The sequence below is a fragment of the Streptomyces sp. NPDC002676 genome (assembly GCF_053592455.1).
This window is the reverse complement of the sequence record NZ_JBSFVT010000032.1, coordinates 1-49555: the sequence shown is the minus strand read 5'-3', so window position 1 is coordinate 49555 and position 49555 is coordinate 1. Positions and strand designations below refer to the sequence as shown.

Genomic DNA, 49555 nt, shown 5'->3' with positions numbered 1-49555 from the left:
GGCGGGTCATCAGCGTGATGGCGGCCCACGTGATCAGCGACTCGCTCATCTCGGGCAGGCGTCCGTGGTCGCGGCAGTGCCGGCGGGCCCTCATGATCCATGACCAGCCCCGTCCAAGGCCCACCTGCGCGGGAGCACGACGAAGCCCTTGGCCTCCGGCGGGCGGCGCACCGTCTTGATGTGATGTCGAGGTACTTCTTCGCCCACTCCACCAGCCCGTCTTGGCGTAGGCGGAGTCGGCCCAGACGATGGCGATCTCCGGGTGCAGCAGGGCCAGGCGGAACAGCAACTCCCGTGCCACCAGGGAGTCCTGGGCATCGGCGGGAGTGACCATGACCAGCAGGACGAGACTGCGATGGTCACAGATCATGTGCCGCTTCCTGCCATTGATCAGCTTCCCGCCGTCCCACCCCCGAGTCGCCTGCTGACGGTCTCGGACGCCTTGACGGACTGCGAGTCCACGATCACCGAGGCGGTCTGGGGCGTCTTGCCCGCGGCGAGGCGGATGCGGCGGCGCAGCTGGTCACGGATGACACCGAGGACCCCGGCGGCGGCCTATCTGCGGGCGAACCCGTAGACCGTGCGCCAGGGCGGGTAGTCGGCGGGCATGCTGCGCCACTTGATCCCGTTGTCGACGAGGTAGCGGATGCCGTCGACGATCTCCCGACGGGGCCACTTCTCCGGGCGGCCGCCCGACGAGGTCCGACATGCGGGAACCGGGAGAAGAGGCTCGATGAGAGCCCATTCGGCATCCGTCATGTCCGAGGGATAGCGGCGTTCACGCATGGCGGGGGAGGGGCCGGCCCCGGGGAGTGTGTGCGGACAGGCGGGACCGGCCCCGGTCTCCTTCGCTGAGGTGCAAGTCACCGCTTCGGGTCACTGCTTCTGCGGGTGGGCGATCATGTCGAGCGAACTCTGGATGGCGTTCATCTGGGCCTCGACGTAGCTGATCCAGCGGCTCTTGAGGAAGAGCCGTGCGTGCGGTGCCAGGATCCCCTCGATCACGCCGCCGATCTCCGTGGCCTTCACCTCGGCCCAGTGCCGCTCCCATTCCTCCAGCTCGTCGGCGTCCTCGCAGAGGTGGTAGCCGGTCTGGAACGACCACAGCAGCGGCGGCCACTTCTTCTCGCCGGCGAGTTCGCGGTAGCCGGCGAGCCCGCGCTGCCGTGACCGTTCGACTCCTGGGCGGCCGGCTCGCTGCGGGCCGCCGGCTCACGGCGGCTGAGCGGGAGCTCCGCGCTGGCGGCACCCCGTGAGCTCGGTATCGACTACACCGAGGAAGTCCGGTGCCCCGACGCACGTCGTCAGGCTTTCCGCCCCGCCGGCGCTGCGGTTCATCGCCCCACCCCGTTCAGTGGATGAAACGTTTCATCCGTTGGGATGTCGGCCACAAGTCCGGGCGGCAGAGCGGTGGTTGGGGCGGATCGGCTCGGTTCGCTTCGAGGGCATGGGAGGGGCGTGCGTCCAGGTCACTGCCGGTGACTGGCCGGTAACTTGGGGCATGAGTCTCGGCTGCGCGTGATGGGCTGATCACATTGTGTCAGAAATTGATCGGGCTGGTCCTGCGCGTTTGGGTGCCCTGGTCCGTAATGCTGCGTCCGAGGGCTCACCGATGCGCCCTCCAGCGATATCCGCCTTTCAGGACAGGCGAGTTGATGCTGTGTTAGCAGGAAGGACAGAGGTCCCGTGACGAACGATCTGCTTGCGCTGCTGGCGGTGATCACCGCACTGCGCGGCTTCCTCCCCGATCTGCGGACGGGGATGCGTCAACTGCTGCGGGCCGGCGCCAGGGTCGGCGTTGCCGAGCTGCTCCCAGTCCGCACAGGAGGAGACCGCAGGACTCTCGAATCCGCCCGGTGCTTGCCCAGAGTCTCACCACGACGGCGACGACGGCAAGCGCGAGCGTCGCGCCTCCCGAAGCAGCGAGCACCTGCCGGGGCCCCATGGCTGCGACGAGGGGGCCGCCGAGCGCGGTGCCCACTGGTGAGGCGGTGAGAAGAGCGGCACCTCGAGCGGCCAGGACCGTGGTCAGCCAGGTCGTCGGCGTGCGGTCCTGGAAGAGCGTGAAAGACAGTGCTGTGAAGGGTCCGTAGATCACGCCGCCCACAGCGAAGCAGGCGAGGGATACGGTGACAGGCCCGCCCAGTCCGAAGGGTAGGAGCATCAGGCCCCAGCCTGCCACGATGCCCAGAGTCACCGGCCAGAGCGGGAGCTTGCGCAAGGCGCCTGCAGCCAGGCCGCCGACAACGGCACCCACCCCGAACAGGGTCCAGTACAGACCGAGAAGACCCGCACCCGAGTGAAGATCATCGGTGACATGCAGGGGCAACGCGACCTCGACGGGTCCGTAGAGGAAATTGAAGAACCACGTGAGTGCGAGAACGCCGAGAAGTTCGGGCTGTCGGCGCAACAGGTGCCGGCCGGCGGCCGATCGGCCGGTGTCGATCGGCCCAGCCGTTGTCACGGCTTTGGCCGTGCTGCCCAGTCGCCCGGCCTGGAGGGCAAGGACGCCGAACGACACGGCGTCGAGGCCGATGATCCAGGCCGGGCTGATGGCTGTCGCCAGGAATCCGGCAAGTGCGGGACCGATGACGACAGACGCCGATGCGCTGGCACTCACCAGAGCGTTCGCGGCCAGCCGTTGGTCGGGCGGCAGCATCTGGGCGAGCAAGGAGTATTTTCCCGCGCTTCCCCATGCATGCAGGACCGATGAACCCGCCAGCAGGACGACGTACAGAACCGGGTGCAACACTCCCGCGGCCCAGGCCAAGGAAACACAACCGAGCAGTGAAGCGCGCAGCCACCCGTCGGCGGCCAGCAGGCGCTGGGCAGGCAGGCGACGCAGCCAACGGCCGAAGACCAGCGCGCCGACAGCTCCGGGAAGGGCATACGCGGCAACGGCAGCTCCGACGACCAGGCCGGACTGACCGGGCGGGGCAATCAGAACGGCCAGCCAAGCAACGGCGACCATGCTCATTCCGTCACCGATGTCTGAGGCCACCAGTGCCGGCAGGAGCCGCCGGAACTCGAGGTGGGAGAACAGCGGTTGATAGGTCCGCGGCAGCAGACGAGTTGTGGTTGGAAGAGTCACGTGGTCAGACTGATGGTTCAAGCTCGCTTGAAGTCAAGGGGGTTCAGTGCGGGAGCTGGGCATCGGGGACCTCGCGCGGCAGGTAGGGATACGACCCTCGGCCTTGCGTTACTACGAGAGCATCGGCTTGCTCCCGTCCGCCCGGCGAGTCGGAGGCCGGCGCGTCTATCCAGCAAGTACGGTGCGGCGGATCGCGCTGATCAAAATGGCGCAGCGAGCCAAGTTCACGCTGGCCGAAATCGGCCAGTTGCTGGACACCGCTCCAGACCGGGGCGCCACCCGGCAATGGCGAGCGCTCGCCGAGCGGAAGATCCCGGAGCTGGATCAGTTCATCCAGGAGACGCAGGCTCTGCGGAATGCCGTGGCCGACTGCCTCGCCTGCGGGTGCATGAACTTCGACAGCTGCCAGCTTCTCTCCTCCAGCACGGCCGGAGACGACGTCTGAGGAAGAGTGCGCGGCAGACCCACCGTGGAGGGCGACGCCGTCCGGCATCGCCCTCCATGTCTGCCGCATCAACTCGAAGACGTGAGTGGTCCGTTGAGTCGAGCCGTGTACTCACGGTTGACGGATCGGGTCGCGCCGAGGTCTCCCTTGCACTCCTCGAGCCGTCGTCGCAGTTCGGCCGCCTCTTGCTCCAACTCGGTGATGTGAGACTGCAGTTGGTCGGTGTTCGCCGTCGCATCGCCCAGTCCGGCCTCGCGCCAGATTTCCTCGCCGAGGACTACGGACAGCCGTTCACGCAGCAGACGGTTCTCCTCCGCCAAGCGGGTGTTTCGATCCTGCGCGTTGGCGAGGTCGGCCATCAGCGAGGGGCGGCTCAACGTCTCCGGGCCGGGAGGATGCGGCTCCGCCGCTTGGGTCTGGATCATGCTGAGGAGGTCGGGATGGCGATAGAGGAAGGTGCGGTCGACACCTGCTCGCCGGGCGTTGCCGGACACGCTGATGTCGTCCTGCGCCTGGACCGCGGCGTCCAGCGCCTTGAGTACGCGTTCTCGGCGGCGGGCGGTGTCCGTGTGCCGGGCCTGCACGATTCCCGCGGTCTACGCGGTCATGGTCGCTCCAGTCGAAGGTTGGGGGAGGGTTGCCGGACGTGAGGCATCCCCAGTTCCGGCAGATAGGACGCGTCCGTGCGGAAGTGATCACATCCTCCGCACTGCCACCGGAAAGGACAAGCGCCGCCGCCCGCCTGGACGTTGCTCGGCTCTTCGCAGCTGCCGAAGGGAACGGTGGCCTGGCTGATCGCGGCGGCTTCGGAGCTGATGCTGGGGGAGTTGCCCTGTGGACAGGGCTCGCCGCCGACCAGGGGAGAAATCTCTCCCCTGCCGGTTGATCACGATGCGGTCACGACGGAGGGGTTTTCCAAGATCGGCGTCACACGAGAGCCGAAAACCGAACCTGTAGAAGGTGCACGGCGGGATAGGCCCGCCCAGCACTCAGGAGCACCCTGTGGCGAGCACCAACGGCGAGCCTGAGCAGCCCCTTGTCCAGGCCCGGAAGGCCCCCTCCGTAGCCCCCTCCATCACCCCCTCCGCGCCCCGTCACCAAGGACCGGGCGTTTTCCCGGGTCAAACCCGGCGGACAGGGGGTCGCCGCAGGTCCGACAACCCTCATGTCCAAAGGAGTCCCAAGCACAGGAGGACTTCGACCGAACCTCGACGCAGGGAACTGCTGCAAGCGCTGGGGATCTTTCAGAGGGCTACGCCCGATCAGTTGTGGAAGCTGACCGACCGGACAACCAGCACGACAAGCTCACACGGGACAACCTCCTGGATCTGGAGGACCACCACCTGGTGAGGATCGAATCGGTCCAGGGCGACCAGCGACAGGTATGGGTTCTCACCGCCCGAGGACACCGCGAGGCGAAGCAGCTACTGGAGCCGAAGGGCATACGGGTCTCGGTGCTGCGCAAGCAGGAGTACGACCCGGACACCGGGGAGTTGTTCGGCAACGGCTACGACGACCACGCCGCGGCGGTCACCTCGACGGCCGCCGAACTCCACCGCGCTGGGATCGGCCATCGACTCGGCTCCACCACGGAGGTCGCGGCAACGGATACGTCCAGCGGGCCGACCTGGTGGTGCGGGCGCCGGAGGCCGGAGTGCCGGTCCTGCTGCTGGAGATCGATCGCCGCACCGAGCACGCCCACGAGCTCGTGCACAAGCTGCGCCGGTACTGGGAGTGGGGCCGGCTGCTGCCGCCGGAGGCGGACAAGCACCGGTGTACCTGGCCCGCTCCCGGCCGGACGCGATTGAGCACATCAGCCACGAGAAGAGGCTGTGGCGCCGGATCTACCCGCCGACCGGCCGGGAGGGCCTTCCGTTCCGCCGGTGGCGTTCGTGTTCGCGGACACCACAGCCGCGAAGGTCGCCAACACGGTCGCCGTGCTGGAGAGAGCCGACCGCCGCTACTGGGCGCCGCGCCGGTACGACACCTTCCGCCGGGGCATTACTGCCCTCGACTACGGCCAGGCCGTGCCCGTCCTCGTCACCACCCTGGAGCAGCTCCAGGAGCACGGCGCGGACGCGACGGTGTGGCGACGGTTGGGACGGACGGGCGAGCAGACGCTGACGGCCGCACTCGACAACCCCGACGGCGACACCCTGTTCCGCCGCCAGGCCGCGCAGGCCGACGCGGAAGAGGAGCGGCGCCAGGTCGCGGAGCGGGAAGCGCGGCGGCCGGTGTGCGCACGGTGTGGGGCGAAGTTCACCGACGAACGATGGGAGGAGACCACGGTGCGCGGCGGCGCATGGAAGGCTGGCGACCTGTCCGCGTGCGGGAGCTGCCACGCCGACGACGTCGCCGCCGCCCGGCAGGAGGCCGCCGCCGAAGCTGCCCGCCAGCCCGCCGCCGCACCGCCGGAACCAGAGGACGACCGCGACCAGGAGCCGGGCAAGCTCCGCGGCCTGTTCCGCCGACGGACCTGACCCGCCCGCGCCCCAGACGCGGCCGGACTCGCAGGGCCCGCCCGGCGGGACGGCTCCCGAAGTCGCCGCGCCACCCGGCGGGATGACGAGGGCCAGGGCGCGCACTGATGAGAACTCGTGAAATTGGTTCTGACCGCAGTTGCGTGAACGATCTTATGGACGACGCGGCGGATCGTTCGACTGTGCACCGATCAGTCGGTTTGCGGTTGTCGTAACCGCCTGGTCCTGGCGTTGAGCGCCGCTGCCACCGCGGTCCAGGCTTGGGTGTACCCAACGCCGGGATGTCGTGAAGTCGAGGACCGCGCAGCCCATGGGCGCTGAGTGTCGAGGGCGTTGGTGCTCGCCGGGTCTGGGGATGCCGCTGGCGAGCGACGCGGTGTGGGCAACCGCCATGTCGCTGGTTCTCGTGCAATGCCCCGCTGTTAGTGAACTGTTGGTCCCACCTTTTAAGTTGACCACCGCGCAGACCACCTGCGCGAGACCGGAGGAGATCACATGAGCATCAAGCGGCGCATCGCGTCCGCAGCCGCCACCCTTGGCATAGCTGCAGGTATGGGGTTGGCTGTCACTGCGCCGGCCCACGCCGCCAGCACCACCTGCCGCTGGAGCAGCGACTCTGCGGTGAAGGTCTGCGCCCAGGGTGGAAGCGGCGGCTACAACGGTCAGGCGTACTTCCCCGGCGGCAGCTCGCTGGTCGGTCACCCCATGGACTTCACGCTGGTCTGTGACAACGGCTGGGTGGATCCCGACTCCGGTACCTTCTACCCGTCGACGGGCTGGTACTCGTACTTCTGGCACATGGACGCGCAGGGCACCTGCCACGTCACGCTGACCGACCACGCAACCGGCGCTGTCTACAGCAGCCCGAACACCTACTACTGACAGGCGCGCCACTGTCGAGGTCTGCCCGCCGGGATTTCTGACCGGCGGGCTTGAAACCGCGCGTTACAGCGAATCCCGCGGCGGCGGCGGAAGGGCTGTCCGCGCTGCTGCCCGCCGGGGCACCGGCGGCTCGCGGATGTCGGGGGTGTGTACGAACGCCTCCGGCGGCTGATGGCGCTGGTGCGGGGCCCGCTCACCGCTCAGGTAGGCGCGGATCGTCTTCCGGTCACGGCCCAGATGCCGGGCGATCGCCGAAATCGACCAACCCTGGCGACGCAGCGCATGCGCGTCCAGGACTTCCTCCACCGTGAGCACCCAGCCCCTCCGACGACTCCAGACAGAGCCCTGAATTTGGCTCTGTCCGCAGTTCCGTGATGCTCATGGCTGGGTGAGGATCCGGGCCCGGAGGAGTTCGAACGAGGCTCGGCCATACATAGCCCTCTTGAGCGTTTTCACCCTGTTTACGTGCCCTTCGACGACCCCGGAGGCCCAGGGCAGGGTGAGTCCGGCGGTGACGGCGCCGAGGTCCTGGCGGAGGAAGCCGGCGAAGCCCTTCATGGGCTTCGGCGCGTCCTGTTCGGCCTGCCGGATCCACTCCAGCAGGAGGTAGCCACGCTGGTGACGGACCATGCCGGCGAAGGCGAAGGCGCGGGCGAGGTCGCAGGCCCGGGTGATGTCCGGGCAGGCGAGCCGGACTTGAAGGAGTCGCTCGTCCTGGCTCTCGGTGAGCGTCTCACGGGGCCGCATGATCCACGAGGTGATTCTTCGAGGGCTCGGAATGTCAGCCCGGATGGGTTCGGCGGTGCCCGCGCGGAGGGCGGCGAGGTGTTTGCGGACGACCTGGCGGCTGCCACGATAGCCGCGAGCCTGGATCTCCAGGAACAGCCGGGTGCCGCTGACCTGGCCTTGCGCCTCGGTGAAGCGGGCGTTGAGGTATGCCTTGAAGGGCTCCAGGACGCCGTTGGGGCGGCGGTCGCGGGCGGAGGCCAGCAGCTCGTCGAGGTCGGTGTCACGAAAGCGGCGGACGGTCTTGCGGTCGAGGTTCAGCCGGCGGGCGATGGCGCTGATCGTCCAGCGTTTCTCCAGCAGGCGGTGGATGTCCTCGTAGCGGTGGCGGGTGCGTTCGATGATCTGGGTGCGGGGCAGTTCCGCGGGCGGTAACAGCATCGGGGCCGCCTCCGGCACCTCGGTCACCGTCTCCTCCTCGGCATGTTTGCGCAGGCAGTTGCGGTGCTGGTGGCAGGTCTTCTCCACTGCGGCGGACAGGTTCTGCAGCAGGTGGCAGCGATCCGCGACTTCGAGGGCATTGGGGGCGGCTTCCTTGACCGCCTTGGTGTAGGCAGTGGCTCGGTCCCGGCAGATGATCTCTGCTCCGGGGTGGTCGGTGAGCCAGGCCGCGAACGTCTCGGAGGTGCGGTCGGGCAGTACGTCCACGACCCGGGCGGCCTCGACGTCGACCAGCACGGTGCCATAGGTGCAGCCCTTGCGGAAGGCGAACTCGTCCACCCCCAGCACCCGCGGGGCACGGTCCGGCACCGCCGGCGCCGTCAGCAGCCTGAGCAGCCGGGTTCGGCCCGCGGTCAGCCGCAATCGGCGGCACAGCCGTGCGGCGGGACGGCCCCCGAGCTCGATCGCGATCGACCGCAGCCAGCCCGCAAGCCCGGTACTGGAACGGCGGTAGCGCGTGGACAGACCCGGCACCTGCTCGACGAACGTCGTACGGGAACAACTCTTCCGGTCGCAGAAGTACCGGCGCACCCGCAGCCGGACGATGACCCGGCGTGAGCCCAACGGCCGCTCATCCAGGGTGCGTTGATACGTGCTGTGTACGCGGCGGGCCTGCTTGCGGCAGTTCGGGCACCGGCCTGGACGGGCCGTCGACACCGCCTCCACCACCAGGGTGCCGGAGGAGTCGTACACCCCCTCCACCCGCACATCGATCCCGGGAAAGAGCACATCCTCAACCGCCTTGCTCGCCACGGCAGGAAGTACGCTGCCGAAACGATCCCGCGTTCCTGCTGCTGACCTGGGGATTCACGGAACTGAGGATAGAGCCGTGAAATTCCCCGCGCATGCTGACGTTCCCCACTTGGTTGACGGAGCAACGGACGTACGGTCGGTCGACCCAGGTAGGTGCGTGTGGACGCGCCACCGGAGGCATACCGGCCGACGACCGCGGAGGACCACGGCCGGGCCGGTCGCCATACTTCAGGCGGACGCGTACGAACACCCGTAAGCCCTGAGAGGGTCGGCGGGCTCCACCTGGAGACAGAGGAGAATTACGTCCGCAGAGCGATCCGCCTGCGGTGGGCAAGCTGCGATCTTCGATGCCGAACGGGCCGTCGGGCCCGTCGGATCGAGGAGGCACATATGTCCCGCAGCGTCATGGGTGCGCCGATGGGTGTCGGACGGCTCCGCACTGCGTGGCAGGCCGCGCACGAGCCGGTGCCCGGGGTCTCGGTGTGGACGCGGCGGCTCGCGTACGCGGTTCCGCTGGTCGTGCTGCCGTCCAGCATCTGGCGGTTGCCGGCGGCGTTCGACAGCGGGTTGAGCGTGGGCGAGCGGTTGTACGTCCCGATGCTGTCGGTGGTGTCCGAACTGCTGGCGTTCACGGCGATCGGGCTGGTCGCGCGGTGGGGCGAGGTGTTCCCGGGGTGGCTGCCCGGGCTGCGTGGCCGCCGTGTGCCGGTGCGGCTCGCGGTCGCGCCCGCAGCGGTGGGTGCGACGGTGCTGACCCTGCTGTTCTCGCTGTTGACCCCCATCACGACGGTCATGGGGAAGACCATCCGCGGCGACGAACTCCCGCCCGACGCGCCCGGGCAGGGCACCGGGCTCGCGAGCGTGTGGTTCTACTCCTGCTACACGCCGCTGGTGCTGTGGGGGCCGCTGCTGGTGGTGCTGACAGCGGCGTACTGGCGGCGCCGACGCAGGGGTGGCATGTCGGCAGCGGCTCGCTAGTGTCCGGGGTTGACGATGACCTCCTTGAGGGCCCTGCTCGTGCGCGGCGTACCCGCCCGGTCAGCACCAGGAGGGTGGGGAATTTCAGCGAGCAACTCCGACCCATCACCGAGCAGGGGGTGGGGCGATTCAAGGTTCAGGCAAGATTCTTGTGGAGCGTGACGCAGCGTCATCTACCTGGCATCGTCACCTAAGCGTGACGAACTCTTGGACATCGTGTTTCCGCACCTGAAGGCGGTGCTGGTGGAGCGTGTGTTCGTGGAGAGCGGCACGGTGCACATCACCGCGCGGACTCCGGACCGCAGCCCGTCCCGGCGCTGGACGCGAGCGTCCAGGCTGCCGAGCGGGCGCACGAGTCGTCACGTCCTCGGCCGTGACCCTTGTTCGGCCGGCTGTCCCTGGCTGAAGGTCGCAGGCGCTGCTTGGCTCCGGCGGTGCACAACGAAGCTGGCCGGCCTGCTGCTCGACATCACCGGCTGGACCCAGGACGAGATCGACACCAGCGTCGCCCTCCAGACCGAGCTGAAGCAGTTCGGCGCCGGCGGCCGGGTGATGCACGACCCGCGCCCCGGCGCCCCGGCCCGCTTCGACTGGACCGGCGGCACTCCCTGACTGCCCCGGCTGACTCGCGCCCACGATCCTTCCGGGGGCAGGCTGGGGGCGTGACCGATGCGCCGATCGTCGTCCACCGGCCTTCTTGCAGGGGCGGTCGGAGAGTCACCGTGCATATCCACGGCCGGGACGAGATCCTCGGCACCGCCTACAACGACCACGACCTGGTCGTGTTCCTCGAAGGCGCCGGCATCGCCGACCCCGAGAGCATCCTGGACGACCCCCAGTGGGTGGAATGGCGCGGAGGCCACCCCCACGAGTTCACCGCCGCCTGACGGAACTGGACTGCCCGGCGGGCGACACGGAACACTGCGGCACCAGCGCCTCCTGATGTTACTCGGTGATTCGACACCAACGAGCTGTTCAGGAGGCCCTGCTCGCATGCGCCGAGCACACCGCGACCACCCAATCGGGACTCCCGTTCGATCGACAAGCCCCTTAGCCGGCGCGACAAAGGCTTCTTACCCTGGTCAGGCACCCCACCGTGATCCTTCCGGACTAACGCTCACGATCCGGCATACCCCGAGAGGGGGATGCCGGATGATCCCGGGGATTGATGTGATCGGCGCGGGTGACGGTGAACCTTGGAGCCTCGGCAATCGGGAGATTACGGAGGTCACGGTGGCTGTTCCTGCGGACTCGGCGATAGGCGGTGCTCCCCGGCAACCGGCCGCGAGCGAGGCGCGGTTGTTGTGGCGGCGGCGGTGGCCCGTGTGGGTGCCCATGGCTGCTGCATTGTGGGGTTTGTTGTATGCCGCCGTCGAGGTCACGTGGGCGGCAGTGGGCATCACCGTGCCATGGAAGGAGCACGCCTCGTACGCGCCAGCGGTCCAGCTTCTCCTGGCGACTCTCGCCGTCCTGGCAGGCGGGGCTTGCCTGGCCAGCACCCGAACACTTGCCTGGCCTGGCCGGGCTGGGGTGGCGACGGCGCTGATCGTGACAATCCCGGTGTTCGTCGTGGGGACGAATGGCCTGCCGCTCTACTTCGTGACGCTGGTGACGCTCTCGGGGATCCAGAGCGCCACCGGTTTGGCTCAGGTGCTGTTGAACACGGTCGGCGCCGCGCTTTTGCTCCTCGTCGGCTTGTCGTACCGCCGACGGCTGCGCGGCGACTGCCCGCGATGCGGGAGGCCGCACGCTGGAGCCAGCGACGGCCCGCTTGCCCACCCAGCCGCCTCCCGAGCCCCGAGGCGGACCCGCGTCGCGGTGTACCTGCTCATGTGCGGACTTCTGCCGTGGGCGGGAGCCAAGACCATCTGGACGCTGGGCGGCAACGCGCTCGGCGTCGCGGGCGATGACTGGCAGAGAACGACGAGCGTCGGCGCGTCGGGGCCGTCGAAGGCAGCCGCTTCGGTGGGGATTGACGTGACTGTGCTGGCCGCGATGGTCGGGGTCTTCCTGTTGCTGGGGCTGCTGTACGCGTGGGGGCAGGTGTTCCCCCGCTGGACGCTGTTCCTGTCCGGACGACGGGTCCCGCGCCTGCTGCCACTGATCCCGGCCTGGCTGACTGGCATCCCCCTGACAATGTACGGAGCCGTCCTCATCGTCATGGCCCCGCTCATGGCCATCGGCGTGCTGCCCGAGATCAAGCCGTCCCCGCCGTTCACCACCAGCTGGGGAATCACCTGGATGGTCGAGTTCGGCGGCCTGGCATTCGGTGGTCTGGGCCTCGGCCTCGTCGTGGCCGCTCGCTCCTATGCCGCCCGCACCCACCCCGTCTGTGCCAGCGCCACGGCAACGAACCGGCCCGAGTAGTCGGGCACCGGGAGCACCTAAGCGATGTGACGGCGTGGTCGAGACGGCTGTTCGGGGACCTCAACCACGCCCGGCACCGACCGCGATCACCCGAACGAGACTTCCGTTCGATCGACAAGCTCCTTGATCGGTACGACAACGACTTCTTACACGATCCTTCAAACACACCCCTCTGCCATGCCCGTTTAGGCTCGTACGGGCTCCAGCCACGCAGATACGGGCAGAGGTCCTCTGGCGTGATCGTCGGAGGGTCCGGTAGCCCTGGTTTCTGAGGTTGAACCGCTCGGGCGAGTGCCAGGCCACGTCGTCCTCCAGAGCCTCAGCGACCAGTTGCCACCGCGATCGCAGTCATCACCGCATCGGTGAGCAGCCTGATAGTCGCGGTGGCTGCGCTCACACTGCCGAGGCAGCCGCAGTGAGAGGACGCGGGCCCGCTCCAGCAGACCGGCCGGGGCGCGCAGCCGCAGCGGTCGGCCAGCCCTGGGCGTGCGTCGTCCAAGAGGCAGCGGCGAGTAGCGCAGCACCGTCGAGATGTGGCTCAGCCGGTCCTCCAGCTCACGGTCTTCCTGAGCGCGGACGTACTCGGTCAACAGCCTGCGGACAGCTTCGTCCCGGGAGGCCCTCCAGCGGGCCGTGACTGCGGCCAAGGCCGGCAGGGCAGAAGACGGACCTTGGTCTCCTGGTAACCGGCCACCGGTCCAGTACCAGGCCACCGCGGTACCCCTCGCCGGCGATCTGCGAATCGCGTGCGGATCTGGCACCCCCACTCATGCGCCCGCCGCATGCTGCACTTCCTGGCGAAGGTCCTCGTGTGGATCGAGTGGTCGGTTCTCAGCGTGAGAGCGCCGAGAGCGGACGGAACCGGCGAAGGTAGACGAGGCGCATCCGATGTCGCAGGAGGCATCCCGGCGCAGGGACGAACGGCACGCGCCCCGGCGCAGGGACGAACCGTCAAAGTTGTTTGCGCAGCGCCTTGACCCATCGGGTATGGGTCGGACCCAGTCCTCGCAAGCTCTTCCAACTGCGCCTGAGATCATAGGAGTCCGGCTTGACGAGCGGCCTGGCCCGGACTCCCACCGTGCCCGGTGCCAGAAGATAGTTCGTCGTCACCACGGTCACCTGGTGGGCCAGGAGGAATTCCAGCACGCGCAACTGCTTGGCACTGTTGCGCGACAGCCGGCTGAGCGCGGACAACGGCACAACCTCGGCGGCTCCCTCCCTCACCTGCTGCATCATCCTGAGAAGGTCTTGATCGAAGCGCGGGTCGACGCCCGAGGCGACGACGGGCCGGACACCACGCACTGCCTTGATGCTGGTGCTGTGCTCGGCCTGGATCCTTTCGTCAGGCCCCGGCAGCTGCGGCAGCGGCGCAGTCGGCACAGAGTAGGAGGCTTCTCCGGCTTTGTCCGACTCCATCAAGTCCGACAGAGCGGTCAGACACGCCCATGCTCGGGGGAAGGCCGTGTCGAATCCGGTCAGGGCGTTGTCGTGGACCGGTGGCCCGGACTCCTCAAGGAGCACCGCGAGTGGAGGGGTTGCTGCTTCGGTGATGGCGGCGATGTCGGCTGCACGCAGCAGCCCGTTCAGGGCGTGGAAATCCTCCAAGCGGCTGTTGCGTACCGCGACCACGACGGCCGCGCGAAGCCAGGCCGGCGCGGACACCGGCCGATGTTGAGAGACTTCCTCGATGAACGGCGTGATCAGGACATCGAAATACGCCACCGGTAGCGCGGCCAGCATCCGCGCGCGACGCAGCACATCGGTGGTGATGCCCTGCGCGTCTGAAGCGCTCACTCCTGCGCTGGTGAGCAGCTTCGGCAGCTGCAGGCGGCAGAAGTCGTGTGCGAACGCGCCTTCGTCAGTGCTGCTGCCGCTTGGTGCTGTGGTGGTCATGTCGACCCACCCCCCTTGTTGATCATGTTGCGTAGCCCCCTGAAGAGCTCACCCTACGAGAAGTGTTCGCCGACCGCGGTGGCAATGGTCCAGGACTGGGGCCTCTCGCCCCGGCTGGCAAGGCCGAGGGTCAGCTGCGTGCCGGCGACAGTCGGGCCATGGGCCTGCAGGAGCCTTTGTCGAGACCGTAGCGCGGCGCATCTGGACGGTGGAACTGCGACCACAGACGGGCGGACCGACTATCCTCTGCCCGCAGTGCACCGTCCAGGCCCCTGCCTTACACGCCCGCGCGCTCCGCCGCCTATGGAGCTGGAAAGCCCGGCGCGGTGGCGCCGAGCTGGTCAACGCCACCCCTGAGCCGGTGTTGATCGGTCACCAGCGCAAGTTCTCGTGCGGTACGTGTGCTGCTCGAAAAGTCGTCGCCGCAGGTCACGCGGCGTATCTGTACTCGCTGATGAGGCCACCGCGGATCCGGGTGCGCAGCAGCTTGGGGCCTTCGCTGTCTATCGAGGTGGGCTGTTTCTGGGCATCGGGTGGTAGTTGGTTGCGCGCCTGGTGGGGCCGATACTCGTTGTAGTGCCTCTGGTAGGCCGCAAGTACCTGCCGGGCATGCGCCTCTCCCATGACGAGGATGTGGTCGAGTACCTCGCGGCGGAGGCTGCCGATGACGCGCTCGCAATGGGCGTTCATCCGAGGCACCCGCGGTGCACTCTTGATCACGTCCAGTTCCTCTGCCTCGAAGACCGCGTCGAACGCCTCGCCGTACGTGCCGTCTCGATCGCGCAGCAGAAACCACAGGGACTGCATGCGTATCCCGAGGTCGGCGGCGAAATTCCTCGCCTGCTGCACCGTCCACTCCCGCGTCGGACGGGCGGTGACGCCGGTGATGTGCAGGCGCCTGGTGCCGTGCTCGAGGAAGGCCAGCGCATAGAGCCGCCTGCCGAGCGCGGTGTCGATGTGGAAGAAGTCCGCCGCGATGATGCCTTCGGCCTGGGCGGTGAGGAACTCACGCCAGGTCGGACCGGAGCGACGCGGCGCGGGGTCGATGCCCGCTGCATGGAGAATCTCCCACACCGTCGAGGCTGCGATCCGGCGCCCGAGCCGCGCCAACTCTCCTTGGATCCGCCGGTGGCCCCATCGCGGATTCTCGCCGGCGAGTCGCACCTCCGTCCCCCGCAACCGGACTCCGCCCTGTCCGCGACCGTGTCCTCCCTCCATCCCCGGGAGTGGGTGGTCAAGCCAAAGCCCCGGCCGGGGCCGGGACGTCACACACCCACCCCGGCTGGGCCCACGTACCACTCGGAACGTCGAGAGGAGCACGACATGAGCAGCACGATGACCCCGGAACGGCTCGAGCTGGCCTGGTTCTTCAAGGTGACCGACCGTCGGTTCGAGGAGGGCCAGGCGGCGCCGGAGATGTTCTCCGGCGCCGTGGATGCCGAATGGCACCGGATGCTGAACTCCCCGAGTACCCGGCGTTCTGCGCCGAACAGGCTGGGGCCCTGATCGGTCACGGCGAGAGCAAGGGCGTGGGCCGGATCGCGTGGGTGTCCGCGTACGAGGAGATGTTCGGGCCGCTGCCGAAGGTGTGGTTCACCGACGCCGTGGGCATCCTCGACACCGCTGCGCTCGCCCGCTACCGGGAGACCGGCGTCGTGGTCGCCGAGTGGGACTGCTCGCCGACCGGCGGCGACGGTGACGGCGACGTGGCGCCTCGGCAGCGTGAGGCCGTGACCCGGTGACCTTCACGCGTACTGGCGGAGCGCTCCGGTCTACGGCCGGGGCGCTCCGCCTCGTTGAATCCCGCACCACCGACCCTGTGAGTGTGGACGTCACTGGCTACGTCCAGGCCGTCACGGCGAACTGCCCCTACCTCGCACCCATCACGCCTAGGGTGCGGCGCTTCTCGACCAGCCGCGTGCCTCGCCCTCGTCGATGAGGCGTCGCCCGGCCTTCCATAGGGAGGAGGACGCCTTCCCGATTACTGCCTTGCGGGCTCGGACATCGTCGGCGGTGACGCCTGGGGTGCGCCACGTACCACCGCGTGCCATCCAGTTGAGAAGAAGTGGCTGCAGCCGGTCCATGGCCTTGGCGAATTTTGCTTCGGGAGTGTGACGTTCCTCGAATTCGTCCCACAGGGCCCTCATGCGCTGGGCTTGGTCCGCCGGAAGCAGGTTGAAGAGTTCGTCGGCCGCGGCGACTTCCCGCTCATGCTGGTCGAGCCCTGCCGCACTGTCATAGAGGGGAGTGTCGCCAGCGTAGATCTCCACGAGATCGTGCAGCAGGACGAGCTGAATCGTGTGCCCTACGTCGATGGGCTGGTCGGAGTGTTCGGCGAGGATCGCGACCATCATCGCCAGGTGCCATGAGTGCTCTGCATCGTTCTCGCGGCGGTCCGTCGCGGCGAGGGGCGACTGACGGAGGATGGTCTTGAGCTGATCCACCTCTACAAGGAACGTGAGTTGGGCGCGAAGTCTTTGGTCGACATCGTCGGGGAAGGGCGTCTTCTCTGCGAGTAGGCTCCGGCGTTCATCGCTCATGCGCCCATGGTGGCACGCACGGTCCCTGCTTCTCCGTCAGTTGCAGGAGGGGCCGGCGTTCCAGACCGTGAGCCGGCTACAGGACCAAGATCTGCTGGGTAGCAGGAAGCTCTTGGCTGACGTTCACAAGAGCATGGCCCTGAACGCCTTTGCGGGGTATGCCGCAGGCCTGCGCTCGTTGGACCAGCTGGCGGGCAGGGGAGACCTCAAGTATTTGACGGCGACGGCCGCGCTCAGCGAGTCGGCCGTCGGGCCGGGCGCCGTATCGGCTTGGCGGACATCTCTTCAGATTGAGAGCATCGTAGGCAAGATCACCAAAGGTTCTGCCTTCAACGTATCGAAATCCCCGGTATGGGCCACGGAGGCGTTCCGCAAGAACTTGGGGCTCACGGTCCACCGCCAGGTGTACATGACGGACTGGCTGGCCCGGATTGATACCGGACGTGGCCTGCTATCGGAGATCAGCAGCCGGCCACACCACGCGGAAACCATGCACGATCACCGCTCGCCGGCCGGGACACATGGTGCACATCGACGTGAAGAAGGTCGGACGGATACCTGACGGCGGCGGATGGCGAGCCCACGGCCGAGACAGCGACCACTCCCGGGCAGTCAGCCGCAACAAGAAGAAGACCGGCCGTGGAGGGTACGTGTACCTGCACTCCGCGATCGACGGGCACACCCGCCTCGCCTACACCGAGCTCTTGCCGGATGAGAAAGCCTCGACGGCGATCGCGTTCCTACACCGAGCCAGGGCGTGGTTTGCCGTACACGGCATCACCCGCATCGAACGGCTCGTCACCGACAATGGTGCCTGCTACCGAGCCGACGCCTTCACCCGCGCCCTACTCGGCTCACGGCACCAACGGATCCGACCGTATACGCCCCGGCACAACGGGAAAGTGGAACGGTACAACCGGATTCTGGCAGAAGAGTTCCTGTATGCGCGCACCTGGGCCTCCGAAACACAGCGAGCCCAGGCGCTGGCGGTTTGGAACATCCACTACAACTACCACCAGCCCCACACCGCTCTCGGCGGTCGACCGCCCGCAGCAACACTCGGGCAGACCGTCACCAACGTCCTGGCCTCATACACCTAGTACTCCAGCTGTAGATCGCGATCTTGCTGGGTCGGGCCGTCGTCCGAGGTCAGGTGCTGCTTCGAACGATCGTGACGTCGATGGCGCGGGCGTTTGCGCCTGGGGAGTCCACTGCGACCCGGACTCGGTACTCGCCACGGTCTCCCACTCGGTGTACGAAGCGGGTCAGTTGCTCGACGTCGCCGATGGCGAGGCGGCCGTCCGGCAGCAGCAGCGAGCCGTCGAAGACGGCGTCGAAGGTCGGGTCGGCTCCGCCGGGGACCTCAGGTTGTGGCTGCACGAAGAGACGCACCTTGATGAGTCCCGTCTGCGGCCGGACTCGCACCGCTACGTGGGTGTCGCAGCTGGCTGCCGGTGCCTCCGCCAGAGCAAGAGAGAGCGGAACCCAGTCGGTCGCCCCCAGGTGCAGCACAGGGTGGTTCACGTAGATGTCGACCCCAGCGACCTGCACTGCACTCCCCATCCTCAACACCCAGATCATCGGTCTCCGGCTGCCCTTCGGTGCCTGAACCGCTGAGCCGGTCCCGAAGAGGAAGCGGCCGCCGTTGATCATCGTGAGGTGTGTGGACTAACGAGGAGACGGTGGCCGCGGGCCACAGCATAGATCCTGTCCGTTGGCGCCAGTCGTTCGAGACGCTCTTGGGGCGGATATCGGGCCGGTTCGCCCGGGTCGAACCTCGCCGACGTGCCCGAAGGCTGATCCTGGGCCTGCTGTCGGACCTGCCCCGCAAGAACTGCTGGACGATCGCCGAGTGGGTAGGCGAGGCCACTCCGCACGGGATGCAGCACCTGTTGTGCCGGGCGTCCTGGGACGCCGACGCAGTACGTGACGACGTCCGGGAGACGTGGTCGGGCACCTCCATGACCCCGACGCCGTGCTGGTCGTCGATGAGATCGGGGACCTGAAGAAGGGGACCCGCACGGTAGGCGTCCAGCGCCAGTACACCGGCACAGCCGGACGCATCGAGAATGCCCAAGTCGCCGTCTACATGGTCTACGCAGGACTGCACGGCCATGCCGCGGTGGACCGGGAACTCTACGTGCCGCGTTCCTGGACCTCTGACCCCGACCGCTGCCGCGTAGCGGGACTGGACGAGGAAGCGAGCTTCGCCACCAAGCCGGAGTTGGCCGCCCGGATGATCTCCCGGTTCCTGGACGACGGCCACCAGGCCGCGTAGGTGGCCGACGATGAGGTCTACGGCGGCAATCCGACACTGCGCACAACGCTGGAAGAGCGCGGCGTCGGCTACGTCCTGGCGGTGGCTTGCTCGCACGAGGCCGCCACCAGAGCTGGAAGGCTGCGCGCGGACGTTTTGGCCAAGGAGGTACCCAAGCGCGCCTGGCAGAGGTTCTCCGCTGGCGCAGGGGCGAAGGATCACCGCTTCTACGACTGGGCGGTCGTCGACCTTGCCAGCCCCGGCAGCAGTCAGTTGCTGATCCGCCGCAACCCGGGCTCGGGCGAACTCGCCTTCTACCGCTGCTACTCGCCGCTACCAGTGCCGCTGACGACACTGGTCCGGGTCGCTGGTTCAAGATGGCGGGTGGAGGAGTTCTTCCAGTCCGGAAAGGGCCTGACCGGCCTCGACGAGCACCAGGTTCGGCACTATACCTCCTGGGCGCGCTGGGTCACCCTGGCGATGCTCGCGCATGCCTTCCTCGCCGTCGTACGCGCGGACGAACACGCTCGCCAGCCCGCGTTCGGCGATCTCGTACGGCTCACCTGCAGCGAGATCCAGCACTTGTTCATGGCCCTTGTGGTCCGCCAAGCTCACGACGTCGCGCACCGGCTCGACTGGTCACAGTGGCGACGCCGTCACCAGGCCAGATCCCAAGCCAGCCACTACCGGAGGCAAGCCGCCCTGGCTTGAAGATCACCATCTACAGCTGGAGTACTAGGCAGTCTCGTTTGGGTCATCGGCCGGGGCGTCTACAACCGGCTGAGGGGGCTGGACTGGAGGCGCTGGTGGAACAGCGAGCACCACCCGAAGGGACTGGGCAGGGCAGTCCTCCACCAACCAGCCCCTTGTCGCAGGCCGCAGCCTGCCTTCACGCTCAGGCGTCTCCCAGGTACGGTCACGCTGGTCTCACCATCGGGGCCGATCAACAACCAAGGGGGGTGGTTGAGTTGACGACTCCGCTCACGCCGGAGGACCCGGAGCGACTCGGCGACTACTGGATCGCCGCACGGCTCGGGTCCGGTGGACAGGGCGTGGTGTACGAGGCGTACGACCGGGCCGGCAGGCGGGTTGCTGTCAAGGTCCTGCACCGGGACGCCGAGCCGTTCGTGCGTGAGCGGTTCGCCAAGGAGGTCGAGGCGGCACGGAAGGTCGCCCCCTTCTGCACAGCCCGCATCCTCGACGTGTGCGTCACTCCGGCGAACGGCGCGGGCCCCGAGAGTGTCGTACATCGTCACCGAGTACATACCGGGGCCCACACTCGCCGCGCACGTCCGCCGGCACGGGCCGCTCGGCCCCGATGCCGTGCTACGGCTGGCGATCGGCGCGGCGACGGCCCTCGCCGCGATCCACAGTGCCGGTGTGGTCCACCGCGATCTGAAGCCCGGCAACGTCCTCTTGGGCCCCGACGGGCCGCGCATCATCGACTTCGGCATCGCCCGCGCCCCCGACATGTCCCTCACGGCCACTGGTGCCTTCATGGGCACCCTCGGTTACATGGCGCCCGAGGTCCTGTCCGGCAAGCGCGCCACCACCGCGTCCGACATCTTCGCGTGGGGCGCGCTCGTGCTGTTCGCGGCAAGCGGCAACGAACCGTTCCGTGGTGCCCACATCGGCGAGGTCGCTCACCGAACCGCGACAGTCCACCCCGACCTCGGTGCGGTCCCTGCCCGGATCCGCGCGCTGATCGCCGCAGCCCTCGCCAAGGATCCCGGCATTCGGCCCACTGCACGGGAGCTGCTGACCAGCCTGGTCGGCGGGCCGAGCGAAGCCGCTGATCCGCGCCGCGCCCTGCTCGCGGCCGGCGCCCGCCGCGCCACCGCACCCGACCACGAGCCCGCCCCGGTTGAGACCGTCGCCTCCCTGGGCGATCGCGCGGAGACCGCTTTCAGCTCGCTTCCTCCGGCCTCCCAACTCGCCGCCCACGAACTGTTGTTACGCCTCACCCTGCCTGGCGATGCAGTCGACGGCTCCCAGGACTCCGTGCGCACCGCGAGCCACGACGAGCTGTACGCGGGGCGCCCCGACAGCGAGAGGCGGGCGATCGAGGCAGCCGTGGTGACGCTCGCCCGGGCTGCCATCCTGGAGGTCGCGCCGGAGGACGGTTCCGTGCGACCCGTCAGTGCCGCGCTCGTCCCCGCCTGGCGCAGACTACGCGACGCCGTCGACGCCGACCGCGCTCGCCTTCTGGTCCACCGCTCCCTGGGCCGCGCCACCCTCCAGTGGCAGGCTCACGGCGAACGATTAGACGACCTGCCACAAGGCACCGCTCTGCGTACCTACCTGGACTGGCTGGCCGCGGTCCCCTTCCACCTCCGTCCCAGTCCGCTGGAGATCCGCTTCCTGGACGCTGCTCGCGCCGCGTCCGCCCGCGCTACCCGACGCAGGCGCCAACTCCTTACGGCAACCACGGTGTTGACCGTTCTTGCGCTGCTCGCCGGAACGTTGGCCTGGTTCCAGAGCCGCGAGAGCGCGCGGCGCGGAGCCGAGGCGAAACTCCGACGCGACCAGGCCACATCCCGCTCCGTCGCCCAGGCCGCCGACAGTCTGCGCGGCACCAGCCCGGACACCGCCCTGCTGCTCAGCCTCGCCGCGTGGCGCATCGCGCGGACACCGGAGGCGCGGGCCTCGATGAGCGCGGCAGCGACTCAGCAAGAAACGAGCACGATCGCAGTCCACCCGCCCATCTCGTCCCCGGACAACGGCGAGGCGCTCCTCGACGACGGGCACACATTCATGACCTACACCGAGAACAAGATCACGTTCTGGGACCTAACCAGGGGCCAGCAGGGCGCCGCGAAGCCACGACTCACTGTGGCAGGCACCCCGGTGAATCTGCCCACACCGCCCCTGGTCAGCAGTGACGGCCGGCTGCTGCTGAAAGAGGGCAAGCCGGGCACGTACCAGCTCGTGTCCACCCGCGACGGCAAACCGTTCGGAAAGCCCGTCCCCCACCAAGCCGGCTTCCGCCCGGAACAGTTGTCGAACCAGGGACACGTCCTGTTCGACGAGAACAACCCGCCGACCGACGCACCGATCGCCCACCGCTTCTTCTCACCCGACACCGGAACCGTTTCCTGGTCCACCGAGAAGGGAAGCTCGCTCGTCCTCTCACCGGACGGCACACACTTCGCATCCTGCGTGTACGACACCGCTGGTCACGGCGACGGATCCCTCAAGGTGTGGGCGATCCGCCCAGGCAACGCAACGCCCCGGTTCGTGTTCTCCAGCGCCGCCACCCGCGCCAGTCGCTACGATGACGCAGGCGTCAGATGCGGTGGTGGCATCAGCTTCAGCGGGGACGGCAGTCGGCTGGGCATGGAGGACGGCGAGAGCTTCTTCGTCTGGTCCACGGCCGACGGCCGCCTGCAGGGCAGCGCCCAGATCGACACGCTCAGCGAGACGAATCCCAGCGTGTACCTCAGCGACGGCGGCCACTACGCCCTGGCCTCCTCCCAAGAACACCCCATCACCGTGTGGAGCCTCGACGGCTCCTCTGTCCCCCTCTTCCGCCTGGCCGACCGCTCAGGCACCAACCACGTAGGCAACAACGGCATCGTGCAGTCATCCTTGGACGAACAAACCAAGACGGTCACCTACCTGACCAACAGTGCCCAGCTGGTCCACCGCCTGGACCTCACGGCTGCGCTGTCCGATGGTGGCCAGGGTCCATCCGTCCAAGGCGCAGGGCTGTCCGCCGACGGCCGGACCGGCGTCTACCGCAAGGGCACCGACGCTCCCGTCCAGCACATTTTCGACGTACGCACGGGCAGGGAGACCGGTACGTCACTGCCGCAGCGCCCTGGCCCCGGCCAGGCCGTCGGCACCCGGGTCAGCGCCCTGTCCCCCGACGGCAGCATCATTGCCTTCACCGACTTCCGGCCGACGGGCAGCGACCTCAATCTGTCCGTGAGCGTGTGGGACCTGCGTGTCCACAAGGAAATACTGCGCGCTCCCGTCCGGGAGGGACGCACTGTCTTCAACATCACGATCTCCCGCGACGGTCGATATCTCGCCTTCGACAACGACTATGCGGGTGTCCCTTCCGGCGAGGGCGGCGCCATCGACATATGGGACATACACACCCGCAAGCGGGTGCACCGCTATGCACAAGGGCAGAGCGGCTTCGGGCAGTTCAGCCAGGACAGCCGCCGCTGGGTCACCACCGAAGGCGACGTTCTGGACCTGACGACCCAGACGAGCCGCCGCGCCGACTTCGGCGAGGACGCCGAGGACATGGCCTTCTCGCCCGACGGCAAACTCCTCGCGGTGGTGCATGCCAGCGGCTGGGTCGACCTGTGGGACAGCGGCGTCCGACACAGCCTCGCCCGCATGCCCAGCAGCACCGTGCGCGGCGGCACCCGCTCCGGCGCCTCCGTGTCGGACGCTGTCTTCTCCTCCGACGGCAGCCTGCTGGCCGCCGCCGTCGACACGGACACGGTGCAGCTGTGGGACGTCGATGCCCACCTCTCCCTGGGCCAGCCCCTCGACATGGGCGGCCGGGAGATCGATGCCATGGCCTTCGACGGCAACGTGCTGCGCGCCCTCAGCGGCAGCCGCGTCCAGTCCGTCGACTTCACGCCCGACCACCTCGCCACCACTGTCTGCAAGAAAGCCAGCCGCGACATCACCCGTCAGGAGTGGCGCACATACATCCCGGACCTGCCCTACCGCCCTCTGTGCTGAAGGGACCATGAATTCGTCGACGCCCGCCTACACAACGAGAACGAGCGGCCGATGTCCACCGGCGGAGCCCCTCACGACTAGGTGTTGCGGGGCCGAACGTTGTTGACGCAGGGCAGCAGGCGGGGCTCCGGTGCGTGGAGTGGCGTTATCGCCGGTTGAGGTGCTGATCGAGGGTCGCCAGGATGTCGTTGACCGGGCCGAAGGTGATCATGGCGGTTGTCCCGCCCGCGATCTCGCCGCGCAGGGGGGAAAGGGCGTGGTGCGCTTGTGCGGCGAGTGATTCGTCTTGGAGCAGGATCGCTGTATGTGCGTTGACGGCCCAGAGTGAGTTGTACAGGTGGTCAGCAGGGGGTGTGGGGAGGGTGGCTGCGGCGTGGCGGGCCGCTGTGAGGTTGCCGCGGGCTAGGTCGAGGAGGGGCTGGACCCAGGGACGGTAGGGGCCCCAGTCGAGGTCGGGCTCCGTTGGCGCGGGGCGTTGGTGGCGCACGCGGAGTGAGAGGAGCGCGAGCGGGAAGATGCCGGCTTCTACCCCGGGCATGCCGGTACCGGCGAGGTCGGTGGCTAGGGTGCGGTAGGCGTGAGCGACCTCGGCGGGGTCGTTTGATCGTTCTGCCAGGCACATGGTCCGGAAAGCGGCGGTGAGAACGTGAACGAGCGGGGTCTCGTGGCTGGTGGCGAGCCGCTCGGCCGCCACGACGTAGCGTCGCGCGGCCTCGATGTCGCCGCGGGCCGCGTAGACCTGGATCTTGATCAGATGGCCGAGGATCTCGAACATCGGGAGATCATGTCGCGTGGAGAGATCGATGAGCTCGCCGGCAATGGCGTCGCGTTCGTCGGTGTGCCCGGGGTGCTGGAAGGACTGCACGAATCGGGCGTTGAGCGCGAGGACCAGCAGGTTGGGGTCGTGTAGGTCCCGGGCAAGCTGTTCGGCTTCGGTCGCCGCCTCGGCGGCCCAGCGGTCGCGGGTTCCGCGATGCTCGAGCCCGATGGTGGCGAGGAGACGTGCTCGAAGCGCGGGTGGAGCCCCTGGCCCGAGTCGGTGCAGAGTGCGTCGAGTGGTTGCGACCAGGGCCTCGGACCGTTCGGGATCGTCGGCGCGCGTCCAGACGGTGGGGACGTCGTACGCCGCGATCACGCGGGCGGTCAGGCCGGGGTCTCCAGTCCGTTCGGCTTCCGCGGCTGCCGCGGCGCGTTGCTCTTGGGCCAGTACCAGGTTGGTGCCGCCTGTGACCGCGGCGGCCCTGGCCACGGTGCTCATCGAGCGCAGCCGGGTGTAGGTCCCCGTCGCTTCTGTGCGCGTGAGCAGGCGCAGCCGGTCCTCGTCCCGGGGCGTGGGAGTGAGGTGCGCAGCGTGCTGGAGGATGTCACGTTCGAGATGGTCGAGGCTGTCCACCGATTCCAGTGCGAACTGATCCAGCAGCCTGGCCCGCGCGTCACGCAGCGAGGCCAGCGCGTCGACCTGGCGGCCGGCTTGGTAGAGAGCGTGGGACAGCAGGACCCAGGCATGCTCCCGCCAGGGGTGTGTGGTTGCGAACGTCTCCAGCTCCGGGATGAGGGGCGCGCCGCGTCCGAGGTCGAGTACCGCCCGGGCGCGCAGCTCGACGGCTTGGTGGTGAAGTTCTGTCAGGCGGGTGCGTTCTGGTGTCAGCCAGGGAGAGGTGTCGAGGTCTGCGTACGGCTCGCCCTGCCACCACGAGAGCGCCTCGCTCAGCGCACTGGCGACCTGGCCGCTGGGTGCGTCGCGCATGGCCGCAAGGGCGTCCTCGAAACGGTGGGCGTCGACGTGTGCCCGTGGGATCCGTAGGGCGTATCCGGTACCGACGGTCTCGATGACGTGCGAGCGGGTTCGCGGGAGACGATCCGGTTCAAGGGCGCGGCGCAGTTCGGCGACGAAGGTGCGGACGGTCCCGGCCGCTGTGGGCGGGGGGTCCTCCCAGAGATCATCGACCAGCACCGATAGCGGGACGGCCCGGCGGCCAGCCGCGACCAGCCGTCCCAGAAGCTCGCGGCGGCGTCGGCTGCCCACCGCTACAGGGCGGCCCTCGCTATCCCTGACCTCGATCGGTCCGAGCACCTTGACGACGATCTCCATGTCCTCATTGTCGTTCTCATCGTCGTCGGCTTCGGGCTGCCGCTGCTGATCCACTGCTAACCCGGCTCTCCGATCCTCCCTGTCGTACACGCATCCACGCGTGAGCGGCAGTAGCTCACACGTTTGAGAGAAGGAGACCGGCAACGATGGACATCATCATTCCGGGGTTCGAGACCAGGTCGATCGGTGTGGCTGACGGCGTTGAGCTGAACGCGGCGGTCGGCGGACATGGACCGGCCCTCGTGCTGCTCCACGGATTTCCCCAGACCCACCTGATGTGGCGGCATGTCGCTCCCATCCTGGCCGAGCACCACACCGTGGTCTGCCCCGACCTTCGCGGCTACGGCGCCAGCAGCAAGCCGGAAGCGGTCGCCGAGGACACCTACTCGAAGCGGACGATGGCCGCGGACATCATCGGCCTGGCCGACGCACTCGGATTTGACCGGTTCGCGCTGGTCGGGCACGACCGCGGCGCACACGTTGCTTTCCGGGCCGGCCTGGACCACCCGAATCGGATCAGCCACCTGGGAATCCTGGACATCGTTCCCACTCTGGACACCTGGAACGTCCTCCACGGGGCTGGTGCGGCGGTCGCCTTCCACCTGTATCTGATGGCCCAGCCGCCCGGTCTGCCCGAGCAGATGATCGCCAACAGCGCCGAGACATTCTTCGGCCACTTCCTCGACACCTGGTCCACGAGCTCCGACGCGATACCGGCCGAAGTGCGCGCCGAGTACCTTCGCGCATGCCGGGACGCCGTTCCGTCGATCGTCGCCGACTATCGCGCCACCGCGACCGTCGACGTTGGACATGACCAAGCCGATCTGGACGCCGGCACCCGGCTCACCATGCCGGTGACGGTCGTCCAGCAGGACTGGGGCCAACAGCTGGGATTCGACGCCACCGCGATCTGGCAGCCGTGGGTCGCCGACCTTCAGCACTTCACCACCCAGGCGGGCCACTTCATGGCCGAGGAGGCTCCGGAGGACATTGCCACGCTGATCCTGCACCTGGTGAGGCGGTGATCGCCGCGGACGGGCTAGTACCGGCCGAACTCACCGGAGGCTCTGACGCACTCCGTGCGAGGGGGCCCCAGTGATCCACTCCAACGCCCCACTGAGCATAGAAGGACGACGCAGACTCGTCGAACGGTGCCGGACCCGCCCGATTGCCCATGTCGCCGCCGAGATGGGCATCCCCCGAGCCTGCGCCAGCAAGTGGGCCAACCGGTGGCGCAGATTCGGCGAAGCCGGCCTGCAGGATCGTTCCTCGGTCCCACATCACAGCCCGACTGCCACGCCCGACTGGGTCGTCGAACAGATCGAGACCTGGCGACGGAACCACAAGTGGTCCGCCCAACGGATCACCGACGAACTGGCCGCCCTCGGCTACGTGATCAACCGCCGCACCGTCAGCCGACACCTCACGCGGTCGTGTCTCGTTTGGTGACCCTCGATCATGGGCTTCAGCCCTTCGCTGTCGTGGGTGTTGCCAGCCAAGACGCCAACAAGGAGGGGCAGTCCGTTCGCGTCGTACAGGATGTGCATCTTGGAACCTGGCTTGCCCCGGTCCACGGGGCTCGGACCTGTGTGTTCGCCCCTTTTTTAGCGCGCACGTGGGCGGTGTCGAGGACGACGCGGCTGACGTCGATGAGGCCGGCATCGTCGAGCCGATGCAGCACGGCTTCGTGCAGGCGGCCCCAGACACCGGCCCGCGACCAGATCAAGAACCGACGGTGCGCAGTGGATTTCGAGATGCCGAAGCACGGCGGCAGGGCACGACAGGCACAACCACTGACCGGAACGTAGATGATGGCCGCGAACAGCGTCTCATCAGACGTGTCCTGGGTGCCGCCGCCCTGAGGCCGCACCTTCGACGGCGGGATCAGTGGCTTCGCGATCTCCCACAGCCCGTCCGGAACGATCCAACTCCACTCACCCCGCCCCATGAACGAATCAACGAACCAGCACCACATGGGACACGGTGTTATTCGCTGGCGGTACGCCACCGAGCACGGTCACGAACCACACAGGCACCACGGTGCGTGCGCGGATCGCATCGGTCAGACGACCGTGCAGCAGCGAGCCGAGCTTCTTCTCCGCCTTGTTGCCTTGCTCGATCAGGGACGCCTTCGCGTCCCGCAGCGCGTCGTCCTGGGCGAGGGCGGCCTTGGCTGGCCCGACCAGGCGCTGGGCCCGCTGCTCGTTGCTCTCCGCCAGATTGCGGGAGGTACCGAAGTCCGCGACGGCCTGCTTGAACTCGCGCGAGGCGCCCGGCGTGCTGGCCAGGATCGCGGCGGCCTCCACCACCTTTGCATCGGCGAGGAGGTCGCCAGCGGCCGGGCCGCAGTCGCGGTGGATCCGGCGTCGGCTATTCGACGGTCGGGTCCTCCTGGTGTGTCGCACGGCCCTTTTTCACGGCCTGGTCCACCTTCTACCGGCTGTCCTGGTGGCTTCGGCTACCGCGCAACGCAAAGAGCCCCGCCGGACGCTATCAGCGAGGCCGAAATCCTGCAGTGAGGTCAGCCGCCGCCGAATTCCGGGTCGGGCTTCATCATCCGGTCTTCGATTTTCACGACTGCCGTCGTGCGGTGCAGGCCGCCGGTCCAATCCGGATCCGGCTGCATGATGTGGATGAACCCGAAGCCAGCGACCGCGATCCCGGCCAGCGCGCACCCGGCGACCGCGCGCCGGAGCATCCTGGAACGCTTCATAGTCCTCCTTCGATGTGGCGAGGGCCCCAGTGTGCACAGCCTGCGGGGCGGACGAAATGCCTCCGGCGAACGCGTTGCGGACGGGAGGCCTCTCGTATCGACTAATGCTGAATTCCCGTTTGGTTGGGTATAGCTGCTGGTAGCGGGGCGGTTGCGGGTACTCGGGGGCGGGTGCTGGGTGATGGTGCTGCGGGCACGGCCGGGCCGTGACGAGGGCGAGCAGGCGGTGGTCCCCCGTCTGGCGTCGGCCAGAAAAGCGCCGAGGGTTGTGGTGGAGCGGTGCCGGATGGTGGAACTGAGCGGGGACGGGTGGCTGGTCCCGCAGATCGCCGACGAGTTGAGGTGCAGTCAGAAGACAGTGCGGCGCTGACTGCACCGCTTCAACCGCTCTGGACTGGAGGGCCTGGAGGATCTGGGCGGGCAGGGCCGTAAACGAAGGATCACCGAGGCCGAACGCTCCCGGATCATTGGCCTGGTCAAGCAGACTCCGCCCGGCCGGCTCGAGGTCCAGCCGTCGAATGACATGTGGGCGCCGGACGAGGCCGGATCGGCGGGGTGGACACTGGACGCACTGGCCGCCGCTGCTCAGGACCTGGGCATCCGGGTGGGCCGTTCCCAGGTGCGCAGGATCTTGCTGGCCGAGGGGGTGCGCTGGCGCCACACCCGGTCCTGGACCCGGTCGAAGGACCCCGGCTTCGAGGGAAAAGGACGCGGATCATCGACCTCTACACCAGCCTGCCGGACGGTGCGACCGTGGTCTGCGCCGACGAACTCGGACCGGTGATCCCCCGCACCTTCCCGCCGGCACCGGGCTGGTCGCCGGACGGACACCGCATCAAGAACGAGATCGATTACTCCCGCGGACCGGAGAAGACCTGGGTCTACGGCGCCCTGCGACCCCGGGACGGGCAAGCGATCACGATGACCGCCACCTCCCGCAACAGCGCCTTCTACCAGCGGTTCCTTCAACTGGTCGAGGAAGCCAACCCCGCCGGGGACATCTACGTGATCACGGACAACCTGTCCTCGCACAACAGCCTGTCCACACGCACCTGGCTGGATGACCACCCCTGCATCAAGCACGTCTTCATCCCGGTCGGCGCCTGCTGGCTCAACCTCCAAGAAGGTTGGTGGCGCATCTTCCGCAAGACACCTCTGGCCGGCCGCTCCTTCGGCGATCGCGACCACATCAGCCACGCGACCCGCGTCGCCGCCGACCAGCTCAACGCCCGTGCCAGGCCCTGGATCTGGGGCAGACCCGCACCACCCACCAGGCGCTTACGCCGCCGCTATGTGTACATCCTTTGAGGAATTCAGCAGTAAGCATCGGGGCCCGGAGTACGGCGGCTGGAGCCATATGTCCTGACTGTGGGAGCCGGTCGAGCCGGATGCACAGCTCCTGCCCGCGGCTTCCCGCCGCCGTCCCCAGTGCGGGACGGCGGGTGGTCCTCCGCCTGCGGGTCCGCAGGTTCTTCTGTCCAGACGATTCATGCGGACGGCGGACGTTCGTCGAGCAGATGTCAGGGCTGACCCGGCGGCACAGCAGGTGGACCGAGCGGTTGCGCGTTCGACGCTTGCCGCGGTCGGTCTCGCCCTCGCCGGCCGGGCTGGCGCCCGGATGGCACGGGTCTTCGGGGTGTCCGTCAGCATCTCCCGCGTTGTCCTCGACTCCGCCCATGTCCGGGCCAAAAGTGCCCCTATGGTGTTCGTCCAGCTGTAGCGATCTTGGGCGGTTCGTGGAAAGTGCCGCCTCGGAGCATGGCGAAGAGGACGTCGATGCGACGTCGGGCAAGGCAGACGATCGCGGCAACGTGGTGCTTTCCCTCGCGTCTCTTCTTGTCGTAGTAGGCACGTGAGTCTGGCTGAGCAAGTGAGGCGAACGCAGCGAGGTAGAAGGCTCGCGTCAGCTGTTTGTTGCCTCGCCTCGCCGAGGGCTCGCCACGGATCGAGGAGCCGGACCAGCGGGTGGCGGGCGCGAGTCCGGCGTAAGCGGCCAGATGGCCTGCGCTGGCGAAACTGCTGCCGTCACCGACGTCGATGAGGATGCGGGCTGCGGTCCTGACCCCGATGCCGGGCATCGAGATCAGGACCTGCGAAAGAGGATGTGCCTCCAGCAGTTTCTCGATCCGTGCGGCGAGGAGTTGACGCTGGTCGAGCACGGCGGCATACGAGAAGAAGCAGGACTGGGTGATCCAGACGAGGACCCAGGACGCGTTCGAGCAGGAAGGCATATCCGCCAGAGCGGTGGGCCACCTCGGGGGTACGCGCGGGCGGGAGGCACCCCCGTGTCCTCCCGTCCGCTCCGGCTCCGTGGCCCGCAGCCGGAACGGCGCTTGGGAAGAACGGGTCTAGCGGGGCACCGACAGGCCGCGCTCGGCTGAGTTCATGAAGTCCAGCATCAGTTGGTTGGTCTTCTCCGCGTGGTCGATCTGCGGCCCGTGCCCGGTACGGGAGATGATCTCGGCTCTGGCGCCGGGGATCAGCCGAGGGACTCGTTCGACCTGCCGGTCTGGGTGCACGAGCAGGCTGCGCCTGCCGAGCACCAGGTACAACGGGGTGCGGACGGTGTCGAGTTCGGCCTCAGTGAGGGGCAGCGGCGCCGGCCGGCGGATGCGGTAGGAACGGACCCCGGCGTGGATCATGGCCCGGAGTTCGGGCACGACGAGGACCGGCTGTTCCAGCCAGGACGCGAGGCGGGGCCGCAGCGGCTTCGGGGCGAAGCTGGCGAAGAGGCTGACGAAGATCCATACGAAGAAGCGCAGCCCCACCTTCTCCAGGCCGCCGGGGTCGAGCAGTGTGACCGAGGCGAGCCGCCGCGGGGCCCGGTGCGCCTGGTTGAGGGCGAGCCAGCCTCCGTACGAGGAGCCCACGAGGTGCACCCGGTCGAGTCCGAGTCCGGCGAGCGTCTCGTCCAGCCACCGTGCGGCGTCGGCGGGCTCATGCAGCGGTGCGCGGTGCACGCTGCGGCCCGGGTCGCCCGGCGTGTCGATGGCGTAGACGGGGCGTTCGGCACTGAGGGCGGGGGTGTTCGGGTACCACATGGCGGAGCAGGAGCCCGCGCCGTGGACAAGGACGACGGGGTGCGGTCGCGGGCGGCCGGGTCCTCGGGGTCGTAGCGGTAGACGTGCGTGGTTCCAAACGACGTCTCCACGTCGTGCTCCCAGGACGCTGGCGCGCCCAGTGCGTAGAGCGCGTCACAGGCCGCGAAGTAGCGCTCTCGCCAGGCGTCGCTGACATAGCGGCCGACGTCGGGGCGGGGTCGGGCTGCGGGTTCGGACACGGCCACCTCCGGGGGCAGTCGATTTTCGTGATACGAACGTACCATGAAAATGGTACGGCTGTATCATCAAGGCGTCGGAAACGATCAGCACGGATCGGGACGCGCGAGCCGAGGAGCGGAGAGCCGGACGATGCCCAGGCGCGTGGATCACGCAGAGCGGCGGACCGAGATCGCGGAGGCGCTCGTCCAGGCCGCTGGACGGCTCGGGCTGCACGCGGTGGGGATGCGGGATGTGGCGGCCGACGCGGGTGTCTCGCTCCGGTTGGTGCAGTACTACTTCGAGTCCAAGGAGAAGCTGCTCCTCTTCGGACTGCGCCACCTGGCCGGGAAGTTCGGGGAGCGGGTGACCGCCCGGGTCCGTGCCGCCGGAGCCGACCCGGGGCCGCGCGCAGTGATCGAGGCCCTGCTGACGGCCGCCCTGCCGGTCGACGCGGAGAGCCGCCTCTTCCACCACCTCTACACCTCGTACGCCATGCTGTCCGTGACCGACGAGGCCCTTGCGGCACAGCCGTTCATCAAGGATCCCGACGCGGCCGAGGAGACCCTGACCGGGCTGCTGCGGCAGGCCGCGGACGCCGGGCTGCTGCGGCCCGGGGTGGACGCGCACGCGGAGGCGGTCGGGCTGCTGGCCATGTCCGCGGGGCTCGGCACCAGCGTTCTGGTGGGCCAGCGCGGCGCGGAGTCCGCCACTGCTGTGCTCGCCTACCACGTGGACCGGATCTTCGGGGACGGGCCCGGGGGCAGCGCCTAGTGCTGTGACCGGGTCGGTTTGCCGGGGCCGGTCAGGCGAAACTCCGTGTGGACGCCTCTGCTGGTGGATAGCGTCATGTGCACGGTGAAGAGGGGGGTGATCATGGCAGAGCGTAGGGTTCCGCCTCGCGTGGTGGCCGCGGAGCGTGTCGCCGCTGAGGCGGGTTTCGAGAAGAGTTGCATCCCTGAGGTGGGCAGGTTGCTCAGGCTGGCCGCTGCTGCGAAACCCCACGGAGTCATTGCGGAGAGCGGCACCGGCGCGGGCGTGGGTACCGCCTGGCTGTACAGCGGGCTCGGCGCGGGTGCCCGCCTGGTTACCGTAGAGCGTGACGAGGAGCTGGCCCGTCGAGCGGCCAGTGTTTTCGCGGACGACGACCGCGTCAGCGTCCTTACTGGGGACTGGCGGCTGCTTGAGCAGCACGCCCCCTTCGATGTCTTCTTCTGCGATGGCGGGGGCAAGCGTGACGACCCTCAGGGGGTCGTCGAGCTGCTTGCTCCTGGTGGCCTTCTCATCCTGGACGACTTCACCCCCTCGCCCCATTGGCCGCCTTGTTTCGGCGGCGAAGTGGATGAACTCCGCCTGTTCTACCTCGCTCATCCAGCCCTGGACGCTACTGAAATACTCTCAACGCCAGCCAGTTCAGCGGTTGTTGCGGCGCGCCGCCTCTAGACTAAACGATGTCCCGTATGCGGGTGTTGGGGCAGGGAATGGATTGGTCCATGGCTGGGGTGGGGCTATCCCGCGAGGGCCAGATTGTGGAGCCGGGCCACGCCGAGGATGGCCTGGTGGACGCCGTCGCCGCGTAACCGGCAGTCGCGCAGGATCTTGTAGGTCTTCATCCGGGAGAAGGCGTGCTCGACGCGGGCTCTGGCCCGGCGGTGGACTGCGTTGTCTGCTTGCTGCTCAGGTGTGAGGGGTCGGTCCTTGCGGGGCCAGTGCGGGATGAGGGCCGGTGTGCCGCGGTAGCCGCCGTCACCGAGGAGGGGTGCATTCTTCACGGCGCGGTCCACGCCCGATTCCCGGTAGGCGCGGGCGCCGTGGCGGTTTCCGGGCAGGGGCCGTCCGGCGGCCACGATGAGCCGGGTGTTGGCGTCGATGACCACCTGGTGATTGGTGGAGTAGCGGTAGTTCTTGCTGGAGGCCGACACGCTCCTGTCGCGGGTCGGGACCAGGGTGCCGTCCACGATCAGGACCGTGCCGGCCGGGTGTCGGCGCCGGACGGGGGCCAGGGCAAGGAGTGGAGCGATATGGTCGATCACACGGTCGGCAGCCGACTTCTAGATACCGAACAGAGGACCGAGCTGCCGCATGGTGAGGTTGGTGCGCCAGTACGCTGCCACTAGCAGTATGCGGTCCTCCAGAGACAGAGCCCACGGCCGACCACCGGTCGGTTTGCCTCCGCCCCGGCGCCGCACGAGGCCGACGAGCTTACAGAACTGCCGCTCGTTGAGTCCCGCGAACAGACCCACCCACTCCGGCTCAGCCGCCGTCACCACAACACCCACACCAAGATCATCACATGCCTGAGCAGGGCTTACGGGACGCCATTTAGTGTTTAACCTCGGCCGTTCACCTGACCCGCTGATCTTGGTTCGTTCCCGGGACAGCAGGGCAGCCGTTCTTCACGCTTCGAGGTGTCGAGCAACGTCGCGTGAAGGAACGGCCGCTGGTGAAGAGTCTCGCCGCTGAACAGTCCGCTGACGCCGCATTGAGCGTCCTGTCCCACTTTCGTGTCCAGTTCTACGACTGCCTCTACACCCGGGCGGACGTGCTCTTCGAGCTGACCGACGCGGTGCTGTGCTCGGACGGCCCGGTCACCTCGCTGGTCGAGTTGACGCTCGCGGCTGAGCACCGGCGTGGGCACGGTGCGATGTACGACGCGGTCAACCACGGCGGGCTGGAGCCGCGCCGCCTGCGCAGACTGTTGGCCTCCACGCCGCTGCCGCGTGCCGCCGACGGGCGGATCGTGCTCGCGGTGGACGTGAGCAACTGGCTGCGTCCTGACGCCCCGACTAGCCCGGAGTTGCTGTTCTGCCATGTCTACGGGCGGGGCCGCAGCGCGGATCAGTTCATCCCCGGCTGGCCCTACTCCTTCGTCGCCGCGCTGGAGACGGGACGCACGTCCTGGAGGAACAGCAGCTCGGCGCCTCTACGATCAAGCTCCATATATCCTCATTCGTCAATACAGAGGAGATCGATGCGTCCGTAGCGGGCGGGCGATCGCCGCCGCGGCGAGAGCTGCGGCGGCGATCAGGGTGAGGCTCGGGTGTTGCGGCGGTGGTTTACGCCACAGAATGGGTCACCGTCCCGGTGTAGGTGCCGGCGACGGCGGCTGCGGGTACGGCGACGTCCAGGGTGGGGTTCCAGCTGACGGAGTTGTTTCCGGAACCGCTCGGATGGCTGAACGCGGTTCGGGTGGAGGCGAGCGTTCCTGCCGTGCCCGCAGTGAACGGTCCGTTGACGGGGGAGATCGAGGCTCCGGGTGTGTAGGTCGTGGCGCTGCCGGTGATGGGGCTGCCGCCGGTGGTGGTGAAGGCATCGGTCAGTGAGGCGGTGGCCACCCAGCTGGCATCGGCCAGCGAACGCTGGTCGCTCACCGTGACCTGGCCGAGCTGGCCGGTGGCGGTATTGCCCGGGGTGACCGCGCTCAGGGTGGCCGAGTTGGGAACGGCGATGGTCAGGCCGTCCGTGGGGGTGACCTGGAATGTGGTCACCTCGCCCCCCTGGTCCGGGGAGGCTGCCTCTCCCAGCGGTCCGCCGCCGACTGCGAGGAGGGTGGCGCTGGCCGTGTCGTTGGAGGTGTCGATCACTGACACGTTGTTGGAGCCGGTGTTCGTGACGTACGCCTTGTCACCCTTCCCGGTGAACGCCACTCCGCTCGGGCCGGTGCCGATGTTGGTGGTGATGGTGGAGGTGACGGCATCAGTGGTGGTGTTGATCACCGACACGCTGTTCGCGCCGTTGTTCACGACGTAGGCCTTGGCGCCGTTGGGAGCCACGGCCACCCCTCGGGGTTGGGTGCCGACGGCGATGGTGCCGGTGACAGTGTCGGTCGCGGTGTTGATCACCGATACGTCGTTCGAACCGTTGTTCGTGACGTAGGCCTTGGCGCCGTTGGGGGTCACGGCCACCGTGGAGGGAGCAGTGCCGACGGGGACGGTGGCAGTGACGGTGTCGGTCGCGGTGTCGATCACCGACACGCTGTTGCCGTTGAGGTTGGCGACGTAGGCTTTGGCGCCGTCGCGGGTCACGGCCACCCCGACGGGAGTATTGCCGACGGTGATGGGGCTGCCGGTGACACTGTCGGTTGCGGTGTTGACCACCGAGACGGTGCCATCGGTGGAATTGACCACATAGGCTTTCGCACCGTTGGGAGTGACGGCCACCCCTCGGGGGCCGTTGCCTACGGCGAAGGTGCTGCTGACAGTGTTGTTGGCAGTATTGATCACCGACACATTGTTCGAGCCGTTGTTCGTGACGTAGGCCTTGGTGCCGTTCGGGACGAGCGCCACCCATGTCGGATTCGTGCCGACGGTGATGGGTGTCGCGCCGACGGTGTCGTTCGTGGTGTTGATCACCGAAACGGTTCCGTCGGTGGAATTGACCACGTAGAGAAAGTTCGATGGGGCGGCGACTGCAGAAGGTGCAGCGACCACGGACAGCGCCATCGAGACCATCAAGCCCACCATGGACCGTCGCCTGGCCGATGTGGGCTCCCTCCTTCGACGTCTCAACCACCTGTCAGGCCGCCCTTCGGAGCGACCGCCCAATTTGGACCGACAAGCCCAGTATCCGAGCACGGAGACCTCCGCATCCACGATGAAGACGCCCGGCACACGCCAAGGCGTCGAGATCATCTGCGATGACTCGAAGATCAATTTAGGGAGGTTGCTACCACTTTGTCGCGATATCCAAAATTGAAATCACCCGTGTCGCATTCCTGCTATATGGGCGATTAGTTTCCCGGTATTCCCGGCAGGCCTGGAGTGAATTTCTTATTTCCTGAAAATCCAGATTTTCTGGAAATGTAGAAAGGGGCGGCCCGTCGCCGGGCATGGTCTTGTCGGCACCGGGCTCGCCAAGGACCACCAGACGGCCACGGCGGCGGGGACCACGCAGGCGGCCATGACGTCGGTGAAGACAGGCGCGTCACCGGCCTGCCCCGCGGTAAGGACGAAGGCCAGGAGTCGGCACCGTGACTGCGCTGTCCCGCATGGGGGAGAGCACGCGTTCGGGCTGTGCCGTCAGTGCGCTGGGCTACTTGTCATGGGGGCGTGCCGGGCGACGCCGCTCTCGCCTGGCCTCGTGCAGCGGCCAGGCGAGAACGGCAGCGCGCCCCCCAGGAAATTCTCGGCACGGGGGCGGGCTCTTCCGCCTCCTGCGCTGCCCAGCGCAGTCCGAGGCCGGTGAGCCGCTTCCGCGAGTCGGCACCCCATTACCTGGGCGGTAATCGCGTGCCCGGGCGGGGCGCGGCAAAGTGAAGGCATCGGGTTTCGGGCCGGCCCACTCCGGCTTCGGGACCGGCGCCAACTGAGCTGACTGTCAAGCCACTTCACCAAAAAAGGGGAGTCCCGCCATGTCGATCTACACCGCCGCCGTCGCCCGCTACTTCGAGGCATGGAACGCCACCGACGCCGAGGCGCTCGCCAAGACCGTTGCCGCAGCGTGGACCGAGAACGGCACCTACACCGACCCGCTGGCCGACGTGCGAGGCCACGAGCAGATCGCCGCGGTGATCCGGGCGGCGCACGAACAGTTCCCCGGGTTCGAGTTCAGGCCGGCCGGTGACGTGGACGGCAACCATCACATAGCCCGCTTCAGCTGGGAGTTGGTGTCCACCGCCGACGGCTCGGCGCCGGTCGCCGGCTCGGACGTGGTGATCCTTGCCGAGGATGGCCGGATCACCTCCGTCCTCGGCTTCCTCGACCGGCTCCCAGAAGCCTGAGTTTTTGCCCGGGAGGCGATCGGCGAGGACCTGCGCTCCATCCCCTGCGGTGTGCCGGTCCGCTGCACTGCGGGCACGAGGCCGCCGCCTGATCGCCCGTGGCGGTCCCGAGCCCGCGAAGAGCGAACGGATCCTTGGGTGCCGGCCCCGGATGCGGCAGGCACGACCGGGAGTTCCCCGCCATGTCTGCCACATCTGAGAAGGCGCCTACCTGAGCTGCTGCCCATTCGAGCCCGAGGTCGGGCACGGAGCCCCTCTCGCGTGGCATGGCGAAGGCCCGGACCCCCAGTCCGGGCCTCATGCCTACATCGGGTTATGGGGAAACGGCCCCGATAGTGGGCGGCCTCGGTGCGCCTTCTACGCCCAGCGCATGCCGATGGCGGATAACTGTTTCACCTGCTCCGGGGACAGCATGGTGGCTCTGCTGCATTGGTTGCCGATCCAGGCTCCGAGCGCGATGCCCACGCTCTGTGTGCCCCTGGAGGCCGCCGCTGCGCATCGCGGTGGAACAGGCCCGTGTTCCGCTACCTGACGCTGGGATGGAGCGTTATGGATGTCATGAGTATTCATCTACCGGTCGGCTTGGCCGCCACTGGGCCGTCATGACGTTGCGGCATCCCGCAGAGCGCGGCGGAGCGCAGCGAGGCTGGTTCGCACGGTTTGCGGAGGTGGGCTCCAACCTGACCGCTTCGCCTCTGTTCTTCTTCGCCTGTCTCCTGCTGGTCGCTGCCTTTGTCTTGGTCCACGTCGCCGGCCTCTCCGTGGACTGGCAGCACGTGGCAGGAGATGCGATGGGCGCGCTCACGCTGCTGCTGCTCGCTTTGCTGAAGAATGCCGAGCGCCGTGCCGAGCATGCCATCCAACGCAAGCTGGATGCCCTGGCCACGGCATTGCTGCACCAGTTGGCCGGCGAGCAGGACCAGGCCCGGCAGTGCTTGGAAGAGGCGATCGGCATGGAGGAACAGCTCTAGGCCCTGTTTTGGAACGTGCTGGCCCCTCTCGTTTGGCCGTCCCGGGCGTCTCGGCCGAGCCCGCGTTCTGAGTCTCGCCGGGACTATGCCCACCGCATCCCGATGGCGGAGAGGTGCTCCACCCGCTCAGGCGACAGCGTCGCAGCCCGCGAGCGATGGTTTCCGATCCATGCCCCCAGCTTGAGTTCCCGCTCCTCATGGTCCTCGCCGTCGACGCCGACCAGAATCGTCTCCACATGCTTGCGCGGTACCCGGAGGCGTCCCTCGCGCTGGTAGAACTGGGTGGCGGCCTCGTAGTCATCGCCCACCTCTCGGCCTGCGCACGACGCTGCGGCTTCGCGCCCTCGGCTGCGGGCTCAATCCCGAGGACCTGCTCACACATCCACTGCTGCACGGCCGTCAGCTTGTCCCAGCCGAACCGCACCAACTTCACCCACCGGCCGAGGTCATCGCCTTGGTGCACGACGACGCCCGGCTCCACCGGCAGCTCGCCGCCGGCCTCCAGGTGCAACCGGACCAGGTGGAAGGCACGCTGCCACTCCACCGGCCAAGCCGGGCACCACGAAGGGCCGATCTCCTCCAGCTGCTCCCGCCGCCCCTCCGACAGCGCCCCGGCCGACGATCCCACCGGCAGGCCCTCGGCACGCCGCTGCTCGATCTCGGCAGCCTTCCGGGCGGCGGCCCGCGCGTTCTTCAGCCAGACGCCCACCCGGTACCCCTGGTGCGTGGCGTCCAACGGCGCCAGGAGGTGCCCGTTCTGCTCGGCCCACCCGCGCGCCGCCGCGATCCCTTCCTCCCACGCGACGTCGAAGTGCGACGTCCTGTGTGTGCCGGCTGCGGCACCCGGTTCACCGATGACCGGTGGGAGGCCATCGAGGCCGCCGGGTGGGACATCCCACGGGAGAGCCACCCGCACCTGTGCGACGACTGCACACAGCGGGCCGTCACCGCCGAACGCCAGCCCGAGCAACCCCCCCCGCGAGCACCAGGAGCGGAACCAGCGCCCGGTCGTGCCCGAGCAGAAGGCGGGCGGCGGCTGGCTCTCGCGTTTCCGCAGCTGACGCAGGCGGGCCCGTGCTGTCAGTGACGCGCTGTCAGTGAAGATTGGTGACCGCCAGGTCTTCTCAGCGAAGATTGATCGGCATGTCCGCCCTGCCCCTGGCCCGTGCCCTGGTGGTGAAGGTGGCGTGGGGGAGTTGTCGGGGCTGGTCGACGCGCGTAGCGGAGGGTGCCGAGGCTGCGCTTTTCTCGTGTGTGCATCTCCAACCCCCCACACTTCATGGAGACTTCATGCGCCGCGCTGCTTTCGGCCTGCCCGCAACCGCACTGTTCCTGATCGGTATGGCTGCTGCTCCTGCGCTGGCTGAGCCGTCCGCGCCCCGTCGACGGCGACCGCCCGCAGCGAGCTGGCCGCTCTGACCGTGGCTGTGCCGCATTCGATGGACGGCTACGCACGCGACAAGTTCGACATCTGGTCCACCCAGCCCGACGGCTGCACCACCCGCCAGGACGTCCTCGCCCGCGACGGCAAAGACGTGCAGGACAAACCCGACCACTGCCAGCCCACGTCCGGCTCCTGGTACTCCGTCTACGACGACACCACCGTCACCAATGTCGCCCAGGCCACCATCGACCACATGGCCCCCCTCGCCGAAGCATGGCGCTCCGGCGCCGATACCTGGACCGCGGATCACCGCAAGGCCATCGGGAACGACCTCAAAGACCCCCAGCTGCTGATCGCCTCGCAGTCCTCCAACTCCTCCAAGTCCGACAGCGGGCCGGCCGACTGGAAACCCACCAACCACGCCTTCTGGTGCACCCACGCCAGGGACTGCACCCACATCAAATCGGTCTGGAAGCTGACCACCACCGACAAGGAGAAGACCGCCCTGTCCTCCATGCTCGACACCTGCACGAACTGACCCGCACCGCTGCGCCCAGCCGGCCGCCCCTGCGGGAGCGCGCTGCACGAGGCGAGCCGGCGGCGGAGGGGCGGCCGGACAGGACGGGGTCCGGCCGGAGGCGTGACCTGCACGCGCAGGATGCGTTGTCTCGGGGGTGCGTGCGAGTTCCGGTGCCCCACAGCGTGGACAGCGCCACGCGAGTGGGGTTGCAGCGCCCTTTGGGTTGAATGATTCACTCGTCTGGGCGAGTGTCCCGCACCTGCCACGCTGTCTGTAGAAGGCTCTGCGGTGGCGGTTGACGGCACGACAGCCGCCAACAATTCCCCCACTCCCGATAGGGATGCTCCATGCGCTTCTCAATCCAACGAATGCGGCGCGCTTTCTTCTCCTCCGCCCTGTGCATCCTGCTGGCTCTGCTCGCCGTGACCGCCGCCCCCGGCCGGCGGGCCGATGCCTTCAACGGAAGCACCTCGCAGTGTGCGCTGCAGGGGCGAGGAACTGAGGTGAACGAAGGCCAGAACACCGACTACACCCAGTTCCAGAACCCCCTCGGCACCAAGAACGTCGGCGTGGTGTACGTGGACTTCCCCGACGCGGCCGGCGCCGGTGCTGTCGCCGACTACTACAACCTTCTGTCCCCGGCAGCCGAGTGGATGCGGAACGCCTCGTACGGCAAGACCTCGCTGACCATGCGATCGGTGTTGAACCGGTGGATCCGGATGCCGTCCAGCTCCGGCTCCTACGGATTCGGCAATCTCACCTACCAGCAGCACACCCGGTACGTGACCGACGCGCTCCGGGCCGCCGCCAGCGCCGGCGCCGGCCTGGCCGGGTACGACCTGTTCTACATCGTCCCGACCGACCACTCCCGGATCGGCCACTCCACCGCATGGTTCTGGACCCCTTCCAACCCGATCGTCATCAACGGCACCAGGATCCGTTTGGCGGCGACGTTCGGTACGGACATGTGGAACTGGGGTTTCAAGGTGGCCGACCACGAGACCGTGCACCTCTTCGGAGCCCCCGATCTGTACGCCTTCAGCGGTGATCAGTTCCAGTACACCGGCGGCTGGGACCTCATGGGCCACATCACCGGCCGGGGCCCTCAGTACTTCGGCTGGGAATCGTGGAAGTTCGGGTGGATCGGTGACAACCAGGTCGTCTGTGTGTTCCAGCCCAGGACCCAGAACACCATCGCGTTGAACGGCATCGAGTACACCGGCGGCCACAAGCTCCTGGTGGTCAAGACCGGCCCCACGACGGCCTACGTCGCCGAGGCCCGCCGCAAGGCACACAACGACGACAACGCCTGCTCCACCGGCGTCCTCATCTACAAGGTCGACACCTCCATCGCGACCGGCCGGGGACCGGTCCGGGTGGTGCGCAATCCGAACGCCCCGGCGCCGCCGGCAGGCTGCAGCGCGCTGGACATGGCCACCTGGCAGCCGGGCCAGACCTTCTACGACCCCACCACCAACGTCCAGTTCACCGTCCGGTCCGCCGACGATCACAACAGCACGGTGAACGCCATCAAGTGGTGACCTGAAGCACCGATCGTTCTGATCGTCGGATGGTCTGATCCGCGGGTTGGCCTCGATCTTGCCTGAGGGTCCGTCTGCTTGCTGACGGGCCCTCATCTCCTGGTCGGGTGGAGCACCTGCGGCACAGGCACATCAACTGTTGTACGGCATCTGGTGAGTTCTGTCGCGAACGCCACCTTCGCCGCCCGCAGCATCGAGCTGTGGGGCCAGGGCTCGAGGCCGCCGCGATGGTCGATGGCGCGATGCGGCACGGCACCACCATGGACGTCGAGGCCAACTACACCGACAGCCATGGCCAGTCGGAGATCGGGTTCGGCATCACCCGGCTGCTGAACTTCGACCTGCTGCCGCGTATCAAGCGGATCAACGAGGTGAAGCTGTACCGGCCGACGGCCGGCGATCCGGACGCCTGCCCGCGGCTCACCCCGGCGCTGACCCGCCCGATCCGCTGGGAACCGATCACCCAGCAGTACGACCAAATGATCAAGTACGCGACCGCGGTCCGTACGCGGACCGCCTCCACCGAGGCGATCCTGCGCCGTTTCACCCGCAACGCCTTTCACCCCGCCTACGCGGCCATGCTGGAGGTCGGTCGTGCCCCAAAGACCTTCTTCGTCGCTCGCTGCCTGCGGCTTCGGGACCTCCAGCGGGAGATCGAGGAGGGCCTGAACGTGATGGAGTCCTCCAACGGCGCCAACAGTGTGATCGCCTACGGCAAGGGCGGAGAGATCGCTTCGAACCGGCGCGACGAGCAGGAGATGTTCGTCCTGTGCCTGGATCCTCCAGTCCGCCCTGGTGTACGTGAACACCCTGATGCTTCAGGACATCCTCGGCGAACAGGAGTGGGCCGACGTCCTCACGCCCGCCGACCGGCGCGGTCTGACCCCGCTGTTCTGGTCTCACGTCCGCCCGTACGGGGAAGTGAACCTCGACATGGAAGCCCGCCTGAACCTCGCCACGGTCACCGTGCCGAGCCCACGAGCACCGGCGGACGCCGACAACCAGCAGCCTCCGACTCCCGTGCTGCGTCCGCTGCAGCAGATTCACCAAGGGGCCAAGATCAGTCCGTCTCTCCGAGGCTCCGTTGCGCTGCCAGTCTGCCACCAGCACGCTCACACGAACCCTGACCGTCGCCGCCGGGGTCTTCGCCCCAGGCCATCTGGGCGAGTTGACCAAGTACCTCCCGTTCGAACTGGTCGACGCCGTCCTGGCGGAGACCGGGACCGTCCAGCGCCGCTTACGAGCCCTGCCCTCGCGGGTGGGCGTGTACTTCGTGCTCGCCCTCGGGCTGTTCCCGCACCTGGGCTACGCCAAGATCTGGGACAAGCTCGTCGTCGGCCTGACCGGACTACCGGTGCCCACGCCGTCGGAGAAGGCACTCGGCGATTTGGCTCGACGCCTCGGGGCAGCACCGATGAAGGCCCTGTTCGAGATCGTGGCCGGGCCGCCGGCTCAGCCACGGACGCCAGGAGTGCGCTACCGGCGCTGGCGCACCGTGGCCTTCGACGGGTGCAGCTCGATCACGGTGCCCGACGCCGAACGCAACCGTGGCCGGTTCGGCCGGCCCCGCAACCGGTACGGCTGGACCGGCTACCCGCTGCTGCGACTGATGGCGCTGGTGGAGACCGGAAGCCGCGGCCTGACCGGCGCCGAATCCTCGACGTGCTCGACGTCCTCCACCGCGATCGTCTCGCCCTGCGCGTTTGCGACGGTGCGTTCTCCGCGATGGACCTCACCGCCCGCCACCTGCGCACCGGTTAACTGCTGTCCACCGTGAAGTTCATGGTGCAGACCCTCGTCGCCGTCGGCGGACTTTCAGCGCGAGCTGAACCGCCCCAGGCCGGCCCTGCCCACCTTCTCGGTACCGGCATGCGCCCACTCTCAACCACCGAGGACCAACCCCACGCCGAGCACGCTCTATTGGGGCTGTGCAGAACCTCGCCCTGCCCTTCAGCCGCAGAATCCGCCTGGTGGACCGGGGCGGAACGGCGCACACCCGGGGAGGCTGGAGCGCCTACAAGCTCTCCGTAGAGTCCCTGCCGTATCTCCGGGACCGAAGAAGAGAACCGTCTCAACCTGCCACGCAATCACAGGAGGTGGCCCGTACCACTCGGCTACGGGGCAACTCCCGCGTGGTGACGGTGTCAGCACCGGTCGTTCCCGTCGCATACCCCAACCTCCTCGCACAGCGCGGCCTCACGAGAGCCGTCGCCCCAACGCAGCAGGCACTGTCAAGGACTTCTCGCTGGAGTACTAGGCCGTCCGGCTTGTCTGGGGCTACCCCAATAGCGTGATGGTCCTCAGGTCTCGTCCAGGCGTTGCCGACTCTTCGGATACACATGGGCGCGTCAGATGACCAGGTGTCGTAGGAGCGGGAATGAAGATTCGCAGCGGTGTGATGATCTCGGTCGCGACGATCGGTGCCGTGATGGCCACATCCATCCCTTCGACGGCCGCCGATACCGTGACCACTTTCACGGTGACCGCAACAACAGGTCTCACCATCAGTGCGCCCGGAAGTTCAACTCTTTCTTCCGCTGCTCCGGGTGGATCGGCCACCGGCACGATCGGTCCGGTGACGGTGAATGACCAGCGCTCCCAGCTGGGTACCACGTGGACCGCCACGGTGTCGCTGAGTTCCGATTTCAAAGCGGGTGGGGGAACGGCCGCCGAAACGATCACCGGTAGCAGTGTGACGTACGACCCCGGCACGGCAACCAGTGAGACGAACGCGGCGCACACCCCCGGTAGTGCGGGGACCCTGGCCGGCTCCCGCACCGCGTTCTCCCGGGCCAGTGGCGACGGCGCCAACTCTGTCACCTGGAATCCCGCACTGACTGTGGCCGTGCCGGCATCAAAGGTCTCAGGTAACTACTCAGGGACCGTCACTCATTCTGTGGCCTGAGCCGAAGCTGTGCACAAGACAAAGGCATCGTCCTGTCGCGCTGTGGCTGCGGCCGTGGCCGTCCTCGCGGGTTCCATCACCCATACGCCGACTGCCACTGCGGACTCATCGACCGATTCCGGGTACGTCGGCTTCCGGCTGCTCGAAGCCCCCGTCGAGCGGCAAGACGACCCGCGGGCGTTGCAGTACATCGTTGACCATCTGAAGCCGGGCACCGTCATCGAGCGCCGGTTCGAGGTGGACAATCAGACCGATACCGCGCGGCAGGTGCAGTTGTACCCGGGCGCGGCGTGGATCAAGCACAACAGGTTCGTGTTCGCCGATGGCGGCAGGCCCAATGAACTTACCCGGTGGATCCATGTCAGGCCCGCGCTCGTCAGGCTCAAGCCGCGGGAGAAGACCGAGGCGAGGGTCACGATCAGGGTGCCGGGTACAGCGGGGCCGGGAGAGCGCTACGCCGTGGTGTGGGCGCAAAGCGAAGTGCCACCAGATGCCACGCACAACGTTGGCTCCATCATGCGCGTGGGCACACGGGTGTATCTGGACATCAGCAACAGCGGGGAGTACGCCGACTTCCGGATCAGCAAGATCGTCGCCCTTCGCGACAAGAAGGGGGTGCCGAGTGTTGTCGCCCACGTGCACAACACGGGAAAGCGCGCGCTGGATCTGAGGGGGAAGCTCAGTCTCTCGGACGGCCCAAACAGGCTGAGCGCCGGCTCGCTTCCGGTCACCGAGGGCACCACGCTGCCTCCCGGCGGTCGGGGAACCGTCAGGGTGGACGGTCTGGACAAAAGTCTGCCCGCCGGGCCGTGGACGGCACACATGGAATTGGAAAGCGGGATGGTGAGCCACAGCTTTTCCGTTCGCCTGACGTTCCCGGAGCCGGGCGGCTCATCCGACGTCAAGATCGTCGCCTCGTCCCATCGCAAGATCTGGGCTGCTGGCAGTGGAATTATGCTGACCGTCAGCACTGCCACCACCATGTCGTTCGTTCGATACCGGCGCCGGCGCGCCGCTGGAAACCGGAAATGAGTTCTTCTCGCGTCACCTTGGGAGTGAACCTGGTGGAGCCAATGGCCGATGGCCACGGACGCCGCCTTCCGCTCGCCGAGAATGCAGAAGAACAACTCGTCGGGTGAGTAAAGGAGAATGAGTGGGTTCGCGATCCCTCTCATGGCCCCGCATCTCTTTGCGAATCGGCATCGGAGGAGTGCTGGGTGCAGCCTCTCTGATTCTGCCTCCGGGGAAGTCGCCACGGGCAGAGGCCATGACGGCCACGGCGGTGTTCACGATTCCCCAAGCGCTCCTGGCCCCCTCGGTCACGGCTCCGACGTCGGCCAACATCGGATCAGTACAGCCGGGAAACACCACGACCGTGCAGCTGGGGCAGGTGAAAGTCACCACCAGCGGCGTGATGCACTGGACTGCGACGGTATCGGCCACCAACTTCACCACCGGAGGCGGCTCTGCCGCAGAGACAGTTGCGCGAGGAAACCTGTCGTACTGGTCCGGTCCCGTCGTGACGAAGATGGGGCCCGGGACCTACGTTCCTGGTCAGCCGACCAGCGCCGACAAGGTGACGTTGGACACGGCCCGCACGGCGTTCTTGTACAACACGGTCAACACGAACAACAGCTCGGTGATCTGGCAGCCGACGCTGGTCATGTCGGTGCCCGCCAGTGCAGTGGCGGGCACCTATACCGGTACGGTGGTCCATTCCGTCGCCTAGCTGCCCAACGGCGGACGCCAGGCGACGCCGGCGTTACGGGGTCGTGGTGTTGAGCAGGACGGACACTGTGTCGTCGGTGTAGTTGGCAGTCGTCACATCAGGGCGCGAGTCCTCGTCGAAGTCTCCCACGGCAATGCCGAACGGCGTGTCTCCGACGGCGAAGTCGGCCTTGGTGGCGAAGGTGCCGTCGCCATTGCCCGGCAACACGGAGACCGTGTTGTCGCCGGGGTTGGCCGACACGAGGTCGAGGTTGGTGTCGCCGTCGAAGTCCGCCACCTCCAGCGAGACCGGCGCATTGCCCACCGTGTAGTCGGTCTTGGTGTTGAAGGTGCCGTCGCCGTTGCCCAGCAGCACCGACACCGCCGCGTCGTCCAGATCGGGGACCGCGATGTCGAGGTTGGTGTCGCCGTCGAAGTCCGCCACCTGGACCCGGGTGGGTTCGCCCCCGGTCCCGTAGTCGGTCTTGGTGTTGAAGGTGCCGTCGCCGTTGCCCAGCAGCACCGACACCGTGTTGTCACTGTCGTTGGAGACAACCAGGTCGAGGTTCGTGTCCTTGTCCACGTCCTTCGACACGATCGAGAACGGAAAGGCGCCTGTGCCGTAGTCGGTCTTGGTGTTGAAGGTGCCGTCGCCGTTGCCCAGCAGCACCGACACCGTGTTGTCGGACGTGTTGGAGGCGACGAGATCGACGTGACCGTCCTTGTCGAAGTCACCGACCTCCACCTTGTAGGGGGCCGCTCCCGTGCCGTAGTCGGTCTTGGTGTTGAAGGTGCCGTCGCCGTTGCCCAGCAGCACCGACACCGTGTCACCGGCCAGGTCGGCGACCGCCAAGTCGGGATCGCTGTCCTCGTTGAAGTCACCGACTGCGACACCAGCCGGATATGAACCCGTGCCGTAGTCGGTCTTGGTGTTGAAGGTGCCGTCGCCGTTGCCCAGCAGCACCGACACCGTGCCGTCCGCCGAGTTGGCCACGGCCTGGTCGGCGTGGCCGTCCTTGTTGAAGTCGGCCACCCTCACCGACTGAGGTGTGTCCCCTGTCGCGTAATCGGCATGGGTGGCAAAGGTCGGGGCACCGGCCCACGCGGTGCCCTGAGCCGTGAACAGCACTGTCACCGCCGCGAGAACAGCGAACACGTACCTGGGGCTTCTCCGGGCCTTCTTGACGGGCCTCTCCTGCGGCATTTCTTCCTCCTCCGCCTGTTACCAGTCTGGGAGCGATGACCCGAGGAATTCGTACGGCAGTGCTGACGACCCACCAGGTTCTCAGTTCCCGGCCTCCAGGATGGCATCCTGCACCCCCACCCGGCAGCAGAAACACAATCGAGAAGGGGAAGCAGCCGGGGCAGGGAATTTCGGCAGTTGCCGGTCTTCGCTGACGGGCCCCTCGAAGGAGCAAGCCGCCACACTGAAAGCTTTCATACGGTCCCGCACCTCTGACATACCGTCAATGGAAAATGAGCCGCCCAAAGACACGAGTTGGCGCACAAAGACATTTCGCGAGGGTAGTGAGAATTCTTCGGCGTGCGCCGGAGCAGACAATGCGACCCGGGCATGAGTGTGCCCTTTCCAACCTCGCGCGCCAGCTGGGCAGTTGGCCTGACAGACGTCATGCGGACCTGGCCGTGGTCAGCTCGTCCGCGTGTTCGCCCGTGACCAGGAAGACCACACGCTGGGCCACGGACGCGGCGTGGTCGGCAAACCTCTCGTAGTAGCCGTCGACCAGGGTGTCGTCCACGGCGGTCTCGACGCCGTGGTGCCGGCGGTCGTCCATGAGGTGCTGGAAGATCGTCCGGTGCAGTTCGTCCATGCGATCGTCGTCGTGCTCGAGCTGGAGTGCGGCGTCGACGTCCCTGGTGACCAGTACCTCGGCACCCTGGGCCATCAGGCGCCGGGCGTGTGCGTCACCTCTCGATTCAACGAGCTTCGCTACTCGGAGAGTTGCGCGATGACTACCTCCTGACCAGGGGCTATGCGGAGATCGCTGCTACGCCACTCGGCAAAACACCATCCACTGGCCGCCCTCGGGTTCGAGTTGCCCGCTCGCTGACCGCCCGATCACACCTGTACGGTCCGCCCTCGCAGCCATTGAGGGCGGACCCTACGGCTTTGAGTGCTCCGAGAGGCGCGCCGTACGAGAGGCCCCGGTCTCCTCGCGCCGTTGGACCGGTGGGGTCTGCCAAACGAGCGGTGTAACTGGGGTCGTTGGTTACTGACGGGCTGCTGAGAGGCGGCCGTCGAAGGTGATGTCGAAGGCGTTCAACGCGGTCTTCCATCGCATGGTCCAGCGGGCCTGGCCCTTGCCGGTGGGATCGAGCGACATGATCGCCATGTAGACGCACTTCAGGGCGGCCTGCTCCCTGGGGAAGTGTCCGCGGGCTTTGACCGCTCGCCGGATCCGCGCGTTGACAGACTCGATCGCATTCGTCGTGCAGACGATGCGCCGGATCTCGGTGTCGAACCGCAGGAACGGAGTGAACTCCTCCCAGGCGTTCTCCCACAGTTTCACGATCGCCGGGTATTCCGGCCCCAGGCATCGGCGAACGCGGCGAACCGCTCCAGGGCGGCCTCCTCGGTCGGTGCCGTGCAGACAGGCTTGAGGAGTTCGGCGATCTTGTCCCAGTCCTGGCGGGCGGCATGGCGGAAGGAGTTCCGCAGCAGGTGCACCACCCACGTCTGCACGATCGTCCTGGGCCAGACCGTCTCCACCGCCTCGGGCAGGCCCTTGAGCCCGTCGCAGACCAGCATCAGCACGTCGGGCACGCCGCGGTTCTTGATCTCGGTGAGGATGTGCAGCCAGTGCTTGGCACCCTCACCGCCGTCGCCGGCCCACAGCCTCAGGATCTCCCGCCGGCCCTCGTTGGTGACCGCCAGGACCACATGGATGGGCCGGTTGGCGACCGCGCCGTCGCGGATCTTGGTTCTGTCGACGATCTTGTGATCCGGACGGTTGAGCGGGCTGTGCCGACTGTTCGCGATCATGCATCGGGTGCTCTCGTGATGTGCTCCTGGAGTTGTTTCCGTACCTGTCCGCGCTGCTGATCGAGGAGGTCGAGCGACGGCCGGACAAGGTAGTACTGCGGACACGAGTGCGGTCGACGACGGGGACC

40 protein-coding genes and 15 pseudogenes are annotated in these 49555 nt (G+C 67.7%); 31 read left to right on the top strand and 24 right to left on the bottom strand.

All coding sequences use genetic code 11. The features are described from left to right. The 3 genes and pseudogenes from ACWD3E_RS40530 to ACWD3E_RS40520 all read right to left on the bottom strand — a co-directional run. A pseudogene (locus tag ACWD3E_RS40530) lies at positions 1–786 on the bottom strand (IS5 family transposase); the annotation flags it as partial. Positions 787–876: 90 nt separating this feature from the next. After that, entirely contained in the window at positions 877–1029 is a 153-nt protein-coding gene (locus ACWD3E_RS40525) for a hypothetical protein (RefSeq protein ID WP_451392485.1), read from the bottom strand. A gap of 691 nt (positions 1030–1720) precedes the next feature. Beyond that, positions 1721–3091 (bottom strand): MFS transporter, encoded by a 1371-nt coding sequence (locus ACWD3E_RS40520; RefSeq protein WP_451392484.1) that lies wholly within the window; start codon positions 3089–3091, stop codon positions 1721–1723. Positions 3092–3137: 46 nt separating this feature from the next. Here ACWD3E_RS40520 and ACWD3E_RS40515 point away from each other — a divergent pair, with 46 nt between their 5' ends. After that, on the top strand, positions 3138–3536 hold the full coding sequence (locus ACWD3E_RS40515) for a MerR family transcriptional regulator (RefSeq protein ID WP_451392483.1): 399 nt from the start codon (positions 3138–3140) through the stop codon (positions 3534–3536). A gap of 68 nt (positions 3537–3604) precedes the next feature. Here ACWD3E_RS40515 and ACWD3E_RS40510 read toward each other — a convergent pair whose 3' ends face one another. Together ACWD3E_RS40510 and ACWD3E_RS40505 are read right to left on the bottom strand one after the other, a co-directional pair. Next, the gene (locus tag ACWD3E_RS40510; RefSeq protein WP_451392482.1) at positions 3605–4120 is read right to left on the bottom strand and encodes a hypothetical protein; all 516 of its coding nucleotides are present in this window, start codon (positions 4118–4120) and stop codon (positions 3605–3607) included. 840 nt (positions 4121–4960) lie between these two features. Continuing rightward, positions 4961–5110: a hypothetical protein gene (locus ACWD3E_RS40505; RefSeq protein ID WP_451392481.1), complete on the bottom strand. Its 150-nt coding sequence runs from the start codon at positions 5108–5110 to the stop codon at positions 4961–4963. Positions 5111–5419: 309 nt separating this feature from the next. Between ACWD3E_RS40505 and ACWD3E_RS40500 the strand changes: the two genes are divergently transcribed. Together ACWD3E_RS40500 and ACWD3E_RS40495 are read left to right on the top strand one after the other, a co-directional pair. Next, positions 5420–6016 (top strand): hypothetical protein, encoded by a 597-nt coding sequence (locus tag ACWD3E_RS40500; RefSeq protein ID WP_451392480.1) that lies wholly within the window; start codon positions 5420–5422, stop codon positions 6014–6016. Between the two features lie 495 nt (positions 6017–6511). After that, positions 6512–6898 carry a hypothetical protein gene (locus ACWD3E_RS40495; protein ID WP_451392479.1) on the top strand — a complete coding sequence of 129 codons (387 nt, stop codon included), beginning with the start codon at positions 6512–6514 and terminating at the stop codon, positions 6896–6898. 63 nt (positions 6899–6961) lie between these two features. Here the strand turns inward: ACWD3E_RS40495 and ACWD3E_RS40490 are convergent, their stop codons facing one another. Together ACWD3E_RS40490 and ACWD3E_RS40485 are read right to left on the bottom strand one after the other, a co-directional pair. After that, positions 6962–7213 carry a helix-turn-helix domain-containing protein gene (locus ACWD3E_RS40490; protein WP_451392478.1) on the bottom strand — a complete coding sequence of 84 codons (252 nt, stop codon included), beginning with the start codon at positions 7211–7213 and terminating at the stop codon, positions 6962–6964. 63 nt (positions 7214–7276) lie between these two features. After that, on the bottom strand, positions 7277–8878 hold the full coding sequence (locus ACWD3E_RS40485; protein ID WP_451392477.1) for an ISL3 family transposase: 1602 nt from the start codon (positions 8876–8878) through the stop codon (positions 7277–7279). A gap of 390 nt (positions 8879–9268) precedes the next feature. On the opposite strand from ACWD3E_RS40485, the gene ACWD3E_RS40480 reads away from it, so the two are divergent. The 4 genes from ACWD3E_RS40480 to ACWD3E_RS40465 all read left to right on the top strand — a co-directional run bounded on the left by ACWD3E_RS40480 (position 9269) and on the right by ACWD3E_RS40465 (position 12223). Next, on the top strand, positions 9269–9856 hold the full coding sequence (locus ACWD3E_RS40480) for a hypothetical protein (protein ID WP_451392476.1): 588 nt from the start codon (positions 9269–9271) through the stop codon (positions 9854–9856). Between the two features lie 216 nt (positions 9857–10072). Beyond that, positions 10073–10468, top strand: a complete 396-nt coding sequence (locus ACWD3E_RS40475) for a hypothetical protein (protein ID WP_451392475.1) — start codon at positions 10073–10075, stop codon at positions 10466–10468. A 50-nt stretch (positions 10469–10518) separates the two neighbouring features. Further along, positions 10519–10743, top strand: a complete 225-nt coding sequence (locus ACWD3E_RS40470) for a hypothetical protein (RefSeq protein ID WP_451392474.1) — start codon at positions 10519–10521, stop codon at positions 10741–10743. A gap of 265 nt (positions 10744–11008) precedes the next feature. Continuing rightward, positions 11009–12223 (top strand): hypothetical protein, encoded by a 1215-nt coding sequence (locus ACWD3E_RS40465; RefSeq protein WP_451392473.1) that lies wholly within the window; start codon positions 11009–11011, stop codon positions 12221–12223. A 951-nt stretch (positions 12224–13174) separates the two neighbouring features. Here the strand turns inward: ACWD3E_RS40465 and ACWD3E_RS40460 are convergent. Both ACWD3E_RS40460 and ACWD3E_RS40455 read right to left on the bottom strand, forming a co-directional pair. Continuing rightward, on the bottom strand, positions 13175–14116 hold the full coding sequence (locus tag ACWD3E_RS40460) for a recombinase family protein (RefSeq protein ID WP_451392472.1): 942 nt from the start codon (positions 14114–14116) through the stop codon (positions 13175–13177). 429 nt (positions 14117–14545) lie between these two features. Next, positions 14546–15283: pseudogene (locus tag ACWD3E_RS40455) on the bottom strand (integrase core domain-containing protein); the annotation flags it as partial. Between the two features lie 156 nt (positions 15284–15439). Between ACWD3E_RS40455 and ACWD3E_RS40450 the strand changes: the two are divergent. Both ACWD3E_RS40450 and ACWD3E_RS40445 read left to right on the top strand, forming a co-directional pair. Next, the gene (locus ACWD3E_RS40450; RefSeq protein ID WP_451392471.1) at positions 15440–15622 is read left to right on the top strand and encodes a hypothetical protein; all 183 of its coding nucleotides are present in this window, start codon (positions 15440–15442) and stop codon (positions 15620–15622) included. Then, a complete protein-coding gene (locus ACWD3E_RS40445) occupies positions 15559–15858 on the top strand; it encodes a hypothetical protein (RefSeq protein ID WP_451392470.1) in 300 nt (99 codons plus the stop codon). The genes ACWD3E_RS40450 and ACWD3E_RS40445 overlap by 64 nt, the downstream gene beginning before the upstream one ends. 147 nt (positions 15859–16005) lie before the next feature. Here ACWD3E_RS40445 and ACWD3E_RS40440 read toward each other — a convergent pair whose 3' ends face one another. After that, on the bottom strand, positions 16006–16656 hold the full coding sequence (locus tag ACWD3E_RS40440) for an HD domain-containing protein (protein WP_451392469.1): 651 nt from the start codon (positions 16654–16656) through the stop codon (positions 16006–16008). 112 nt (positions 16657–16768) lie between these two features. On the opposite strand from ACWD3E_RS40440, the gene ACWD3E_RS40435 reads away from it, so the two are divergent. Together ACWD3E_RS40435 and ACWD3E_RS40430 are read left to right on the top strand one after the other, a co-directional pair. Next, positions 16769–17218, top strand: coding sequence for a hypothetical protein (locus ACWD3E_RS40435; RefSeq protein WP_451392488.1), 450 nt, complete (start codon positions 16769–16771; stop codon positions 17216–17218). Continuing rightward, positions 17127–17756, top strand: a pseudogene (locus ACWD3E_RS40430) (integrase core domain-containing protein); the annotation flags it as partial. The gene ACWD3E_RS40435 and the pseudogene ACWD3E_RS40430, both read left to right, overlap by 92 nt. A 49-nt stretch (positions 17757–17805) precedes the next feature. Here the strand turns inward: ACWD3E_RS40430 and ACWD3E_RS40425 are convergent. Next, a complete protein-coding gene (locus ACWD3E_RS40425; RefSeq protein ID WP_451392468.1) occupies positions 17806–18207 on the bottom strand; it encodes a hypothetical protein in 402 nt (133 codons plus the stop codon). Between the two features lie 131 nt (positions 18208–18338). Here ACWD3E_RS40425 and ACWD3E_RS40420 point away from each other — a divergent pair. After that, a pseudogene (locus ACWD3E_RS40420) lies at positions 18339–19624 on the top strand (IS701 family transposase). 330 nt (positions 19625–19954) lie between these two features. Next, a complete protein-coding gene (locus tag ACWD3E_RS40415; RefSeq protein WP_451392467.1) occupies positions 19955–23617 on the top strand; it encodes a protein kinase domain-containing protein in 3663 nt (1220 codons plus the stop codon). 145 nt (positions 23618–23762) lie between these two features. Here the strand turns inward: ACWD3E_RS40415 and ACWD3E_RS40410 are convergent, their stop codons facing one another. Continuing rightward, positions 23763–25709 carry a BTAD domain-containing putative transcriptional regulator gene (locus ACWD3E_RS40410; protein WP_451392466.1) on the bottom strand — a complete coding sequence of 649 codons (1947 nt, stop codon included), beginning with the start codon at positions 25707–25709 and terminating at the stop codon, positions 23763–23765. A 146-nt stretch (positions 25710–25855) separates the two neighbouring features. Between ACWD3E_RS40410 and ACWD3E_RS40405 the strand changes: the two genes are divergently transcribed. Both ACWD3E_RS40405 and ACWD3E_RS40400 read left to right on the top strand, forming a co-directional pair. Next, the gene (locus ACWD3E_RS40405; protein WP_451392465.1) at positions 25856–26734 is read left to right on the top strand and encodes an alpha/beta fold hydrolase; all 879 of its coding nucleotides are present in this window, start codon (positions 25856–25858) and stop codon (positions 26732–26734) included. A gap of 70 nt (positions 26735–26804) precedes the next feature. Beyond that, positions 26805–27134, top strand: a pseudogene (locus ACWD3E_RS40400) (helix-turn-helix domain-containing protein); the annotation flags it as partial. Here ACWD3E_RS40400 and ACWD3E_RS40395 read toward each other — a convergent pair. From ACWD3E_RS40395 to ACWD3E_RS40385, 3 genes and pseudogenes are all read right to left on the bottom strand, one after another. Continuing rightward, a pseudogene (locus ACWD3E_RS40395) lies at positions 27125–27657 on the bottom strand (IS5 family transposase); the annotation flags it as partial. The pseudogenes ACWD3E_RS40400 and ACWD3E_RS40395 sit on opposite strands and share 10 nt — an antisense overlap. Before the next feature lie 7 nt (positions 27658–27664). Next, on the bottom strand, positions 27665–28018 hold the full coding sequence (locus tag ACWD3E_RS40390) for a hypothetical protein (RefSeq protein WP_451392464.1): 354 nt from the start codon (positions 28016–28018) through the stop codon (positions 27665–27667). A 212-nt stretch (positions 28019–28230) separates the two neighbouring features. Then, entirely contained in the window at positions 28231–28422 is a 192-nt protein-coding gene (locus tag ACWD3E_RS40385) for a hypothetical protein (protein ID WP_451392463.1), read from the bottom strand. A 181-nt stretch (positions 28423–28603) separates the two neighbouring features. Between ACWD3E_RS40385 and ACWD3E_RS40380 the strand changes: the two genes are divergently transcribed. The 3 genes from ACWD3E_RS40380 to ACWD3E_RS40370 are packed head-to-tail and all read left to right on the top strand — an operon-like array spanning position 28604 to position 29730. Further along, positions 28604–28792: a helix-turn-helix domain-containing protein gene (locus ACWD3E_RS40380; RefSeq protein ID WP_451392462.1), complete on the top strand. Its 189-nt coding sequence runs from the start codon at positions 28604–28606 to the stop codon at positions 28790–28792. Beyond that, entirely contained in the window at positions 28793–29206 is a 414-nt protein-coding gene (locus ACWD3E_RS40375) for a helix-turn-helix domain-containing protein (RefSeq protein WP_451392487.1), read from the top strand. Continuing rightward, the gene (locus ACWD3E_RS40370) at positions 29176–29730 is read left to right on the top strand and encodes a transposase (RefSeq protein WP_451392461.1); all 555 of its coding nucleotides are present in this window, start codon (positions 29176–29178) and stop codon (positions 29728–29730) included. Before ACWD3E_RS40375 ends, ACWD3E_RS40370 begins: the two co-directional genes overlap by 31 nt. 389 nt (positions 29731–30119) lie before the next feature. On the opposite strand, the pseudogene ACWD3E_RS40365 reads toward ACWD3E_RS40370, so the two are convergent. Continuing rightward, positions 30120–30578 (bottom strand): annotated as a pseudogene (locus ACWD3E_RS40365) (transposase); the annotation flags it as partial. A 192-nt stretch (positions 30579–30770) separates the two neighbouring features. Further along, positions 30771–31747 (bottom strand): annotated as a pseudogene (locus ACWD3E_RS40360) (alpha/beta fold hydrolase). Between the two features lie 85 nt (positions 31748–31832). Here ACWD3E_RS40360 and ACWD3E_RS40355 point away from each other — a divergent pair. Continuing rightward, entirely contained in the window at positions 31833–32453 is a 621-nt protein-coding gene (locus ACWD3E_RS40355) for a TetR/AcrR family transcriptional regulator (protein WP_451392460.1), read from the top strand. Positions 32454–32528: 75 nt separating this feature from the next. Beyond that, positions 32529–33122 carry an O-methyltransferase gene (locus ACWD3E_RS40350; RefSeq protein WP_451392459.1) on the top strand — a complete coding sequence of 198 codons (594 nt, stop codon included), beginning with the start codon at positions 32529–32531 and terminating at the stop codon, positions 33120–33122. A 65-nt stretch (positions 33123–33187) separates the two neighbouring features. On the opposite strand, the pseudogene ACWD3E_RS40345 reads toward ACWD3E_RS40350, so the two are convergent. Beyond that, positions 33188–33958: pseudogene (locus ACWD3E_RS40345) on the bottom strand (transposase). A 203-nt stretch (positions 33959–34161) separates the two neighbouring features. Between ACWD3E_RS40345 and ACWD3E_RS40340 the strand changes: the two are divergent. Beyond that, a complete protein-coding gene (locus ACWD3E_RS40340) occupies positions 34162–34662 on the top strand; it encodes a transposase (protein WP_451392486.1) in 501 nt (166 codons plus the stop codon). Between the two features lie 73 nt (positions 34663–34735). On the opposite strand, the gene ACWD3E_RS40335 is transcribed toward ACWD3E_RS40340, so the two are convergent. Then, entirely contained in the window at positions 34736–36331 is a 1596-nt protein-coding gene (locus tag ACWD3E_RS40335) for a beta-propeller fold lactonase family protein (protein WP_451392458.1), read from the bottom strand. 698 nt (positions 36332–37029) lie between these two features. On the opposite strand from ACWD3E_RS40335, the gene ACWD3E_RS40330 reads away from it, so the two are divergent. Next, positions 37030–37398 carry a nuclear transport factor 2 family protein gene (locus ACWD3E_RS40330; protein ID WP_451392457.1) on the top strand — a complete coding sequence of 123 codons (369 nt, stop codon included), beginning with the start codon at positions 37030–37032 and terminating at the stop codon, positions 37396–37398. A gap of 602 nt (positions 37399–38000) precedes the next feature. Continuing rightward, positions 38001–38369: a low affinity iron permease family protein gene (locus tag ACWD3E_RS40325; RefSeq protein WP_451392456.1), complete on the top strand. Its 369-nt coding sequence runs from the start codon at positions 38001–38003 to the stop codon at positions 38367–38369. 83 nt (positions 38370–38452) lie between these two features. Here ACWD3E_RS40325 and ACWD3E_RS40320 read toward each other — a convergent pair whose 3' ends face one another. Both ACWD3E_RS40320 and ACWD3E_RS40315 read right to left on the bottom strand, forming a co-directional pair. Continuing rightward, complete coding sequence (locus ACWD3E_RS40320; protein ID WP_451392455.1) at positions 38453–38677, bottom strand: helicase associated domain-containing protein; 225 nt, start codon at positions 38675–38677, stop codon at positions 38453–38455. Between the two features lie 317 nt (positions 38678–38994). Further along, positions 38995–39279 (bottom strand): annotated as a pseudogene (locus ACWD3E_RS40315) (helicase associated domain-containing protein); the annotation flags it as partial. A gap of 511 nt (positions 39280–39790) precedes the next feature. Here ACWD3E_RS40315 and ACWD3E_RS40310 point away from each other — a divergent pair. The 8 genes and pseudogenes from ACWD3E_RS40310 (at position 39791) to ACWD3E_RS40275 (ending at position 46448) form a co-directional block, all read left to right on the top strand. Further along, positions 39791–40291 carry a GmrSD restriction endonuclease domain-containing protein gene (locus ACWD3E_RS40310; protein WP_451392454.1) on the top strand — a complete coding sequence of 167 codons (501 nt, stop codon included), beginning with the start codon at positions 39791–39793 and terminating at the stop codon, positions 40289–40291. 350 nt (positions 40292–40641) lie between these two features. Next, the gene (locus ACWD3E_RS40305) at positions 40642–41814 is read left to right on the top strand and encodes a M6 family metalloprotease domain-containing protein (RefSeq protein ID WP_451392453.1); all 1173 of its coding nucleotides are present in this window, start codon (positions 40642–40644) and stop codon (positions 41812–41814) included. Positions 41815–42041: 227 nt separating this feature from the next. Further along, positions 42042–42675, top strand: a pseudogene (locus ACWD3E_RS40300) (Tn3 family transposase); the annotation flags it as partial. A 223-nt stretch (positions 42676–42898) separates the two neighbouring features. After that, positions 42899–43465, top strand: a pseudogene (locus ACWD3E_RS40295) (transposase domain-containing protein); the annotation flags it as partial. 2 nt (positions 43466–43467) lie between these two features. Then, a pseudogene (locus tag ACWD3E_RS40290) lies at positions 43468–43572 on the top strand (recombinase family protein); the annotation flags it as partial. A gap of 619 nt (positions 43573–44191) precedes the next feature. Next, positions 44192–44719 carry a hypothetical protein gene (locus ACWD3E_RS40285; RefSeq protein WP_451392452.1) on the top strand — a complete coding sequence of 176 codons (528 nt, stop codon included), beginning with the start codon at positions 44192–44194 and terminating at the stop codon, positions 44717–44719. 42 nt (positions 44720–44761) lie between these two features. Then, positions 44762–45751 (top strand): peptidase, encoded by a 990-nt coding sequence (locus ACWD3E_RS40280; protein ID WP_451392451.1) that lies wholly within the window; start codon positions 44762–44764, stop codon positions 45749–45751. 235 nt (positions 45752–45986) lie between these two features. Next, positions 45987–46448 carry a hypothetical protein gene (locus ACWD3E_RS40275; protein WP_451392450.1) on the top strand — a complete coding sequence of 154 codons (462 nt, stop codon included), beginning with the start codon at positions 45987–45989 and terminating at the stop codon, positions 46446–46448. 33 nt (positions 46449–46481) lie between these two features. Here ACWD3E_RS40275 and ACWD3E_RS40270 read toward each other — a convergent pair whose 3' ends face one another. From ACWD3E_RS40270 to ACWD3E_RS40260, 3 genes and pseudogenes are all read right to left on the bottom strand, one after another. Next, positions 46482–47630, bottom strand: coding sequence for an FG-GAP repeat domain-containing protein (locus tag ACWD3E_RS40270; RefSeq protein ID WP_451392449.1), 1149 nt, complete (start codon positions 47628–47630; stop codon positions 46482–46484). A gap of 424 nt (positions 47631–48054) precedes the next feature. Then, a pseudogene (locus tag ACWD3E_RS40265) lies at positions 48055–48342 on the bottom strand (phosphate signaling complex PhoU family protein); the annotation flags it as partial. 312 nt (positions 48343–48654) lie between these two features. Continuing rightward, positions 48655–49364, bottom strand: a pseudogene (locus ACWD3E_RS40260) (IS256 family transposase); the annotation flags it as partial. Between the last annotated feature and the right edge of the window lie 191 nt (positions 49365–49555).

Coding starts and splice junctions, on each gene's coding strand:
- ACWD3E_RS40505 (WP_451392481.1), bottom strand. CDS start 5,110: ATGGCCGATCCCAGCGCGGTGGAGTTCGGCGGCCGTCGAGGTGACCGC.
- ACWD3E_RS40495 (WP_451392479.1), top strand. CDS start 6,512: ATGAGCATCAAGCGGCGCATCGCGTCCGCAGCCGCCACCCTTGGCATA.
- ACWD3E_RS40480 (WP_451392476.1), top strand. CDS start 9,269: ATGTCCCGCAGCGTCATGGGTGCGCCGATGGGTGTCGGACGGCTCCGC.
- ACWD3E_RS40465 (WP_451392473.1), top strand. CDS start 11,009: ATGATCCCGGGGATTGATGTGATCGGCGCGGGTGACGGTGAACCTTGG.
- ACWD3E_RS40460 (WP_451392472.1), bottom strand. CDS start 14,116: ATGACCACCACAGCACCAAGCGGCAGCAGCACTGACGAAGGCGCGTTC.
- ACWD3E_RS40450 (WP_451392471.1), top strand. CDS start 15,440: ATGAGCAGCACGATGACCCCGGAACGGCTCGAGCTGGCCTGGTTCTTC.
- ACWD3E_RS40445 (WP_451392470.1), top strand. CDS start 15,559: ATGGCACCGGATGCTGAACTCCCCGAGTACCCGGCGTTCTGCGCCGAA.
- ACWD3E_RS40440 (WP_451392469.1), bottom strand. CDS start 16,656: ATGAGCGATGAACGCCGGAGCCTACTCGCAGAGAAGACGCCCTTCCCC.
- ACWD3E_RS40410 (WP_451392466.1), bottom strand. CDS start 25,709: ATGGAGATCGTCGTCAAGGTGCTCGGACCGATCGAGGTCAGGGATAGC.
- ACWD3E_RS40405 (WP_451392465.1), top strand. CDS start 25,856: ATGGACATCATCATTCCGGGGTTCGAGACCAGGTCGATCGGTGTGGCT.
- ACWD3E_RS40385 (WP_451392463.1), bottom strand. CDS start 28,422: ATGAAGCGTTCCAGGATGCTCCGGCGCGCGGTCGCCGGGTGCGCGCTG.
- ACWD3E_RS40380 (WP_451392462.1), top strand. CDS start 28,604: ATGGTGCTGCGGGCACGGCCGGGCCGTGACGAGGGCGAGCAGGCGGTG.
- ACWD3E_RS40355 (WP_451392460.1), top strand. CDS start 31,833: ATGCCCAGGCGCGTGGATCACGCAGAGCGGCGGACCGAGATCGCGGAG.
- ACWD3E_RS40350 (WP_451392459.1), top strand. CDS start 32,529: ATGTGCACGGTGAAGAGGGGGGTGATCATGGCAGAGCGTAGGGTTCCG.
- ACWD3E_RS40330 (WP_451392457.1), top strand. CDS start 37,030: ATGTCGATCTACACCGCCGCCGTCGCCCGCTACTTCGAGGCATGGAAC.
- ACWD3E_RS40325 (WP_451392456.1), top strand. CDS start 38,001: ATGACGTTGCGGCATCCCGCAGAGCGCGGCGGAGCGCAGCGAGGCTGG.
- ACWD3E_RS40305 (WP_451392453.1), top strand. CDS start 40,642: ATGCGGCGCGCTTTCTTCTCCTCCGCCCTGTGCATCCTGCTGGCTCTG.
- ACWD3E_RS40285 (WP_451392452.1), top strand. CDS start 44,192: ATGAAGATTCGCAGCGGTGTGATGATCTCGGTCGCGACGATCGGTGCC.
- ACWD3E_RS40275 (WP_451392450.1), top strand. CDS start 45,987: ATGACGGCCACGGCGGTGTTCACGATTCCCCAAGCGCTCCTGGCCCCC.
- ACWD3E_RS40270 (WP_451392449.1), bottom strand. CDS start 47,630: ATGCCGCAGGAGAGGCCCGTCAAGAAGGCCCGGAGAAGCCCCAGGTAC.